Source organism: Paracoccus sp. SY, from assembly GCF_002901215.1.
GTDB classification, from domain to species: Bacteria; Pseudomonadota; Alphaproteobacteria; order Rhodobacterales; family Rhodobacteraceae; genus Paracoccus; species Paracoccus acridae.
Map to the genome: position 1 here is coordinate 226897 of NZ_NWMQ01000001.1, position 55491 is coordinate 282387.

At 64.3% G+C, this 55491-nt stretch carries 56 protein-coding genes and 2 pseudogenes (2 of these 58 cut by a window edge); 28 read left to right on the top strand and 30 right to left on the bottom strand.

Annotated features, from left to right (window positions below):
- The 4 genes and pseudogenes from CK944_RS01090 to CK944_RS01105 form a co-directional block, all read left to right on the top strand.
- Positions 1-1286, top strand: partial view of a LapD/MoxY N-terminal periplasmic domain-containing protein gene (locus CK944_RS01090; protein ID WP_103171159.1) — the 3' portion only. Its footprint begins 100 nt before the window's first position; 1286 of the gene's 1386 nt are visible here — the last part of the coding sequence; its start codon lies beyond the left edge, outside the window; the stop codon is at positions 1284-1286.
- On the top strand, positions 1283-1954 hold the full coding sequence (locus CK944_RS01095) for a response regulator transcription factor (protein WP_103171160.1): 672 nt from the start codon (positions 1283-1285) through the stop codon (positions 1952-1954). The genes CK944_RS01090 and CK944_RS01095 overlap by 4 nt, the downstream gene beginning before the upstream one ends.
- 268 nt (positions 1955-2222) lie before the next feature.
- A pseudogene (locus CK944_RS01100) lies at positions 2223-2830 on the top strand (transposase); the annotation flags it as partial.
- Between the two features lie 399 nt (positions 2831-3229).
- On the top strand, positions 3230-4714 hold the full coding sequence (locus CK944_RS01105; protein WP_103171161.1) for an inorganic phosphate transporter: 1485 nt from the start codon (positions 3230-3232) through the stop codon (positions 4712-4714).
- 120 nt (positions 4715-4834) lie between these two features.
- On the opposite strand, the pseudogene CK944_RS01110 reads toward CK944_RS01105, so the two are convergent.
- The 13 genes and pseudogenes from CK944_RS01110 to purC form a co-directional block, all read right to left on the bottom strand.
- A pseudogene (locus CK944_RS01110) lies at positions 4835-5677 on the bottom strand (toxic anion resistance protein); the annotation flags it as partial.
- Between the two features lie 328 nt (positions 5678-6005).
- Positions 6006-7460 (bottom strand): Na+/H+ antiporter family protein, encoded by a 1455-nt coding sequence (locus CK944_RS01115; protein WP_205048990.1) that lies wholly within the window; start codon positions 7458-7460, stop codon positions 6006-6008.
- Positions 7461-7697: 237 nt separating this feature from the next.
- Complete coding sequence (locus CK944_RS01120) at positions 7698-8150, bottom strand: amidohydrolase family protein (protein ID WP_229665107.1); 453 nt, start codon at positions 8148-8150, stop codon at positions 7698-7700.
- A gap of 1 nt (position 8151) precedes the next feature.
- A complete protein-coding gene (locus CK944_RS23930) occupies positions 8152-8736 on the bottom strand; it encodes a hypothetical protein (RefSeq protein ID WP_229665106.1) in 585 nt (194 codons plus the stop codon).
- A gap of 675 nt (positions 8737-9411) precedes the next feature.
- A complete protein-coding gene (locus tag CK944_RS01130) occupies positions 9412-9612 on the bottom strand; it encodes a hypothetical protein (protein WP_103171164.1) in 201 nt (66 codons plus the stop codon).
- Positions 9613-9787: 175 nt separating this feature from the next.
- Positions 9788-10894: an AAA family ATPase gene (locus tag CK944_RS01135; protein WP_158247933.1), complete on the bottom strand. Its 1107-nt coding sequence runs from the start codon at positions 10892-10894 to the stop codon at positions 9788-9790.
- 310 nt (positions 10895-11204) lie between these two features.
- A complete protein-coding gene (locus tag CK944_RS01140) occupies positions 11205-12536 on the bottom strand; it encodes a glutamine synthetase family protein (protein ID WP_103171166.1) in 1332 nt (443 codons plus the stop codon).
- A gap of 3 nt (positions 12537-12539) precedes the next feature.
- Entirely contained in the window at positions 12540-13364 is an 825-nt protein-coding gene (locus CK944_RS01145) for an ABC transporter permease (RefSeq protein WP_103171167.1), read from the bottom strand.
- Positions 13361-14242, bottom strand: a complete 882-nt coding sequence (locus CK944_RS01150; protein WP_103171168.1) for an ABC transporter permease — start codon at positions 14240-14242, stop codon at positions 13361-13363. Before CK944_RS01150 ends, CK944_RS01145 begins: the two co-directional genes overlap by 4 nt.
- 45 nt (positions 14243-14287) lie before the next feature.
- A complete protein-coding gene (locus CK944_RS01155; protein WP_103171169.1) occupies positions 14288-15010 on the bottom strand; it encodes a transporter substrate-binding domain-containing protein in 723 nt (240 codons plus the stop codon).
- Between the two features lie 26 nt (positions 15011-15036).
- Entirely contained in the window at positions 15037-15834 is a 798-nt protein-coding gene (locus tag CK944_RS01160; protein ID WP_370463849.1) for an ABC transporter ATP-binding protein, read from the bottom strand.
- Between the two features lie 81 nt (positions 15835-15915).
- The gene (gene purS / locus CK944_RS01165; protein WP_103171170.1) at positions 15916-16155 is read right to left on the bottom strand and encodes a phosphoribosylformylglycinamidine synthase subunit PurS; all 240 of its coding nucleotides are present in this window, start codon (positions 16153-16155) and stop codon (positions 15916-15918) included.
- A gap of 11 nt (positions 16156-16166) precedes the next feature.
- Positions 16167-16928: a phosphoribosylaminoimidazolesuccinocarboxamide synthase gene (gene purC / locus CK944_RS01170; RefSeq protein WP_103171171.1), complete on the bottom strand. Its 762-nt coding sequence runs from the start codon at positions 16926-16928 to the stop codon at positions 16167-16169.
- 130 nt (positions 16929-17058) lie between these two features.
- Between purC and CK944_RS01175 the strand changes: the two genes are divergently transcribed.
- Entirely contained in the window at positions 17059-17376 is a 318-nt protein-coding gene (locus CK944_RS01175) for a DUF1476 domain-containing protein (protein ID WP_103171172.1), read from the top strand.
- Between the two features lie 45 nt (positions 17377-17421).
- On the opposite strand, the gene CK944_RS01180 is transcribed toward CK944_RS01175, so the two are convergent.
- Genes CK944_RS01180 through CK944_RS01190 form a run of 3 tightly spaced genes read right to left on the bottom strand, consistent with a single transcriptional unit; the run spans position 17422 to position 19661 of the window.
- Entirely contained in the window at positions 17422-18726 is a 1305-nt protein-coding gene (locus CK944_RS01180; RefSeq protein ID WP_103171173.1) for an MATE family efflux transporter, read from the bottom strand.
- Positions 18727-18735: 9 nt separating this feature from the next.
- Complete coding sequence (locus CK944_RS01185) at positions 18736-19242, bottom strand: PaaI family thioesterase (protein WP_370463848.1); 507 nt, start codon at positions 19240-19242, stop codon at positions 18736-18738.
- Positions 19239-19661: a PaaI family thioesterase gene (locus tag CK944_RS01190; RefSeq protein ID WP_103171175.1), complete on the bottom strand. Its 423-nt coding sequence runs from the start codon at positions 19659-19661 to the stop codon at positions 19239-19241. The genes CK944_RS01185 and CK944_RS01190 overlap by 4 nt, the downstream gene beginning before the upstream one ends.
- Before the next feature lie 133 nt (positions 19662-19794).
- Here CK944_RS01190 and CK944_RS01195 point away from each other — a divergent pair, with 133 nt between their 5' ends.
- From CK944_RS01195 to CK944_RS01220, 6 genes are all read left to right on the top strand, one after another.
- Complete coding sequence (locus CK944_RS01195; RefSeq protein WP_103171176.1) at positions 19795-20175, top strand: MerR family DNA-binding transcriptional regulator; 381 nt, start codon at positions 19795-19797, stop codon at positions 20173-20175.
- A gap of 121 nt (positions 20176-20296) precedes the next feature.
- Positions 20297-20695: a MerR family DNA-binding transcriptional regulator gene (locus CK944_RS01200; protein WP_103171177.1), complete on the top strand. Its 399-nt coding sequence runs from the start codon at positions 20297-20299 to the stop codon at positions 20693-20695.
- Positions 20696-20699: 4 nt separating this feature from the next.
- Positions 20700-22472, top strand: coding sequence for an acyl-CoA dehydrogenase C-terminal domain-containing protein (locus tag CK944_RS01205; RefSeq protein WP_103171178.1), 1773 nt, complete (start codon positions 20700-20702; stop codon positions 22470-22472).
- A 270-nt stretch (positions 22473-22742) separates the two neighbouring features.
- On the top strand, positions 22743-23384 hold the full coding sequence (locus CK944_RS01210) for a glutathione S-transferase family protein (RefSeq protein ID WP_103171179.1): 642 nt from the start codon (positions 22743-22745) through the stop codon (positions 23382-23384).
- Positions 23381-24592, top strand: coding sequence for an acetyl-CoA C-acetyltransferase (locus tag CK944_RS01215; RefSeq protein ID WP_103171180.1), 1212 nt, complete (start codon positions 23381-23383; stop codon positions 24590-24592). Before CK944_RS01210 ends, CK944_RS01215 begins: the two co-directional genes overlap by 4 nt.
- 14 nt (positions 24593-24606) lie before the next feature.
- On the top strand, positions 24607-26790 hold the full coding sequence (locus CK944_RS01220) for a 3-hydroxyacyl-CoA dehydrogenase NAD-binding domain-containing protein (RefSeq protein WP_103171181.1): 2184 nt from the start codon (positions 24607-24609) through the stop codon (positions 26788-26790).
- An 87-nt stretch (positions 26791-26877) separates the two neighbouring features.
- On the opposite strand, the gene proB is transcribed toward CK944_RS01220, so the two are convergent.
- Positions 26878-27990, bottom strand: a complete 1113-nt coding sequence (gene proB, locus CK944_RS01225) for a glutamate 5-kinase (protein ID WP_103171182.1) — start codon at positions 27988-27990, stop codon at positions 26878-26880.
- Entirely contained in the window at positions 27978-29009 is a 1032-nt protein-coding gene (gene obgE, locus CK944_RS01230) for a GTPase ObgE (RefSeq protein ID WP_103171183.1), read from the bottom strand. The genes proB and obgE overlap by 13 nt, the downstream gene beginning before the upstream one ends.
- A 111-nt stretch (positions 29010-29120) precedes the next feature.
- On the opposite strand from obgE, the gene CK944_RS01235 reads away from it, so the two are divergent.
- The 4 genes from CK944_RS01235 (at position 29121) to CK944_RS01250 (ending at position 33952) form a co-directional block, all read left to right on the top strand.
- Positions 29121-30521, top strand: a complete 1401-nt coding sequence (locus tag CK944_RS01235; RefSeq protein WP_103171184.1) for a YdiU family protein — start codon at positions 29121-29123, stop codon at positions 30519-30521.
- Between the two features lie 90 nt (positions 30522-30611).
- The gene (locus tag CK944_RS01240) at positions 30612-31298 is read left to right on the top strand and encodes an endonuclease/exonuclease/phosphatase family protein (protein WP_103171185.1); all 687 of its coding nucleotides are present in this window, start codon (positions 30612-30614) and stop codon (positions 31296-31298) included.
- A 69-nt stretch (positions 31299-31367) separates the two neighbouring features.
- Positions 31368-32642, top strand: a complete 1275-nt coding sequence (gene eno / locus CK944_RS01245; protein ID WP_103171186.1) for a phosphopyruvate hydratase — start codon at positions 31368-31370, stop codon at positions 32640-32642.
- A 188-nt stretch (positions 32643-32830) separates the two neighbouring features.
- Positions 32831-33952, top strand: coding sequence for a TRAP transporter substrate-binding protein (locus CK944_RS01250; protein WP_103171320.1), 1122 nt, complete (start codon positions 32831-32833; stop codon positions 33950-33952).
- 114 nt (positions 33953-34066) lie between these two features.
- Here the strand turns inward: CK944_RS01250 and CK944_RS01255 are convergent, their stop codons facing one another.
- Positions 34067-35938 (bottom strand): TRAP transporter large permease subunit, encoded by a 1872-nt coding sequence (locus tag CK944_RS01255; protein ID WP_103171187.1) that lies wholly within the window; start codon positions 35936-35938, stop codon positions 34067-34069.
- Positions 35935-36579: a TRAP transporter small permease subunit gene (locus tag CK944_RS01260; RefSeq protein ID WP_103171188.1), complete on the bottom strand. Its 645-nt coding sequence runs from the start codon at positions 36577-36579 to the stop codon at positions 35935-35937. The genes CK944_RS01255 and CK944_RS01260 overlap by 4 nt, the downstream gene beginning before the upstream one ends.
- Before the next feature lie 419 nt (positions 36580-36998).
- Between CK944_RS01260 and CK944_RS01265 the strand changes: the two genes are divergently transcribed.
- The 5 genes from CK944_RS01265 to CK944_RS01285 are packed head-to-tail and all read left to right on the top strand — an operon-like array spanning position 36999 to position 42473.
- The gene (locus CK944_RS01265; protein WP_103171189.1) at positions 36999-38600 is read left to right on the top strand and encodes a peptide ABC transporter substrate-binding protein; all 1602 of its coding nucleotides are present in this window, start codon (positions 36999-37001) and stop codon (positions 38598-38600) included.
- A gap of 9 nt (positions 38601-38609) precedes the next feature.
- Complete coding sequence (oppB, locus tag CK944_RS01270; protein ID WP_103171190.1) at positions 38610-39533, top strand: oligopeptide ABC transporter permease OppB; 924 nt, start codon at positions 38610-38612, stop codon at positions 39531-39533.
- Between the two features lie 3 nt (positions 39534-39536).
- Positions 39537-40463, top strand: a complete 927-nt coding sequence (locus CK944_RS01275; protein ID WP_192877718.1) for an ABC transporter permease subunit — start codon at positions 39537-39539, stop codon at positions 40461-40463.
- A gap of 1 nt (position 40464) precedes the next feature.
- Positions 40465-41451 (top strand): oligopeptide/dipeptide ABC transporter ATP-binding protein, encoded by a 987-nt coding sequence (locus CK944_RS01280; RefSeq protein ID WP_103171191.1) that lies wholly within the window; start codon positions 40465-40467, stop codon positions 41449-41451.
- A complete protein-coding gene (locus CK944_RS01285; protein ID WP_103171192.1) occupies positions 41448-42473 on the top strand; it encodes an oligopeptide/dipeptide ABC transporter ATP-binding protein in 1026 nt (341 codons plus the stop codon). The genes CK944_RS01280 and CK944_RS01285 overlap by 4 nt, the downstream gene beginning before the upstream one ends.
- A 58-nt stretch (positions 42474-42531) precedes the next feature.
- Here CK944_RS01285 and selD read toward each other — a convergent pair whose 3' ends face one another.
- Positions 42532-43587: a selenide, water dikinase SelD gene (gene selD, locus CK944_RS01290; RefSeq protein ID WP_103171193.1), complete on the bottom strand. Its 1056-nt coding sequence runs from the start codon at positions 43585-43587 to the stop codon at positions 42532-42534.
- 97 nt (positions 43588-43684) lie between these two features.
- Between selD and hisF the strand changes: the two genes are divergently transcribed.
- The 5 genes from hisF (at position 43685) to aat (ending at position 47354) form a co-directional block, all read left to right on the top strand.
- Positions 43685-44446 carry an imidazole glycerol phosphate synthase subunit HisF gene (hisF, locus tag CK944_RS01295; protein ID WP_103171194.1) on the top strand — a complete coding sequence of 254 codons (762 nt, stop codon included), beginning with the start codon at positions 43685-43687 and terminating at the stop codon, positions 44444-44446.
- On the top strand, positions 44443-44757 hold the full coding sequence (locus CK944_RS01300) for a phosphoribosyl-ATP diphosphatase (protein ID WP_103171195.1): 315 nt from the start codon (positions 44443-44445) through the stop codon (positions 44755-44757). Before hisF ends, CK944_RS01300 begins: the two co-directional genes overlap by 4 nt.
- Positions 44758-44851: 94 nt before the next feature.
- Complete coding sequence (accB, locus tag CK944_RS01305; RefSeq protein ID WP_103171196.1) at positions 44852-45361, top strand: acetyl-CoA carboxylase biotin carboxyl carrier protein; 510 nt, start codon at positions 44852-44854, stop codon at positions 45359-45361.
- Positions 45362-45368: 7 nt separating this feature from the next.
- Positions 45369-46715, top strand: a complete 1347-nt coding sequence (gene accC / locus CK944_RS01310; RefSeq protein ID WP_103171197.1) for an acetyl-CoA carboxylase biotin carboxylase subunit — start codon at positions 45369-45371, stop codon at positions 46713-46715.
- 9 nt (positions 46716-46724) lie between these two features.
- Positions 46725-47354 carry a leucyl/phenylalanyl-tRNA--protein transferase gene (aat, locus tag CK944_RS01315; protein WP_103171198.1) on the top strand — a complete coding sequence of 210 codons (630 nt, stop codon included), beginning with the start codon at positions 46725-46727 and terminating at the stop codon, positions 47352-47354.
- On the opposite strand, the gene CK944_RS01320 is transcribed toward aat, so the two are convergent.
- The 5 genes from CK944_RS01320 to CK944_RS01340 all read right to left on the bottom strand — a co-directional run bounded on the left by CK944_RS01320 (position 47321) and on the right by CK944_RS01340 (position 50704).
- Positions 47321-47671, bottom strand: a complete 351-nt coding sequence (locus tag CK944_RS01320) for a DUF2155 domain-containing protein (RefSeq protein WP_103171199.1) — start codon at positions 47669-47671, stop codon at positions 47321-47323. The two genes, aat and CK944_RS01320, sit on opposite strands and share 34 nt — an antisense overlap.
- Positions 47668-48132, bottom strand: coding sequence for an outer membrane lipid asymmetry maintenance protein MlaD (mlaD, locus tag CK944_RS01325; protein ID WP_103171200.1), 465 nt, complete (start codon positions 48130-48132; stop codon positions 47668-47670). The genes CK944_RS01320 and mlaD overlap by 4 nt, the downstream gene beginning before the upstream one ends.
- Complete coding sequence (locus CK944_RS01330; RefSeq protein WP_103171201.1) at positions 48133-48507, bottom strand: NADH:ubiquinone oxidoreductase subunit NDUFA12; 375 nt, start codon at positions 48505-48507, stop codon at positions 48133-48135.
- Between the two features lie 147 nt (positions 48508-48654).
- Complete coding sequence (gene clpX, locus CK944_RS01335; RefSeq protein WP_103171202.1) at positions 48655-49920, bottom strand: ATP-dependent Clp protease ATP-binding subunit ClpX; 1266 nt, start codon at positions 49918-49920, stop codon at positions 48655-48657.
- A 151-nt stretch (positions 49921-50071) separates the two neighbouring features.
- The gene (locus tag CK944_RS01340; protein WP_103171203.1) at positions 50072-50704 is read right to left on the bottom strand and encodes an ATP-dependent Clp protease proteolytic subunit; all 633 of its coding nucleotides are present in this window, start codon (positions 50702-50704) and stop codon (positions 50072-50074) included.
- Between the two features lie 154 nt (positions 50705-50858).
- Between CK944_RS01340 and pth the strand changes: the two genes are divergently transcribed.
- Genes pth through CK944_RS01355 form a run of 3 tightly spaced genes read left to right on the top strand, consistent with a single transcriptional unit; the run spans position 50859 to position 52597 of the window.
- A complete protein-coding gene (gene pth / locus CK944_RS01345; RefSeq protein ID WP_103171322.1) occupies positions 50859-51575 on the top strand; it encodes an aminoacyl-tRNA hydrolase in 717 nt (238 codons plus the stop codon).
- A 58-nt stretch (positions 51576-51633) separates the two neighbouring features.
- The gene (locus CK944_RS01350) at positions 51634-52008 is read left to right on the top strand and encodes a DUF2237 family protein (protein WP_103171204.1); all 375 of its coding nucleotides are present in this window, start codon (positions 51634-51636) and stop codon (positions 52006-52008) included.
- Positions 51995-52597 carry a DUF4893 domain-containing protein gene (locus tag CK944_RS01355; RefSeq protein WP_158247934.1) on the top strand — a complete coding sequence of 201 codons (603 nt, stop codon included), beginning with the start codon at positions 51995-51997 and terminating at the stop codon, positions 52595-52597. Before CK944_RS01350 ends, CK944_RS01355 begins: the two co-directional genes overlap by 14 nt.
- Positions 52598-52628: 31 nt before the next feature.
- Here CK944_RS01355 and CK944_RS01360 read toward each other — a convergent pair whose 3' ends face one another.
- The 4 genes in view from CK944_RS01360 to CK944_RS01375 are tightly spaced (at most 59 nt apart) and all read right to left on the bottom strand, a layout consistent with a single transcriptional unit that may run on beyond the window.
- Positions 52629-53345 (bottom strand): hypothetical protein, encoded by a 717-nt coding sequence (locus CK944_RS01360; protein ID WP_103171206.1) that lies wholly within the window; start codon positions 53343-53345, stop codon positions 52629-52631.
- A 59-nt stretch (positions 53346-53404) separates the two neighbouring features.
- Entirely contained in the window at positions 53405-54631 is a 1227-nt protein-coding gene (gene trpB / locus CK944_RS01365; protein WP_103171207.1) for a tryptophan synthase subunit beta, read from the bottom strand.
- A gap of 47 nt (positions 54632-54678) precedes the next feature.
- Positions 54679-55125, bottom strand: coding sequence for a GNAT family N-acetyltransferase (locus tag CK944_RS01370; RefSeq protein ID WP_103171208.1), 447 nt, complete (start codon positions 55123-55125; stop codon positions 54679-54681).
- On the bottom strand, positions 55122-55491 hold the 3' portion of the coding sequence (locus tag CK944_RS01375) for a phosphoribosylanthranilate isomerase (protein WP_103171209.1). It continues 263 nt past the right edge of the window; the window shows 370 of its 633 coding nt (coding positions 264-633); its start codon lies beyond the right edge, outside the window; its stop codon occupies positions 55122-55124. The genes CK944_RS01370 and CK944_RS01375 overlap by 4 nt, the downstream gene beginning before the upstream one ends.

Consider the following 55491-nt stretch of genomic DNA (forward strand, 5'->3'; position numbering starts at 1 on the left):
GCGTCGCGCTCGGCGCGACTATTGCCGCCATCATTATCCTGAACGCCCGCATCGCGATCGAAGAGGAAACAGCCTCGGCCTTCCGCACGGCGCAGGCCACAATCGCTGTCCGGATGCCGCCCAGCTTTGCCCGTGCCGACACCATGGGAGAGGCCATGCAGATTGCCCATGAGATCGACGCGCTCCGCCATGTTTCCGCCCATGTAGTGGACAACAAGGGCACCCCCCTCCTCAACCCGTCCGCATCGGTTTCGATGGAAGACGTAGAAGCGCCTGGGTGGTTCACATGGCTGATGCGCCCCGAAGTGAAGGCGGACTACTTCACCATCTCGCATTATCCCAATGTCTTGGGCAGCCTTGTGGTCGAAACCGATCCCACCGACGAAATCAGCGAGGTTTGGGAAGATTTCCGCATCATCATGCCCCTGCTGGCGCTGACCTGCATCGCCCTGATCGGCATGTCGATGGGCTTCAGCAACCTGATCCTGCGCCGTTTGCATCGCGTGCAGGATGCGCTTGGCGCCATGCGGCACGGCGATCTGGAGCGCCGGGCCCCGCCCGATCACTTGGTCGAATTTGCATCGCTGGCCGACGACGTGAACGCCCTTGCCATCCACCTCAAGTCGCAAAGAGCAGAGAACGAGCATCTGCAGACCCGGCTTCTGACGCTGGCGGAAACGGAACGGGCCAAGATTGCCTCGGATCTGCATGACGACATGGGCCCGCAGCTTTTTGCGTTGAACGCCGCGCTGTCCCAGGCCATTGCAGCCGCCCGCGACGTATCGGGCTCGGGGGCCGCGCAACTTGATGACGCATTGCGCGCCATCTCGACCCATACCGACGCGGTTCGCGACAGTGCCCGCAGCGCCATCAACGACCTGAGACCCATGCTCATGGGTTGCGGATCACTGCAGGAGTTGCTTGGGGAACTGGTGGCCGAATTCACCGAGATCGCGCCAGAGGTCACCATCGACCTGGACTGCAAGAACCAGGTTGCCGCGGACGAACTGGCCGAAACGGCAATCTATCGCTTCGTGCGCGAAAGTCTGTTGAACGCGATCAGGCACGGGAAGGCCCAGCGGATCAGGATTGAGATGCACCTGGCCGAAGACCTGATCGTCACGAAGGTCCGGGATGACGGCCGCGGTCCCTCAGGGCGCCTTCCCTCCCGAGGCCATGGTCTGACCGGCATCCGGGACCGCGCCCGCGCCTTGGGTGCCAGCTTTGATCCACCCCGCCGCGTGGGCGCGGAAACTGTCACTGAACTGAGGATGCCTGCACGATGATCGAAGCCCTGGCCCATGAAAAATCTGCCGAGCGCCTGAAGCGCATCGTCATTATCGATGACCATCCCGTGGTGGTGGAAGGCTGGGGCCGCATCATCCGTCAACGCATCCCCTGCGAGATCGTGGGCGCCGCCACCGCGCTTGAAGGTTGGCGCGCCTGGCGTGCGGCCCGGCCCGACATGATGGTCGTCGACCTGACCTTGGGCGACCACAAGATCGCGGGGATCAAGCTGATCGACCGGCTGCGGATGCTGGACCCGACCTTGCCGATCCTGGTCTTCACCATGCATCGCAGCCCGATCCTGGCCCGCCGCGCCCTTCAGGCGGGGGCCAACGGGATCATAAACAAGGATTCCCCCTCCGACGAAATTCTGACCGCCCTCACAGAGGTTCTTTCAGGCGGCAACTACGTCGGAAGTCGGCTGGCTACGCAGATCGCGCTGATGAACCTGCCCGGACGCCACGGTAGCAGCTCAAGCCTTACCGCGCGGGAGGAGGAAATCCTGGGCCTCATCGCCGAGGGATTGTCCTATCGCGAAATCGCGGACCGTGCCTGTATCAGCTACAAGACTGTCTCGAACGTGAGCTTGGCCTTGCGCGACAAGCTAGGCGCCGCCAGCTTGGGGGATCTGGTCGTTAAGGCCATCCGGTATTTCGAAGGTAGCTGAACCGCAAAGACCAACAGATTTGGCATCATAAATCGTCAAAGTTGTGATGAAGCAGGCTGAGGCGCTTGCCATAAGGGGACGGGGGCATCATGGCGCAATGTCTCTCTCGGCCTAGGCTGTGTGGAAACTGATGTTCGTGGTAAACTTTGACATAGCTGTGGGGGATCAGCATGTCGGGCTTCATCGAGGGCGTTGAGCGCGGGCAGACGGTTCTCTTTCCAGATCGTCTCGAAGTCTGGATCACCGAGGATCATCTAGTTCGCGTTATTCAGGGGACGAGTTCAGGGACAAGACCACTCGGCCAAACGAGATGTGGCAGACCGACTTCACCTATCTCAAGGTGACAGGCTGGGGATGGTTCTACCTGTCCACCGTCCTCGATGACTTTTCCCGCTATATCGTCGGCTGAAGCTGTGCACCACCATGAACGCGGACGATGTCAGCGCGACGCTTGATATCGCCCTTGCTGCATCCGGATGTGACAGCGTCACCGTGCTGCACAAGCCGCGGCTGCTGAGCGACAACGGCCCTTGCTACATTGCTGGTGATCTTGCCGGATACCTCGAAGAACATGGTATGGACCATGTCCGCGGCGCCCCCAATCATCCCCAGACGCAGGGCAAGATCGAGCGCTGGCACCAAACCCTCAAGAACCGCATTCTGCTGGAAAACTACTATCTGCAGAGTGAACTCGAGGCGGCCATCGCGGCCTTTGTCGAGCATTACAACAACCACCGCTATCACGAGAGCCTCGGCAACCTCACACCCGCTGACGTCTACTTCGGACGCGGCCCGGCTATCCTCGCAGAAAGGGAGAAGATCAAGAAACTGACCATCCAGAACCGGCGCTTGATCCATCAGCGCCAGGCAGCATAACCTCAACCCGCAGAGCTAGGACCCTCCAGACCAAAATCAGGCCGCCTGTTCCAAATCATTCGACGACGGACAGGGTGATGACGGCAGTCCGACAGGATCACCAACATCTCGCCGCAGACCGTTCACCGGCCGATGCCCTATGCAGTGGCCGCACGCACTATGGTCGCTGACATGGCCGAGTCCGTGCCGGTTGCCGGGGGAGCGATCGACACGCGCGCAGAGGTGACGATCACCTGGGAGATCGCGCCGGCGAGTGAAGCGGGGAGCTCGGCGCCGATCAAATAGATGGGTTTGGCGAAAGGCATCTCTGGTCGCGCAGCCAGGGGTCATCATCGAAGCATGATGGTTGCTCCTTTGCTGCGTTCGCCTTAGTCAGCCGCTGAAATCGCCGAGGATACTATGGCCCAGAACGATCTAGAAACCCGCCACCTCGAAACGCTGGACCGAGACCTCGGACGCTTTTCGACCCTGGAGAGAGCGACCACCTATATCTCTCGACCGCTGGTCGCGCCGGGAGTGGCGCTCTCCTTCATCCTGCTGGCGGGCTTCGGTGCAATGGCGGCCTTTGGGCTGTCCAGCGGCGGGCTGATTGTCGCCATGGCGGCAGTCATCGGGGCCTACATGGCCCTGAACATCGGCGCGAACGACGTGGCGAACAACATGGGTCCCGCCGTGGGCGCAAATGCGCTTACAATGGGTGGAGCAATCGCCATTGCCGCGATCTTCGAAACCGCCGGTGCGCTGATCGCTGGTGGGGACGTGGTGGGCACCATCTCTCGGGGGATCGTAGCACCGGAGAGCATTGGCGAGCCGTCAGTGTTTGTCTGGGCGATGATGGCGGCCCTGCTGTCCTCAGCGTTGTGGGTCAACGTCGCAACCTGGATCGGCGCGCCCGTATCTACCACGCATTCGGTAGTGGGTGGCGTTATGGGCGCGGGTATCACCGCTGCAGGCTTTGGGGCGGTCAGCTGGCCGACTATGGCCACGATCGCGGCAAGCTGGGTCGTCTCACCCCTCCTGGGCGGCGTCATCGCTGCGGCATTCCTATGGTTCATCAAGGCGCGCATCATCTACCGCGATGACAAGATCGCAGCTGCGCGCATATGGGTTCCTGTCCTGATCGGCATCATGGCCGGCACCTTTGCCGCCTATCTTGCCTTGAAGGGCCTGAGCAGGCTTGTGACCATATCCTTCGGCAATGCCCTGGTCATCGGAACAGCATTGGGTCTGGTCTGCTGGCTGGTGATGATCCCGGTGATACGACATCAGTCCCATGGGCTGGAAAACCGGAACAAGTCACTGAAGGTTCTGTTCGGTATTCCGCTGGTCGTATCTGCGGCACTGCTCAGCTTCGCGCATGGCGCCAATGATGTGGCTAACGCAGTCGGGCCGCTGGCTGCCATCGTGCAGGCGCAGGCTTTTGAGAGCGCGACCGAGTCGGTAGCGATCCCGTTCTGGGTCATGCTGATCGGGGCTTTCGGTATTTCCTTCGGCCTGTTCCTGTTCGGCCCCAAGCTGATCCGCATGGTCGGGAGCCAGATCACCAAGCTGAACCCGATGCGCGCATACTGCGTCTCGCTCTCTGCGGCCCTGACGGTGATCGTGGCCAGTTGGCTTGGCCTGCCGGTCAGCTCCACCCATATTGCAGTGGGCGCGATCTTCGGAGTGGGTTTCTTTCGCGAGTGGGACGCGGAACGACGTCTGCGGGCTGCACAAGGGAACGAGCACGACCTCCCTCATCCCGGACCTGAGGAACGTCGGCGCCGTAAGCTGGTGCGTCGGTCGCATGTCATGACGATTGGTGCCGCCTGGGTTATTACAGTTCCAGCAACGGCAGTTCTATCTGCCATTCTGTTCCGGCTGCTGAACGCTTTCGGGCCTTGATCGAAACTTTCCAGGGGTCTGCATAGAAGCTGCCGCAAACTCCAATCCACGTCTGGGCAAGCTGAGATCGGTCGGCAGGAGGGGCGGGTGGGATGGCCCGACTATGCAGGGCCGCCCCGATCATTCGGCGGCAGCGCGCGCCGGAGCCTTCGCCGAGATCAGCGCGGTGCGCAGATCAGACTCCATACGCACCAGTTCCTGCTCGGCGGCGGCCCGCTTGGCCTTGCCTTCGTCGGCAATGCGCAGGCTGTCTTCGATCGTGCCGATCAGCTCCTCGTTGGCCTTGCGGATCGCTTCCACATCGAAGATCCCCCGCTCCATCTCGGTGCGGATGACCGTATTGGCCTGACGCAGGTTCGCAGCATTGGCCGTCAGCAGATCATTGGTGAGAACCGAGGCGGCCTTCACATCGCGGGCGGTATTGGCTGCGCGCTGGATGGTAATCGCCTGGGCCGGCTGGTTCTCCCACAGCGGCACGGTGTTCGTCAGCGTCGAGGTAATCTTCGCCACCAGCGACTTGTCGTTTTCCTGGACCAGGCGGATCGAAGGCAGCGACTCCATGGTGACCTGCCGGGTCAGCTTCATGTCGTGGACACGCCGCTCTAGGTCGTCGCGAACCGACTGCAGATCACGCAGCTCGCTTGCAGCAAGGAGCTTGTCACTCTCGTTCGCAATTTCCATTTCCCGTTGCTTCTCGGGAATGGCCACGGCCTCGATCTCGGCGATCTTGGCCTCCCCCGCGGCGATGTAGATTGCCAGCTGGTCATAGAAGGACAGGATCTCGGCATAAAGCCTGTCAAGTGCCTTGATGTCCTTCAGCAGCGTCAGCTGGTGGCGTTCTAGGTTGGTTGTGATCTCGTCGATCTGGGTCTGGATCTTGTCGAACTTCGCCTTGAACCGGGCAATCGGAGTAGCCTTGCCCATCATCTTGGACAGGAAGCCCTGCTTGGTGCTCAGGTCAATCGGCTGGCCCAACGTCAGTTCGAACCGGCTCATATCATTGCATGGTCGATGTGGCGAAGCCCATCAAGCCCTAGCAAGGCAGGCACACTTACGAAGAAATGTGCAACTGTAATGCTAGGGCGGAGAAGCCATGGGTGCTGGAGACCACACTGCTGCATTCCGCAGAAGATGGCTGGCCAGACATCACTCTCCGGGGATTGGAGCGACCTCGAAGGAAATCTGGCCAGCCATGAACCACATGCGCGACGCCAAGCTTCAGCGTTGTCGCCGCGAATGTTGATCCGCCATCTATGTTCCAGTCAAACAACAGCTTGGTTGGGGCTGATCATCAAAGCATCAGCGCCGCCGCCCAAGCAAACAGCACCATGCCGAAGTTCGCATGGATGAAGGTCGGGATCACGCTGTCCTTGATGTGGTCGTGCTGGCCATCCGCGTTCAGGCCTGCCGTTGCGCCCAGCGTGATGGTGGACGCGGGCGATCCTGCATCGCCCAGAGCCGCCGCTGCACCGAGAAGGGCGACTGTCGCCAGCGGCGAGAAGCCAAGCGCGAGGGCCAGGGGCACATAGACGGGCGCGAGGATCGGGACGGAGGCGAAAGAGTCGCCGAAGCCGATCGTGATGAACAGGCCAACAAGCAACATGATCGCCGCGCCAAGAGCCTTGTTCTCGCCGATGAACGCTGCCGATGCAGCGACCAGCGGCTGAACTTCTCCGGTGGCGGAAAGCACCCCCGCGAAACCCGAAGCAATAGTGATGATTACCGCCACTTGCGCCATCATCCGCAGGCCTTCGGTAAAGACGTCGTCCTGGTCCCGCCAGCGGAAGATGCCCGCAAAGCTGAGGATAACGAAGCCGACCATGGCCCCGATCAGGAGCGAGTCGAACTTGATCTGGCACACCAAAGCCACCAGCAGCGCAGCGATCGTTGCCAGCAGCTGCGTGAGGTCAAGGGTGACAGGGACCTTGGCGGCAGCCGGTGCCTCATTCTCGATCGTGTGATAGTCGCGCGGCTTGCGGTAGGTGATGAAGACGGCGACGAACATCCCGGCCAGGATCCCCATCACCGGCAGAAACATTGCCTTAGGCGCCATATCGGCTGTAACAATCAGGCCAAGGTCTGCGCCAACATTGTTCAAGTTGGTCAGAAGGATGTCGTTCAGGAAGATTGCCCCGAAGCCTGTCGGCAAAAGCAGGTAGCTGGAACTGATCGCGCAGGCCAGCACGCAGGCGACGGCCCTGCGGTCCATGCGAAGCCGGTTCATGATGCCCAGGAGCGGCGGGATCAGCACCGGGATGAAGGCGATATGAACAGGGATGAGGTTCTGCGACATGACAGAGGCGGCGCAGAGGATCAGCAGCAAGGTCCACTTGATGCTCTTGCCAGTGGCGGCCTCACCCGTCCCCAGCCGTCCCGAGATCTTCGCGGCCAGCAGTTCCAGCAGGCCGCTGCGCGCCAGCGCTACGGCGAAGGCGCCGATCATGATGTAGGTCATGCCGACTTGCGAGCCGATGAGCAGGTTCTCGTTCAGCGCAGTGATCGTCTCGGTCATCGACAGGCCTGCTTGCAAGCCGCCCAGCACGGCCGCCGAGACCAGGGCGATGGCAACGGGCAGCCGCAGCAGGCAGAGCGTCATCATCACAGCGATCGACAGGACGACGGCGTTGATGTGTAGGCCCGCCGCGAGCGAGCCTCCGTAGATCGCTGCAGACAGGCCAAACACGGGGAGCACGCGCTTGCGAAGGAACTCTCCGTCGGAAGGAAAGCTCATGGGCAGATCAGTCATGGTCATTCTCTTGAAGGGTCCGGGCCCAAAGCCCGGCACGCACGGCGATACGTCGCACGGGGACAGAGATTCAACCGGATTGTCTGTGCTACCTCTTCGGATGGGTCTTGAAATCACTGTCGAGTCAAGCGGTGTTACGACCCACCTCACGGCGGACACTTGCATGAAGTGAGCTTGGCGGGAGGCACTCACAGCCCCTGAAGGTAGATGACAGAGACCAGTCGCAGTTCGACCTACCTACCGCCAGCTCTTATAATAATCGTGGACCACATCGATTGCCGCTTCCGCCAGCTCTGCCATTTCTTCGTCTAGGGCTGTCCGTGGCCGACTCTGCCACTTTTTCAGACGATCCAGTTCAGCCTTGCGGTCGACGTTCACGAAGGCTCCATCGGCATAGACTGTGCGCCCTGCAACCATGACCTGAGCGACGGCCTCTGCTTTGGCACGCCGCACAAGCACGTCGGCAAAGCCGTTTCGTGGATCCTGCCATGGATAAGTCACCCGATCCCAATCGAGCACAACAAGATCCGCCGCCTGTCCTTTCGCAAGCCCACCAATCCGCTCGCGGAACGGCGTCGTGGCGGCCCCGTGACGGGTGGCCATTTGTAGAACCTGTGCCGCCGTTGGTGCGGGTGATTGATGTCCTGATGGACGGTGCAAGGTCAGAGCCATGCGCATCTCTTGCAGCATGTCACGGTCGTCGTTGATCCCCGCCCGCAGACTCCCCGTAGGCGTCCAAGAGTTGCCGGACGTAGCGCGCCTCATGAGTGGCGATCTCATTTGGTGGCGGATCACAGATCGGGCGCGGCGGGAGACCTCCGCCAAAGCGAACCGCATGGTAGGTTGTCGTCTCGTGTCTTGCGATCAGCTCCAACAGGCTCATCGAGCCGAAGATAGAAAAGTCGAATTTTTCAAAATACTCAAGAAGCTCGCCGGTAAGCGGCACTTTAGCCTTCGAAGTTATCTCGGCGCAGCATTGCTTCTCCCAGTTCTGTCTGACGCTCTCTTTGAGCTTGCCTGGATCCAGAAGGAGTTTCCCAGCAGTGGTGCCGACATCGCGGCTTGCGGCAAAGTAATACTTGCGTGGCACCGAGTATTCCTTGCGCCACGTATAGTATATCAACTTGCCGATCTCGACATGGATGTCAGACGGTCGAAGGGGGTTGTCGTAGCGCTTGCATTGGAAGTTTTCCCAAGGTGCTGCGAAGCCGACGGCCTGCGTGAAACACGCTACGTCGATTCCCATGTCCCCTGCGCCAGCGAAACGCCGGACCATCGGGTATTCCTGCTTAAATGAGGTTGCCCACTCCTCGATAAACCTCTCCCACTCATCGGAGGAGAATAATTGCACCCTCGAAACTTTTGGGATTGGGAGGCCCGCGTAGACGTGCCCCGCAGACGGCGAATGCACGACCTTTTCGGGGTCTATGGGTGTAAGGTCGTTTAAATTAAGCATTTCTAAACAAAGCCCCTGCGCGAAAGGTAGTCTGCGAAACAGCCAAAGGGCAACTACTATCTGAGCTTGGAAAATGCTTTGCACACTTGGCCTAGCGGACACATGAAGACGGCGAAGCTGAAGCTGTTCACCCGACGCTTTTGGTAAAAGCGACTGGCAAAAAGGTGATCGGCAAGATGCGATGCGGGCGCAGGCAGCTTTTCCGCCCCCCATGATTAGCACGGCGCCACCTCGTCGAGCGTCGTATCACGGTCCGCTCTTCCGCTTTCGCTGCGTTTGCAGCGCCGAACCGCCTTCAGACAGCTTTCCGCCCTTTACAGCGCAAGCGACACCTAACTTCATGATGAATAAGTGTGCGATACGACACAACATTCCATTCCTGGGCGGCAGTTCGTCCGTCAACATGTGGTCGCCAATTCATCAGCCTTTGAAGATCGTGAGCAGGTGGACAAACGAGCGTCTGCAACTATTCATCGCGGGCTGGCTGCCGAGGCGCTATTCGGTGTCCTTTCCGGTGGCAGGCGTTCTCTTGACTGAAAGGACAAGCTTTGACCCTTTCATCAGCCCATATCCGCCATTGCGGATGTTGAGCTCCTTGCGGGTGATATGTCCGGCGCGCAGGTCCTCGTCGTCGGCGGCGCGGGAATCTGCCTTCTGGCGGGCACGCTCCTTGGGATCAAAGAATGACACGCGCATGTTGAGCTCCTAGGGCTGGAAGGAAGGTTGCGGCAAACTTGACCGGCAGACAAGACAGGCGCGACGTTATCTTATGTTCGGACTGCTCGCATGGAGATTGCAAGGTCGCACATAGAGCTAACCCGTCACCTGGCCTACTGAGGAACACGGAACCTTTGGCATTGGTGGCCACGGGTCACGTGATGATCGGCCTGTTCTCCAATTCCGCCGCACGATCAAGCATCCGCAGGACAGTGCGCAGGCTCGGACGAGTGGGGGCAGCGGGTGCGGCCCTGGACAGTGCCTCGGTGACAGACCATACGGACGCGGCCGAGAGGCCGCGCCCTTGACCTTCGCGCTGGGCGAAGGTGATCAGGTCCGGCAAGCCGATTTCCCGGAGACGGAGGATCGTGCAGCGGCTGAGCAGTGGCGGCGGCAGCGGGGACAGGCTGTTGGTGAGCAGGATCCAACTCACATAAGACATGTCAAAGCGCACACGATAATAGGGGCAACTCCATTCGGCAGCGGTGCTGGACTCCAGCAGAGGCAGCAGCGCCTCCGCGAGGCTGAAGGATTGGTTTCGTCCAGACTTGGCGCTGCCCGCCTTTTCCAGCTCGTCGATCATGACGATAGGGTTCCCGGTCAGTTTAGCCATGATGCACTCTAGGACCCTCCCCGGCCGGGCACTCGACCAGCCACGCTGACAGCCGACGACACCGAAAGAGGCGTTCTCGCCCGTCGCATCCACGTCCACCTTAGCGGTGCCGATCAGCGCTCCTAATCGACGCACCCAATAGGTCTTCCCGATGCCCGGCGGTCCGTCGAGGATCACTGGCGGCATGCGGAAGCCCGCCCAACCTTCGCGCACCGATCGACGCATGGCATGCCAAGCGTGCTCGGTAGCAGGCGCCATCCAAGGCATCTCGCCGTGTAGGCGTGCGGCCAGTTCGTCGGCATGATCCAGACTGGAGATGCGAGCCAGGGCGACACCGTTCTTCAAGGACGAGAGGTTCTGGCGATCCTCCCGATTCAAGTGGCTCAGGCCCGTTCTGCGCAGGACCCCGTCATGCAGGCGCACCGCATGTCGATCCACGCGCTTCATGTCGTCTAGGGACAGCCTAATCCTCTCGCTCTCCTCACCTTCGATCGGCCAGTGCCGCTCCTCTTTCACCTCTTTCGACAGATCGACACCCGCATGTCGGGCGCGCAACCACTTCAGGTGCCTGGCCAAGTGAGAGCTGATCTGTCGCGGATTGAGCGAAGGATCGGGAAACGTGGCCTTCATGATCGGAAAGCGTGTCATCGGGGTTCCTCGACTGATCGCTCCGCCGCATGGCGGACGAGCCTCCCGCCAGATCATGCGGCGCGGATGCTGGATTTCAGGAAGGACCCGGGTCTGTCAGGAAGTCATGCAAGTCGCCAGAGCAGCCGTCAAGCCGGGGCGCCGGAAGAACAGGAACTGCGAGGCCGACAACTCGAATCAAGCGCCAATGACGGCAACCCTCTGACTTTTCTCTGGAAACTGATTGAATAGCCTAGGCGGTGGAAGTTTTATGGTTGTCAAAAAGGAAGCGGATCCGGCCGAAAGGAAGTTTTATGCCAGCCGGCACACCTCAAACGGTGTCCAGATACAGTTCCACCGTTTCCTCGTCCGACAGTTCCGACATGTAGTGCAGTTCCTGCCGCTTGGTCATGACGAAATTGTCGATCAGATGGGCCGGGAAGATCCGCCGCATTTCGGGACAGGTGTGGAAGGCGTCTATCGCTTCGGCCCAAGTGGCGGGAAGCTGATCCAGGTGCTGGTCATAGGCATTCCCCTTGAAGGGTTCGGGCGCCTCAAGCTTTTCCAGCAAACCGTTCAACGCTGCCCCCAGGATCGCCGCGACGGTCAGGTATGGGTTCACATCGCCGCCCGCCACCCGATGTTCGATGCGCCGCGCCTTCGGACCCGATGACGGGATGCGGATCGCCGCCGTGCGGTTTTCATAAGCCCAGCCGATGCCGGTCGGCGCATGGGCATTGGGCACCAGCCGATCATAGCTGTTTTCATGCGGCGCGAACAGCAGCGTGGAACCCGGCATCGCGCGCAAGCATCCGGCCACGGCATGGCGCAGTTCGGCCGTGCCGTCTTCTCCGCCATTATCGAAGATGTTGCGGCCGTCCTTGTCGAGGATCGAGAAGTGCATGTGCATCCCGTTCCCTGAAAACGCCTCATAGGGCTTGGCCATGAAGCTGCCGGCGAAACCGTATTGGCGCGCGATGCCCTTGACCAGCATCTTGAACAGCCAGGTGTCGTCCGCGGCCTTCAACGGATCGGCCTGGTGCATCAGGTTGATCTCGAACTGGCCCGGCCCCGCTTCGGAAATCGCGGTATCGGCGGGAATGTCCATCGCCTCGCAGGCGTCGTACAGCGTGGTGAAGAACTGGTCGAAGGCGTCAAGCGCCTTGAGGCTGAGAACCTCGCCGCCGGTGCGGCGCTTGCCGGATCGGGGACTGGGCGGCACGCGCAACTGGCGGCCGGAATCGTCGATCAGGAAGAATTCCAGTTCGGTCGCCACAACGGGCGTCAGGCCGGCGGCCTGGTATCGTTCAACCACCCGCGCCAAGGCCTGTCGGGGATCGCCTTCATAGGGGCGGCCGTCGGGGTGGAACATCCAGATCGGCAGCAACGCGGTCGGTGCGTCCAGCCAGGGCATCGGCAGGAAGCCGCGTTCGGTGGGCAGCAGCAGCCCGTCGGGATCGCCTATCTCGAAGACCAGGGGGCTGTCCTCGACATCCTCGCCCCAGATATCCAGGTTGAGGACGGAATAAGGGAACTTGGTCCCTTCCTCGAGGATCTTGCTGGCATAGCGGGCGGGGATGCGCTTGCCGCGCGCGACCCCGTTCAGGTCGGCGGCAGCCACGCGGATGGTCTTGACTTCGGGATGTTCTTTCAACCAGTCCATGACTTACCGGATCACTTGCGGACGATAACGGATGCGCCGCGCCGCGCCGGGCAGGTGGCGGTTCAGGCGCCGGTTCACGATACCGAACAGGCCGATCAGCGCCAGGGTCGAGACGATGAAATAAAGCGCGACGATCGGATAGGCGATGAAGGGGTTGAAGGTCTGCCCCGCGAAATAGCTGGCATAATACAGGCTGTCGCCCCGCTGCTGAAAGGCCGGAAAGCCCGAAAAGAAGACCAGCGTGGTCGCGTGGAACAGGAAGATCGCCTCGTTCGTATAAGACGGCCAGGCCAGCCGCAGCATCGTCGGCCACAGCACGCGGCGGAACTTGGTCCAGCCGGTCATGCCATAGGCTTCGGCAGCCTCGATGTCGCCCTTGGGGACCGACATCAGCGCGCCGTGGAAGATCTGCGCGGAATAGGCGGCGGTGTTCAGCGTCAGCACGATCAGCGCGCCCGCCCAGGCCTTGGTCAGCCAGCTTGTCGCCACGGTGAAGCCGAAGATCTCGACCCCCGCGCGGGGCAGCATCACAAGGGCCTCGTAGGCCAGGAAGAACTGGATGAACAGCGGGCTGCCCCGGAACAGGAAGATGAAGCCCTCGGCGGGCTTGCGCAGCCAGGGGTTCGTGCTGGTCTTGGCAAGGGCAAGGCCAGTCGCCAGGAAGAACCCGAACAGCAGCGCAAAGAAGGCGAAATACAGGTTCCAGATCAGCCCGGATCCGATCAGGGTGAATTGCTGGCACAGCGTGAAGTCGCTGCGCGGCAGCAGCCGTTCGCCAAAGCCAAGCGACCGCAGGCCGTAATCCATGATCGTCTGCGCGCAGCTCACACGACACCTGCCTTGCGCTGCGCCTCGCCCGCCATGGTGGCCTGGCCTGCGGACAGGCGGCGGATCACCCGGTCAAGAACGCGTTCGGACACCCAGGTCATCAGCAGATAGAAGACCAGCACGGCCAGGAAGTAATACAGCCGCCAATCGGGATGCGGATAGGCAAAGGACGACGTCTTGGCCCCGCCCAGTTCGCGGGCCCAATAGACGATGTCCTCGATCCCCAGCAGGAACAGCAGGGGCGTCGCCTTGATGAGGATCATCCACAGGTTCGACAGGCCGGGCAGCGCATAGGTCCACATCTGTGGCACCAGGATCCGGCGGGTGACCTGTCGCTGCGTCATGCCGTAGGCCTCGGCCGTTTCAAGCTGCGCGCGGGGCACGGCCTGCATCGCGCCATACAGCACATTGGCCGCGAAGGCGCCGAAGACGACCGAGAAGGCGATCACGGCCAGCGTCATGGCATAGATGTCATGGACCCATTCGGGACTGGTGGACAGGGGCAGCTTGGCCGCCGCGCAGACGACGAAGTCGTTGCCCTGGCGCACCGGGGCGTCGCTGTCGCACAGCGCCTGATGCCGCAGCCACTCCAGGCCCTGATCCAGCGCGATCGGCACGAACAGGAAGAACACGATGTCGGGCACACCCCGTACCATCGAGGTATAGACCTTGCCGAACCACCGCACCGGCGCGATCCGCGACCGCGACGCCATCGCGCCGCCATAGCCGAACAGCAGCGCGATGGGCGCGGTGATCGCCAGCAGCAGCAGGACAACCCCGAAGCTGGCATAGAACAGCATATGCGTGCCCGTCGTCAGATAGCACGACAGCCAGGCAAGCCCGTCCAGCACCGAAGGGTCGCTGCAAAAGGAAAACATCATTCGTCCCGGTAAGGGCCGCGGGCCGTCCCGCAGCCCGTCAGATCATTCGTAGGTCTGCGCGTCGTCGCCGAAATGCTTGCGGATCAACTCGTTCAGGCTGCCATCTTCCTTCATCGCGGTGATGGCGGCGTCAAGTTTCTCGCGCAGTTCGGTATCGGACTGGCGCACGCCCACGCCGATGCCTTCGTCCAGGTTCACCTGTTCGCCGACAAAGACCAGGTCGTTGCTGTCCTCGACGAAGGGGCGCATCACCTCGTGGTCGCCGAAGCCCGCGTCGGCCTCTCCGTTGCGGACGGCGGCGAAGACCTGGTCGATGTTGGGGAATTCCAGCATGGTCGCGCCGGTTTCCGCGATATACGACGCCTGCACGGTCCCGGTCTGCACGGCGATCACGCCGCCTTCCAGGTCAACGCCATCCTGCAGCGCGACATAGGACGAGGGCGCGGGCGGAAGGTAATCCTGCGTGAAGGCGATGACGGCCTTGCGTTCCTCGTTGATGCTCATGGCGGCCATGATGGTGTCATAGTTCGACGACACCAGGTTCGGGATGATCGAATCCCAGTCGTTCTTGACCCAGGTGCATTCCAGTTCCGCGCGCCGGCACAGTTCGTCGCCCAGTTCACGCTCGAAGCCCGCGACCTCCCCCGCCTCGTTGATGAAGTTGTAGGGGGGGTATGCGCCCTCGGTCCCCATGCGGACGGTCTGGGCCATGCCCATGCCTGCGGTCAGCGCCAGGGCGGTCGCGGCAAGCAGCAGTTTCTTCATTCTTTCTCTCCTGTTGGACGTCTATTCTAATGCGCCATCGAGGCGCTGAGGAACTGGCGCAGCCGGTCGGTCTGCGGCGCGCCGAACAGCCGCTCGGGCGGGCCTTCCTCGGCGATCAGGCCCTGGTGCAGGAACACGACATGATCGCTGACATCGGCGGCCAGGCGCATGTCATGGGTCACGATGATCATGGTGCGATGTTCGGCGGCCAGATCCTTGATGACCCGCACGACCTCTTGCTGCAGTTCGGGGTCAAGCGCGCTTGTCGGTTCGTCGAACAGCAGCGCCTTGGGCTGCATGCACAGGGCGCGGGCGATGGCGGCGCGCTGCTGCTGGCCGCCCGACAGTTGCGCGGGCCAGGCATCGGCCTTGTCCCCGATGCCGACCTTGTCCAGCAGCGACCGGGCGCGGGCCTCGACCGTGGCGCGATCCTCGCGCAGGACGGTCACCGGCGCCTCCATCACGTTCTGCAGGATGGACATGTGGGACCACAGGTTGAACTGCTGGAAGACCATCGACAGGTTGGTGCGGAACCGCATCACCTGGGCACGGTCGGCAGGCACGCGGGCCATGCCCTGCCCCTTCCACCGGACCGGTTCGCCTTCGAAGCTGATCTCTCCGGCCTGGCTGTTTTCCAGAAGATTGCAGCAGCGCAGCAGCGTGGACTTGCCCGACCCCGAGGATCCGATCAGACTGACCACATGCCCGCGCGGCGCGGTCAGGGACACGCCCTTCAGCACCTCGACCTGGCCATAGGACTTGTGAAGCCCTTGGATCCGGATCACGGGCGCGGCGTCTTGCGGGCTGGCTTTATCGTTCATCATCGGCGCATTGGGCGATAATCCCGGCGCTTTTGCAACGGGGTCTGCGGGGCAACCTGCCGATAAACGCAGGTTGCCGCTGCGTCAGACGATCTCGACCGAGTATTTCTCGATCACGGTATTCGCCAGAAGCCCCTCGCACATCTTTTCCACCTCGGTCTTGGCCTGCGCCGCATCGGTCGCGTCCAGATCCAGTTCGATCACCTTGCCCTGGCGGACACCCGCCACGCCCTTGTGTCCAAGACCGCCAAGCGCGTGGCGGATCGCCTCGCCCTGCGGGTCCAGGACGCCATCCTTCAGCATGATCGTGACACGGGCTTTCATGGCGTCTTCCTTCAATTGATCGCGGTCGGCTTCAGGCTGGTGGTATTGGCGGGCATCAGGCCCAGGCGGCGCGCAACCTCGGTATAGGCGTCGGTCAGGTTGCCCAGGTCGCGGCGGAACACGTCCTTGTCCAGCTTCTGGTTGGTCTTCATGTCCCACAAGCGGCAGCTGTCCGGGCTGATCTCGTCGGCGACGATCAGGCGCATGAAATCGTTATCCCAGACGCGCCCGATCTCGATCTTGAAGTCGATCAGCTTGATGCCGACGCCATAGAAGACGCCCGACAGGAAGTCGTTCACGCGCAGCGCCAGCGACACGATATCGTCCAGATCCTGCTGGGTCGCCCAGCCGAAGGCAATGATGTATTCCTCGGACACCATCGGGTCGCCCAGTTCGTCGTTCTTGAAGCTGTATTCGACGATGGGACGCGGCAGCAGCGTGCCTTCCTCCAGCCCCAGGCGCTTGGACAGGGAGCCGGCGGCGAAGTTGCGCACGATCACTTCCAGGGGCACGATCTCCACCTGGCGGATCAGTTGCTCGCGCATGTTGATGCGGCGGATGAAATGATTGGGGACGCCGATATTCGTCAGCCCGTTCATGAAGAACTCGGAAAGGCGGTTGTTCAGGACGCCCTTGCCTTCGATCACGGCCTTCTTCTGCGCGTTGAAGGCGGTCGCGTCGTCCTTGAAGTACTGGACCAGCGTGCCGGGTTCGGTGCCTTCGTACAGGATCTTCGCCTTGCCTTCATAGATCTTCTTGCGGCGCGGTGCCATGGCGGGCGTCCTTTCGCATGTCCCTTATCCAAAGCGCCTTACCTCACAAGCGCACCCGGGGGCAATACGAGAGGCTTGCAAGCGGCCGTGGCCGGGATAACATCGGGGCCAAGACAACACGGAGGCCACGATGACCACCTTCGACGACCGCGAACGCGGTTACGAATCCAAGTTCGCGCATGACGCCAACCTGCGCTTCAAGGCCGATGCCCGCCGCAACCGCCTGTTGGGCGAATGGGCGGCCGGGCTTCTGGGCAAGACGGGCGACGACGCGCGCGCCTATGCGATGACCGTCGTGACCTCGGACTTCGAGGAGCCAGGCGAGGACGATGTGTATCGCAAGCTGGCGGCCGATCTGGAAGGCAAGGCGGGCGAGTCGGAAATCCGCACCAAGATGGCCGAACTGATGCAGGTCGCGCGCCACCAGATCATCGACGAAACGACGTGAAACCGCGCTGATCGTTCCAACAAGGGGGCCGGTCGGCCCCCTTTTTCATGCGGGCCGGGCCGCGGCTTCGGCGCGCGGATAGCGCAGCGCCATGGTCACGCCGCGCGACAGGTTCAGCACCATCAGCGCCGCCCACAGCCCATGGTTCCCCCAGACCGGCGGCAACAGCAGCACGGCGGCCAGGAAGGCCAGGGCCGACCAGATCATCGCCACCCGCATGTCGCGCGTCAGCGTCGCGCCGATGAAGATGCCGTCCAGCATCCAGGCTCCGACCCCGATCACCGGCGCAAGCCCCAGCCAGGGCAGATAGGCTCGCGCCTCGGCCCGCACCTCGGGGGATGTGGTCAGCAGGTCGATGATCGCGCCTCCGCAAAGCCAGAAGGCCAGCCCCAGGGCAAGCGCCCCTGCGACACCCCAGGCCGAGGCAAGGCGGGATGCCTGCCGCACCCCGTCCGGCTTGCGGGCGCCGACCGCCTGCCCCACCAGGCTTTCGGCGGCGAAGGCGAAGCCGTCCAGGGCATAGGCGGTGATCGACAGGAATTGCAGCAGCACCTGGTTGGCAGCCAGCGTCACGTCGCCCTGCCCCGCGCCCAGGAAGACAAAGCTGGTGAAGCTGGCCTGAAGCAGGACGGACCGGATCATGATGTCGCTGTTCACGCGTGCAAGGCGCGTCAGCTTGTCCCGCGCGAACAGCCCGGCCGCGTGCCAGCCCTGCGCCAAGGGCTTGCGGGTCATCCACAGCCCCAAGGCAAGCCCGCAATATTCCGACAGCAGCGTGCCGACGGCGACGCCGGGGACGCCCCATTCCAACCCCAGGACGAACCAGACTGACAGTACGACGTTCAGCCCGTTCTGGACCAGATGCAGCAAAAGCACGGATTTCGCCCGTTCCACCGCGATCAGCCAGCCGGTGATGGCATAAAGGGCGATGGTCGCGGGCGCCCCCCAGATGCGGATCGACAGGTAGTCGCGGGCCAAGGCCTCGACCGCGGCCGAGGTCGGGGCAATCCTGAACGCAGCCCAGAAGACCGCGCCCTGGATCAGGACGAAGCCCAGCCCCGCGGCCCCGGCTATCGCCAGCGCGCGCAGCAGATGCGCGCCGCTTTCGGCCCCCTGACCCGCGCCATGGCTTTGCGCCACAAGGCCCGATGTCCCCATCCGCAGGAAGCCGAAGATCCAATAGATCGAGGTTAGGATTACGGATCCAATGGCGACGGCCCCAATCGCCTCGGGCCGGCCCAGTTGCCCGATGACCCCGGTATCGACCAGTCCCAGCAAAGGCACGGTCGCGTTCGATATCACGATGGGCAAGGCGATCGCCAGAACCCGCCGGTTGGTCGGCCTGTCCATTCCGGCGGCCTAGCCTTGCGGCATCAGGAAATGGCCCGTCGCCTGCGCCATCAGCCGGGCGCGGTTGTCCTGCCATGCCTCGACCTGGACGCTGGCATAGCGCCGCCCCGACCGCACCACGCGCGCACGGGCATAGGCGTCGCGCGGCAGCCCGCTGCGCAGATAGTCCACGGTGAAGTCGATGGTCTTGGGCAGGCGCGGCGGTCCGGCCGCGACAGCCGCGTCGGGAACGGTGCGGCCGGACTCCATGTCCTCCCACATGGCGGCCCAGGCCAGTTCGATGATCGCGGTCGTTTCCAGGAACGCCGCCGTGACGCCGCCGTGGATGGCGGGCAGCATCGGGTTGCCGATCAGCTTTTCGTCATAAGGCAGGATCGCGGTCAACTCGTCCCCGCGCCGGTCGAAGCGGATGCCCAGCCATGTCAGATAGGGCACGCCGGACACAAGCGCCGCCAGGGCGGAATCGCGGCGGGACTTGATCCGGTCCAGGGGTTCGCGGCGGTCCATCGGCATCATCTTTCGACCGTGAAGGCGCCGGTGGCGGCGGCGACGGGATTGGCCTCGTCCTCGTCCAGGGCCACGGCCCGGACAAAGGCGACGGTCCGCGTCAGGTGATAGCACTCGGCCTTGGCCGTGATCCGCTGGCCCTTGGTGGCCGAGCGCATGTAGTCGATGCGCAGATCGATGGTCGCCGTCGAGGACGGACCCGACGGGTGCGACATCACCGCCGCCCCGCAACTGGTATCCATCAGCGCCGAAACCACGCCGCCATGAACCACGCCGCTGCGGGGATCGCCGACAAGATGTTCGGCCCAGGGCATGCTGATCGTGGCCGATCCCTTGCCCAAGGCATCGACCCGCATCCCCAGGGCGCGGGCATGGGGGATCGCCTCGATGAACTGCTGGGCGATTCGCGTCTGATCCGTCTCGGACATGCCTGTCTTCCCTGTGCCCCGGTCCATTGTCGCGCCACGCTATCCCCGACCGGCCCGCACGCTCAACCCCCGTCCCTTGCGCTTGGGCGCGCCAAGCGGATACCCTTGCGTCAGTTGCCACAGGAGGGGGCGGATGCCGGGCGAGCAGACGATCAGTTTCAAGGACATGTGCGCGCGCTTCGACGTCACGCCCCGAACGCTGCGCTATTACGAATATATCGAACTTCTGAACCCCCGGAAGGAAGGCCGCGCGCGCTTCTATGGACCGCGGGAAATCGCGCGCATGACCCTGATCCTGCGCGGCCGCCGGTTCGGCTTCTCGCTCGAGGAGATCCGGCAATGGCTGCTGATCTATGAACAGAAGGGATCGCGCGAACAGTATCAGGTCTGGCTGGATCTGGCCGACCGGCAGTTGAAGGTCCTGGATGAACAGATCGCCGACCTTCAGTCCGCCCGCACCGACCTGCAAGCCCTTCGTGAGACTGCGGCGCAGGAATTGAGCGACATGGGTTGACCCAGCGTCACGGTTGTCCTTGACTTCCCCTGTGACGCGGCGTCTTGCTTACGTTCGCGTCAACTTGCCCCTATATTGTGGTCAAGGACGGCAGACGGTGAATGAGGAGGAACCGCGATCCATGTCCGACGAGCTGATGACGATTCGCCAGATGTGCGATGCGTTCGGCGTAACCCCCCGCACGCTGCGCTTCTACGAGGCGCGCGAGCTGATCTTTCCCGAACGTCGCGGGCAGCATCGCCTGTATGACCGCCGGGACAGGGCACGCCTGACGCTGATCCTGCGCGGCAAGCGGTTCGGCTTCAGTCTCGAGGAAATCCGCCAGCTGCTCGAACTCTACGAGCCGGGCGGCACGAACAAGGCACAGATCGCCGCGACCATCTCGGTCGGACGGCAGCGCCTTGCCGACATGGAACGCCAATATGCTGAGCTGAGCGAGGCGATCGTCGATCTCAGATCCCAGCTTTCCGATGCAGAAACCCGTCTTGCCGCCGCGTCCAACGACACGACCACAGGGTAAAGCCATGACGATTTACATCCCGCCTGTCCGCGACATGCAGTTTGCGCTGCATGACGTGCTGAAGCTGTCGCAATCGGGCCTGCCGGGCCACGAGGATCTGGAACCCGAATTCACCGAGGCCATTCTTGAAGCTGCCGGCAAGCTGGCGGCCGAGGTTCTGGCGCCGCTGAATGCCGTGGGCGACAAGCAGGGCTGCCGGCTGGAGAATGGCGTCGTTCGCACCCCCGATGGCTTCGACCGGGCCTTCCAGGCGGTGAAGGAAGGCGGCTGGACTGCGCTTGACTGCGACCCGGAATACGGTGGCCAGGGGATGCCCTATGTGATGGGCGTCGCGACGGGCGAGATGTTCGTGTCGGCCAACATGGCCTTCAACATGTACCAGGGCCTGACCCATGGCGCCTATTCTGCGATCCACGCCCATGGGACGGACGAACAGAAGCAGACCTATCTGCCGAAGATGGTCGGCTGCGACTGGACGGGCACCATGAACCTGACGGAACCGCATTGCGGGACCGACCTGGGGATGCTGCGGACCAAGGCCGAGCCGCAGGACGACGGCAGCTATCTGATCACCGGGCAGAAGATCTTCATCTCGGCCGGCGATCACGACCTGGCGGAAAACGTCATCCACCTGGTACTGGCCAAGGCCCCTGGCGGGGGCGAGGGTACGAAGGGCATCAGCCTGTTCATCGTGCCGAAGTTCCTGGTGAACCCGGATGGATCGCTGGGTGAACGCAATGGCGTGACCGTCGGGAAGCTGGAAGAAAAGATGGGCATCCACGGCAACTCGACCTGCGTCATGAACTATGACGGCGCGAAAGGCTGGCTGCTGGGCGACCTGCACAAGGGGATGCGGGCGATGTTCACGATGATGAACGAAGCCCGGCTTGGTGTCGGCCTGCAGGGCTATGCCTGCGCGGTGCCCGCCTATCAGAACGCCGTCGCCTATGCCAAGGACCGCCTGCAGGGCCGCGCGGTCACGGGCCCCGTCAATGCCCAGGGCGCGGCCGATCCGCTGATCGTCCATCCCGACATCCGCCGTTCGCTGATGGACCAGAAGTCCTTCCTGGAAGGCGCCCGCATGCTGGCGCTGTGGGGGGCGCATCTGATCGACAAGGGCCACAATGGCGACGCCGATGCCGAAGGCCTCGTGTCCCTGCTGACCCCGGTGATCAAGGGCTTCCTGACCGACAAGGGCTTCGAGACGGCCGTGCTGGCCCAGCAAGTCTATGGCGGCCACGGCTATATCGAGGAATGGGGCATGTCGCAGTTCGTCCGCGATGCCCGCATCACCATGATCTACGAGGGCGCGAATGGCGTGCAGGCCCTGGATCTGGTGGGCCGCAAGCTGGCGCAGGACGGCGGCAAGCATGTCATGGCCTTCTTCGAGATGGTGAAGTCCTTTTGCAAGCGGCACGGCGAAAGCTCATTGGCCGCCGATTTCATCGCGCCTCTGAAGGCCGCGTCGAAGGATCTGCAAACGGCGGCCATGTTCTTCATGGAACGCGGCATGAAGAACCCCAACGACGCGCTGTCGGGCAGCTATGACTTCATGCACCTGTTCGGACACGTGACGCTGGGCTTCATGTGGGCGCAGATGGCCGTCGCCGCGCAAGAGGCGCTTGACGCAGGCAAGGGCGACGCAGCGTTCCTGAAAACCAAGCTTGCGACCGGACGTTACTACATGAAGCGGCAGTTGCCGATGACTGCGACGCATCTGGCGCGCATCCAGTCCGGCGCGGCCCCTGTCATGGAGCTTGAGGCAGAGGCATTCTGAAGCGGCGTGTGAGAAGGCAGGGTCGGAGTGGGTATTTGGACAACGAAGAAGCGGATGCGTCCCGGCCCCTCCTTCCTTCCGGTCGGTCCGGCATGTCTCAGCCAAGAACCGGGACGACTTCTCCGTTGACGGTCATCGGCTCCCCAGCCTGTACCGTAAGGCCATGATAAACGCCTTTAGATTGAAGAAGGGTTAATCCGCGCCTTCTTCGTTGCAAAAATACCCCGCGGGGGTCCGGGGGCGCGAAGCCCCCGGCGGTGGAGGAACAGGATGACCGCGCAACTCTGGTGCTTTGGCGAATCCGGCAATGCCTACAAGGCGGCCCTGACCATGGAACTGGCCGGCTATGACTGGACGCCCGTTTACGTGGACTTCTTCAACGGAGAGGCTCGCACCCCCGCCTTTCGGGCCATCAACCCAATGGGCGAGGTTCCGGTCTTCCGCGAGGGCGATTTGGTCCTGTCCCAGTCCGCCGTGATCCAGATGCATATCGCCGAACGCACCGGCAGGCTTCTGGGCAGCGACCGCAATGAAACCCTGCGTTGGCTGATGTTCGACAACCACAAGCTGTCCGGGCAGGCAGGTCCGGCGCGCTTTCTTCTGAACTTCCTGCCTGCGGACAGACGGCCGGTCGGGGCGGCGGAATATCTGCAAGGTCGGCTCAAGGCAGCCTACAGGGTGCTGGATGACCATCTGTCCTCGCGGGATTGGGTCGCCGACGCGGACCCCACGATTGCCGATGTCGCCTGCTGTTCCTATCTCTTCTATCCTGAGCCCTTCGGCTTTGACCGGAAGGACTGGCCCCATATCGACCGCTGGCTGGCCGCGATCGCCGACTTGCCCGGCTGGAAACACCCCTATGACCTGATGCCCGGCAATCCATCGGACCGGGCGCCCAAGGAGGACGCATGACCGACGCATTCATCTATGACGCCGCCCGCACCCCGCGCGGCAAGGGCCGCAGCGACGGCAGCCTGCACGAAGTCACCTCGCTGGCTCTGTCCGCCCGCCTGCTGAACGCCGTCAAGGACCGCAATGGACTGGAAGGCAACGCCGTCGAGGATGTGATCTGGGGCAATGTCACCCAGGTCAAGGAACAGGGCGGATGTCTGGCGCGCTCGGCGGTCCTGGCCTCGGATCTGGACGAACGCATTCCCGGCCTGTCGATCAACCGCTTCTGCGCAAGCGGGATGGAGGCCGTCAATCTGGCCGCGAACCAAGTCAAGGCGGGCGCGGGCAGCGGCTATATCGCCGGCGGCGTCGAGATGATGAGCCGCGTCCCCATGGGCAGCGACGGGGCGGCCATCGCCGTCGATCCGACGGTGGCGATGAACCAGTATTTCGTCCCGCAAGGCATCAGCGCCGACATCATTGCCACCGAATACGGCTTTACCCGCGAGGAAGCCGACAAGCTGGCCGTGGAAAGCCAGAACCGCGCCGCCCGCGCCTGGCAGGAAGGGCGCTTTGCCCGGTCCATCGTGCCGGTCAAGGACCAGAATGGGCTGACCATCCTGGACCATGACGAATACATGCGGCCCGGCACCACCATGGAGGATCTGGCCAAGCTGAAGCCCGCCTTCAAGGACATGGGCGAGGTGATGCCCGGCTTCGACAAGGTCGCGATGCTGAAATACCCGCATCTGGACCGGATCGAGCATATCCACCATGCCGGCAACAGCAGCGGCATCGTCGATGGCGCCGCCGCCATGCTGATCGGGAACGAGGAATTCGGCAAGGCCCATGGCCTGAAGCCCCGCGCCCGCATCCGTGCCACGGCCAAGATCGGCACCGATCCCACCATCATGCTGACTGGCCCGGTTCCGGTGACCGAGAAGATCCTGGCAGACAGCGGCATGTCCATCGGCGACATCGACCTGTTCGAGGTGAACGAGGCCTTCGCCGCCGTCGTGCTGCGCTTCATGCAGGCCTTCCAGGTCGATCCGGGCAAGGTGAACGTCAATGGCGGCGCCATGGCACTGGGCCATCCGCTTGGCGCGACAGGCGCGATCATCATCGGCACCCTGCTGGACGAGCTTGAACGGCAGGACAAGACCGTGGGCCTTGCGACGCTGTGCATCGCGTCCGGCATGGGCGCCGCCACCATCATCGAACGCGTCTGAGGGAGGCTGCGGACATGACTGACTTCATCATGAAAAAGGACGCCGACGGCGTCGCCGTCATCACCTGGGACGTGCCGGGCAAGTCGATGAACGTGCTGTCGCTGGAGGGTGCGGCCGAACTGGACGCCCTGATCGACGACGCGCTATCGGACGAGGCGGTCAAGGGCATCGTCATCACCAGCGGCAAGAAGGACTTTGCCGCCGGGATGGACCTCAATGTCATCGCACAGATGAAGGGGGGCGGCGCGCAGCAGGTCTTCGACGGGATCATGACGCTGCATCATGCCCTCCGCAAGATCGAGCGCGCGGGCATGGACCCCAAGACCCTCAAGGGCGGCAAGCCCGTGGCGGCGGCGCTGCCCGGCACGGCGCTTGGCATCGGGCTGGAACTGCCGCTGGCGACGCATCGCATCTTTGCAGCCGACAACCCCAAGGCCAAGATCGGCCTGCCCGAGATCATGGTCGGCATCTTTCCCGGCGGCGGCGGCACGATCCGCCTGTCGCGCAAGCTGGGCGCCATGGCGGCCGCGCCATACCTTCTGGAAGGCAAGCTGTCGGACCCGAAGAAGGCCAAGGCCGCGGGCCTTATAGACGAGGTGGTGGCCGATCCCGTCGCCGCTGCGCGCGAATGGGTGCTGAACGCCAAGGACGCGGATCTGGTCAAGCCCTGGGACCAGAAGGGCTACAAAATGCCAGGGGGCGAACCTTATCACCCGGCGGGCTTCATGACCTTCGTGGGCGCATCCGCCATGGTGAACGGCAGGACCATGGGCGTCTATCCGGCGGCCAAGGCGCTGCTTTCGGCGGTCTATGAAGGGGCGCAGGTGCCTTTCGATACCGCGCTCAGGATCGAGGCGCGGTGGTTCACCAATGTGCTGATGAACCCGTCCAGCACGGCGATGATCCGCAGCCTGTTCATCAACAAGGAGGCGCTGGAAAAGGGCGCGAACCGCCCCGAGGCACCGGACCGGTCGGTGAAGAAGGTCGGCATCCTCGGCGCCGGGATGATGGGCGCGGGTATCGCCTATGTCAGCGCCATGGCAGGCATCCAGGTGGTGCTGATCGACGCGAAGCAGGAGGCCGCCGACAAGGGCAAGACCTATTCCGAAGGCCTGCTGGACAAGGCCATCAGCCGCAAGAAATCGACCGAGGAGAAGAAGGCCGAGGTTCTGGGCCGTATCACCGCCACCACCGATTACGCCGCGCTTGAAGGCTGCGACCTGATCGTCGAAGCCGTGTTCGAGGATCCCGCCATCAAGGCCGAGGTCACGAAAAGGGCCGAGGCCGTGATCCCGCAGGACGCGATCTTCGCCACCAACACCTCGACCCTGCCGATCAGCGACCTGGCGAAGGCAAGCGCCCGGCCCGAGCAGTTCATCGGCATCCACTTCTTCAGTCCCGTGGACAAGATGATGCTGGTCGAGATCATCAAGGGCCAGCAGACCAGCCCGCGCGCGGTCGCCAAGGCGCTGGATTTCGTGCGCCAGATCCGCAAGACGCCGATCGTCGTCAACGACGCGCGGTTCTTCTATGCCAACCGCTGCATCATCCCCTATATCAACGAAGGCATCCGCCTGGTGGCCGAGGGGGTCAGCCCTGTGCTGGTCGAAAACGCGGCCAAGATGATGGGGATGCCGCTGGGTCCGCTGCAACTGGTCGATGAAACCAGCATCGACCTGGGCGTGAAGATCGCCAAGGCCACCCGCACGGCCATGGGGGATGCCTATCCCGACGGAAACGTGGACGAGGTGCTGTTCTGGATGGCCGACCAAGGCCGCCTGGGCCGCAAGTCGAATGCGGGCTTCTATGCCTATGGCGACGACGGCAAGCGGCAGGGTCTGTGGGACGGCCTCGCCGCGCGTTATCCGCAGTCGGACGATCAGCCGGACCTGACCACGGTCCAGCACCGGCTGATGTTCGTGCAAACCCTCGAAGCCGTGCGTGCCTTCGAACAAGGCGTGCTGGAGGACATCCGCGAAGGCGATGTCGGCGCGATCCTGGGATGGGGCTTCGCGCCTTGGACGGGCGGTCCCTTCGCCTGGCTGGACATGCTGGGCGCGGCCCGCGCGGTCGAGATCTGCGACAGGCTGTCGGCCGAACATGGCGAACGCTTCGCCGCCCCGCAGATGCTGCGCGACATGGCCGAAAGCGGGCAGTCCTTCTATGACCGCTTCGGCGCCGGCAAGAAGGCCGCCTGAACCATGCGAAACGCCCCGGCTGTTGTGGCCGGGGCTTGCCTTCATCCTGATGGGCAATCAGCCGTCGCCGCAGGCGAGGCGCGATCCCTACAAGGCCATGTCGTCGCGATGGACCAAGGCGGCGCGGCCGGTGTAGCCCAGGATCGCCTCGATTCGGTCGGACCGGTGGCCCGCGATGCGCCGCGCCTCGTCGGCGGTATAGCGGGTCAGGCCATTGGCCAGCGTCTCGCCCGAGGGGCCGGTGATCGCCACCGGATCGCCCCTGCCGAAATCGCCCACGATGGTGCGCACGCCCGCCGGCAGCAGCGACTTGCCCCGGCGTAGCGCCTCGACCGCGCCCTCGTCCACGACAAGCGCGCCCTTGGGCTTCATTGCGGCGATCCAGCGCTTGCGGGCAAGCTGGGGATCGCTTTCGGGCAGGAACCAGCTGCACCGCGCGCCACTCGCCACCGCCGATAGCGGGCGCATCACCGACCCTTCGGCAATCGCCATGGCGCAGCCCCCGGCAATCGCGGTGCGCGCGGCCATCAGCTTGGTCTTCATGCCGCCCTTGGACAGGCCCGATACCGGGTCGCCGCCCATGGCTTCGATCTCGGGCGTCAGGGCCTCAATCACTGGCAGGTGGCGGGCGGTCGGGTCGGTCTTGGGATTGGCGGTGTAAAGCCCGTCCACGTCCGACAAGAGCAGCAACTGGTCCGCGCCGCAGGTCACGGCAATCTGGGCGGCAAGACGGTCGTTGTCGCCAAAGCGGATCTCGTCCGTCGCCACCGTGTCGTTTTCGTTCACGATGGGCACGACGCCCAGGCCCAGCAGCGTCTGCATGGTCGCCCGGCTGTTCAGATAGCGACGGCGGTCAGCGCTGTCCTCCAGCGTCAGCAGCACCTGCGCGGTGGTCACGCCATGGGGGGCCAGCGCTTCCTCATAGGCGCGCGCCAGCCGAATCTGGCCCACGGCGGCGGCGGCCTGCGCCTGTTCCAGCGGCAGCGCGCCCCCCGGCAGGCCCAGCACCCGCCGTCCCAGCGCGATGGAGCCCGAGGACACCAGCACCACGTCGCAGCCCCGCCCGCGCCATAGGGCCACGTCGTCGCAAAGGCCGCGCAGCCAGTCGCCGCGCAAGCCCTGTTCGTCCACCAGCAGGGCCGAGCCGATCTTGACGACCAGCCGCCGCGCCTGCGTCAGCGATGGGCTTACGGCTGCCATGGCGCCTCGGGTTCGTCCTTGGCCTTGCGCCGCGTCGGCTCGATCTGCGTCCACAGCGCCCGCAGCACCTCGGTCACGCCCAGCTTGGCCACCCCCGACATCAGCAGCACCGGCCCGCCGATCTCGGCCTCCAGCGCGGCCCGACGTTCGGCGATGGTGTCGTCGTCTAGGGCGTCGATCTTGTTCAGCGCCGTCACGCGTGGCTTGTCCATCAGCACCGGGGAATAGGCCTCAAGCTCGGTCAGGATGGTGCGGGCGTCGGCCGCCACATCTTCCGAGGTTCCGTCCACCAGATGCAGCAGCACGTTGCTGCGTTCGACATGGCCCAGGAACTGGTCACCCAGGCCCCTGCCCTCGCTCGCGCCCTCGATCAGGCCGGGAATGTCGGCCATGACGAATTCGTATCCGTCGATGCCCACCACGCCCAGGTTCGGGTGCAGCGTGGTGAAGGGATAATCCGCGATCTTGGGCCGGGCGTTCGACACGGCGGCCAGGAAGGTCGATTTCCCGGCATTCGGCAGCCCCACCAGGCCCGCATCCGCGATCAGCTTCAGCCGCAGCCAGATGGTGCGTTCCACCCCCGGCTGGCCGGGATTGGCGTTGCGCGGGCTGCGGTTGGTCGAGGTCTTGAAATGCAGGTTGCCCCAGCCGCCATTCCCGCCGCGCGCCAGCAGCACACGCTGGCCGGGTTCGGTCAGGTCGGCGATGACGGTTTCCTCGTCCTCCTCCAGGATCTCGGTCCCGACGGGCACCTTGAGGGTGATGTCCTCGCCCGACTTGCCGGTCATCTGGCTGCCCATGCCGTGTTGGCCGGACTTGGCGAAGAAATGCTGCTGATAGCGGAAGTCGATCAGGGTGTTCAGGCCCTCGACCGCCTCGGCCCAGACATCGCCGCCATTGCCGCCGTCCCCGCCGTCGGGGCCGCCATATTCGATGAACTTCTCGCGCCGGAATGACACGCAGCCCGCGCCGCCGCCGCCCGAGCGGATATAGACTTTGGCGAGGTCAAGAAATTTCATGGGTCAGGCTCCTGTTCAAGGGAATGCGATACGCGCTTGGTTTCGGTCGTGCAAGGGCGCGGTCTGGCAATGCGGCAGACCCGCCCTATGTAAAGAACGAAGGAGACCCCGATGATCCACTTCGACAACAGCTATGCCCGTATGCCGGAAGGCTTCTTTGCCCGCGTGGCCCCTACGCCCGTGGCCGAGCCCAAGCTTCTGGCGCTGAACGAGGGGCTTGCGCGCAGGCTGGGCCTGGATGCCGGATGGCTCTCCGGCCCCGAGGGCGTGGCGATGCTGGCGGGCAATGCCGTGCCGCAGGGGGCGGACCCGATCGCCCAAGCCTATGCCGGCCACCAGTTCGGCGGCTTTGTCCCGCAACTGGGCGACGGCCGCGCGGTGCTGCTGGGCGAGGTCGTGGCCCCCGACGGCGCGCGCTTCGATATCCAGCTGAAGGGCAGCGGGCCGACCCCCTTCTCGCGCCGGGGCGACGGGCGGGCCTGGATGGGGCCGGTGCTGCGCGAATATGTCGTCAGCGAATTCATGCACGCGATGGGCGTGCCCACCACGCGCGCCTTGGCCGCCGTCGCAACCGGGGAAACGGTCTGGCGCGAAAGCGGCCTGCCGGGCGCCGTGCTGACCCGCGTGGCCGCCAGCCATATCCGCGTCGGGACCTTCCAGTATTTCGCGGTCCGGGGACAGGAAGACGCGCTTGCCGCCCTGACCGACCATGTGATCGCCCGCCATTATCCCGCGGCGAACGGCCCGCTGTCCTTGCTGGATCACGTCGTCGCCCGGCAGGCGGAAACCATTGCACATTGGATGGCGCTTGGCTTCATCCATGGCGTGATGAACACCGACAACATGGCGGTGTCGGGGGAAACCATCGACTATGGCCCCTGCGCCTTCATGGATGTGTATCACCCCGACACGGTGTTTTCGTCCATCGACCGGGGCGGGCGCTATGCCTGGGCGCAGCAGCCGCAGATCGCCGTCTGGAACCTGGCGCAGCTTGCCACCTGCCTGATCCCCCTGATGGGCGAACGCGACGCCGCCATCGAGGCCGCGACGAAATCGGTTCACGGCTTCGCGCCGATCTATCAGGCTGCCTGGCGCCGCCGCTTCGGCGAAAAGCTGGGCCTGACCGAAGCCGCCGACGTGCAACCCCTGGCCGAGCGCCTGCTGACCATGATGGCCCAGCAGCGTGCCGATTTCACCCGGGTTTTCGCCGGCCTAGCCGACGGTCGCGCGCGGGACGAATTCATCGACCGGGATGCCTTCGACGCCTGGGCGGCGGATTGGCAGGCCCAAGGCCCCGATCCGGACCTGATGCGTCATGCGAACCCGGTCCGCATCCCGCGCAACCACCGGATCGAGGAAGCCATCGCCGCAGCGGTGGCCGACGATCTTGGCCCCTTCCGCCGCCTGTTCGACGCCGTGACGCATCCGCGCGACGCGCGTTCGGAATGGGACGACCTGGCCCATGCGCCCCTTGCGGAACAGATCGTGCATCAGACCTTCTGCGGCACCTGATCAAAACGCGGGCACTGCGTCACCCATGACGCCCCAGGCCCTTGCGGCCACCCTGCCCCTGGCTATCCTGCGCCGATCACGAAAGGCGGCATGTTCTTGTTGAGACTGGCAAGCTACAATCTGCACAAATGCCGGGGCCTGACCGGCCCGCACGCGCCGGAACGCAACCTTGCCGTCATTGCCGCCCTGCGGCCCGACATCATCGCCCTGCAAGAGGTCGATTTCCGCCTGGGCGCCCGCCCCGAGGCCCTGCCCCGCCGGCTGATCCGCGAGGCCACCGGGCTGGTGCCCGCGAACATGGCGACGACGGGCGAAAACTCGCTTGGCTGGCACGGCCAGACCATCCTGATGCGCCCGGATCTGGCGGAACAGGCGGTGCTGCGCCGCCTGCCCCTTCCAGGGATCGAGCCGCGCGGGGCGGTGGTCCTGCGCCTGCCAAGACTGACGGTGATCGGGGTGCATCTGGGGCTTGCCCGGTCGTCGCGGCGCGCGCAACTGGCGCGGATCACGGCCCAGGCCGCGCGGATCGCGGACGACAACATCGTGCTGATGGGCGATTTCAACGAATGGCACGACAGCCGGGGGCTGGAATCGCTGGCGGGCTTTCGGGTCATCGCGCCGGGGCCCTCCTATCCAGCGCCCTTGCCGCAGTTCCGGTTCGACCGCATTGCCATGTCCCAGCACCTGACCCTGCTGCGTCAGGGCGTCTTTACCGGGGCCAATGCGCGCGACGCGTCCGACCACCTGCCCATCTGGGCCGAGATCGAGCAGCCCTGAAATTGCCGCTTTCGGCCTGACCCGGCGGCAGCTATGAAGGCGCCGACATCAGGCAACGGAGGGGCACCCATGACCGCCATCATCGACATCTTCGCGCGAGAGATCCTGGACAGCCGCGGCAACCCGACCGTCGAGGTCGACGTGACGCTGGAAGACGGCACGATGGGCCGGGCGGCCGTGCCCTCGGGCGCATCCACGGGCGCGCATGAGGCGGTCGAGAAGCGCGACGGCGACAAGGCCCGCTACATGGGCAAGGGCGTGCTGGAGGCCGTGGCCGCCGTGAACGGCGAGATCGCCGAGAACCTGATCGGCGAGGATGCGACCGAACAGCGCGCCATCGACGCAATGATGTGCGAACTGGACGGCACGCCGAACAAGGGCCGCCTGGGCGCGAACGCGATCCTGGGCGTGTCGCTGGCGGTGGCCAAGGCCGCGGCGGATGCGACGAACCAGCCGCTGTATCGTTATGTCGGCGGCACGGGCGCGCGGATCCTGCCGGTGCCGATGATGAACATCATCAATGGCGGGGAACATGCCGACAACCCTATCGACATCCAGGAATTCATGATCATGCCAGTCAGCGCGGACAACATCCGCGACGCCGTGCGCATGGGGTCCGAGGTGTTCCACACGCTGAAGAAGGAACTGTCGGCGGCAGGCCTTTCGACCGGGATCGGCGATGAGGGCGGCTTTGCGCCGAACCTGTCCTCGGCCCGCGACGCCCTGGACTTCATCCTGCGCTCGGTCGAGAAAGCCGGCTACAAGCCCGGCGACGACATCATTCTGGCGCTGGATTGTGCCTCGACCGAATATTTCAGGAACGGCAAGTATGAAATGGCGGGCGAGGGCAAGTCCCTGACCTCGGCCGAGAATGTGGATTATCTGGCCGCGCTGTGCGCCGACTATCCGATCCTGTCGATCGAGGATGGTTGCGCCGAGGACGACTGGGACGGCTGGAAGCTGCTGACCGACCGTCTGGGCGGCACCGTGCAGTTGGTCGGCGACGACCTGTTCGTGACCAATCCCGCGCGTCTGGCCGAAGGCATCGCCAAGGGCTGCGGCAATTCGCTGCTGGTCAAGGTCAACCAGATCGGCACCCTGTCGGAAACGCTGGACGCCGTGCGCCTGGCCGACCGGAACGGCTATACCAGCGTGATGTCCCACCGCTCGGGCGAGACCGAGGACGCGACCATTGCCGATCTGGCGGTCGCCACCAACTGCGGCCAGATCAAGACCGGCAGCCTTGCCCGGTCCGACCGGCTTGCGAAATACAACCAGCTGATCCGCATCGAGGAGATGCTGGGCGCCACCGCCGAATACGCAGGCCGCAGCATCCTGCGCTGATCCACACCCTTCGGGTCGCCGGGCCGTCCGCGTTCCGCGCGGGCGGCCTTATTTTTTGCGTGGCGGTGCCGCAGACTACTCGACAGACGGCAGACAAGCACTAAACTGCGACCCATTCGGGCCGGGAACCCGTGGGAGGCCATCCCGACAGCCCTATCGGAGGAGAGTTCATGAAAGATTCCAAGACGCTGCACCGCAGGTCGTTCCTGACAACGGCTTCGGTCGGCGGTGTCGCCGCCGCAGCCGGCGCCACGCTGGCAGCGCCCGCGATCGCCCAGGAGGCGCCCACCATCAACTGGCGCGTGGCGTCGTCCTTTCCGAAGTCGCTGGACACCATCTATGGCGGCGGAGAGGAGATCTCGGCGCGCCTGAAGGAAGCTTCCGACGGCAAGTTCAACCTGCAGGTCTTCGCCGCGGGCGAAATCGTGCCGGGCCTGGACGCCATCAACGCGGCAGGCGACGGCACCGTGGAATGCGCCCATTCGGTGGGCTATTACAACTGGGGCAAGGATCCGGCCTTCGCCTGCGGCGCCGACCTGCCCTTCACCTTCAGCGCGCGCGCCAAGGCTGCCTATAACTATCACGGCGGCGGCATCGACCAGTACAACCAGTTCCTGGAAACGGTCGGCCTTGTGGCCTTCCCCGCCGGCAACACCGGCGTCCAGATGGGCGGTTGGTACCGCAAGGAGGTGAACACCGTCGCCGACATGCAGGGCCTGAAGATGCGCATCTCGGGCCTGGCCGGGCGCGTGGTCGAGAAGCTGGGCGTCGTGCCGCAGCAGATCGCGGGCGGCGACATCTATCCGTCGCTTGAAAAGGGCACCATCGACGCCGCCGAATGGGTCGGGCCCTATGACGACAACAAGCTGGGCTTCCAGAAGGTCGCGCCCTATTACTATTACCCGGGCTTCTGGGAAGGCGGGCCGACGGTCAGCCTCTTCATCAACAAGGCCAAGTACGACGAGCTGCCCGCCCATTACAAGGCACTGCTGCGGACCTGCTGCCAGGCATCCGACCAGAACATGCTGGCCAAGTACGACTATCGCAACCCGAGCGCGCTGAAGGAACTGGCCGCGTCGGGCGCGCAGCTTCGCTCCTTCAGCGAAGAGATCATGAACGCGGCCTTCACCGCCGCGAACGAGGTCTATGCCGAGTTGTCCGCCCAGAACGAGCATTTCAAGCGGCAATACGAGGCGCAGTTGCAGTTCCGCGACGACTGGTACCTGTACAACCAGACGGCGGAATACACCTTCGATACCTTCATGATGATCCAGCAGCGCAACGGCAAGCTGGCCCCCACCCAGGGCTGAGATCGTTCTGACAGGACAGAACCGCCGCGGATCATCCGCGGCGGTTTTTTCATGGGCGCTTCCCAAAGAAAGCGACGGAAAGAAAAAGGCCGGGTCGAACCCGGCCTTTCGTTGTCAGTTGCTGCCGCCAAGACCCGGCGGCGGGCCGCCCAGGCCCAAGCCGCCGGGGGCGGGTGCCGGCTGCGGCTCGGCCGGGGCTGCGGGGGCAGGCGCGGCCGGTGCGCCAAGCCCCGGCGGAGGTGCGCCAAGGCTTGGGGGCGTGCCCCCCAGACCGCCCGACGGTGCCGTGGTGCCGCCGTCGGCGGGTGCTTGCTGGCCAAAGGGCGCACCCAGGCCGCCCAGCGATCCAAAGCCGCCGCTGCTGCCGCCCATCCCTCCGGCCGGGATTTCAAGCCGGATGTTCGATGTGTCCACCGGCGCCCCCTTGTAGTGCATGACCATGCCGGGGAAGGCGATCACCACGCCGATCATCACCAGCTGGATGCAGACGAAGGGCACGGCACCCCAATAGATCTGCCCGGTCCTGACCGGCGCCATGCGTTTCTTCGTGACCTTGTCGATGTATTCGCCCTTGGGCGCCACCGACCGCAGGTAGAACAGCGCAAAGCCGAAGGGCGGGTGCATGAAGGCCGTCTGCATGTTCACGCCCAGGATGACGCCGAACCAGATCAGGTCGATGCCCAAGGCCTCGGCCGCGGGGGCCAGCAGGGGCACGATGATGAAGGCCAGTTCGAAGAAGTCCAGGAAGAAGGCCAGCAGGAACACCATGATCGACACCACGATCAGGAAGCCGTATTCGCCCCCCGGCAGCGAGGTCAGCAGGTGTTCGACCCAAATGTGGCCGTTCACGCCATAGAAGGTCAGCGAGAAGACCCGCGCCCCGATCAGGATGAACATCACGAAGGCCGACAGCCGCGTCGTGGCGTAAAGCGCCTGGCGGATCACGTCCATCGACAGGCGCTTCTTGATGCCCGCCATGAACAGCGCGCCGACCGCGCCCATCGCGCCGCCCTCGGTCGGGGTGGCGATGCCCAGGAAGATCGTGCCCAGCACCAGGAAGATCAGCGCCAGCGGCGGGATCAGCACGATGATGACCTGCTGGGCCAGCCGCGACATCATGTTGATGCCGGTGGCCTTGTCCAGCAGCGCCACGACATAGATCACCGTCACCGCGATCACGAGGCCCCAGATCGGCGCGTCGGATGCATGGGCCGGACCCAGCCAGCGGGTCGTCAGCCAGAAGATCCCGCCCGCGACCGCCAGGGCCACGATCAGCGAGGTGACGCCCGACCCAAGGGTCCGCGCCTCTTTCGGCAGCGCGGGCAGATAGTGGGGCCGGATGATCGAGACCACGAAGATATAGAGCATGTAGAACCCGGTCAGCACCAGGCCGGGGATCATCGCGCCCTTGTACATGTCGCCCACCGACCGGCCCAACTGGTCCGCCAGCACGATCAGCACCAGCGACGGCGGGATGATCTGCGCCAGCGTCCCCGATGCCGCGATGGTGCCCGAGGCGATCCGCCGATCATAGCCATAGCGCAGCATGATCGGCAGAGAGATGAGGCCCATCGCGATCACGGATGCCGCGACGACACCGGTGGTCGCCGCCAGAAGCGCGCCCACGATGATCACAGCATAGGCCAAGCCGCCACGGATCGGGCCGAAAAGCTGGCCGATCGTGTCCAGAAGATCCTCGGCCATGCCGGATTTTTCCAGAACGATCCCCATGAAGGTGAAGAAGGGGATGGCCAGCAACGTCTCGTTTGCGACGACCCCCCCGAAGAAGCGGTCCGGCAACGCGCCAAGAAGCGGCCAGGAAAGGTTGATGGACCCGCCCGACAGCGGCGCAAGCTCCACCCCGATGACGAAGAACAGAAGGCCGTTCGCCGCCAGGGCGAAGGCGACGGGATAGCCGATCAGCAGAAAGACGATCAGCGAAACGAACATGATCGGCGCCATGTTCTGCGCGATGAGTTCCATCATTTGCGGGCATCCTCGCGCGTCTTGTCGACGGGAATGTCGGTCAGCGGGTGATTGGGATCGGCAAAGCCCGCCTGCTTCAACAGTTCCTCGTCCAGATCAAGCGGCGCGTGGTGGCCGGTGGGGGCGTTGTAATCGGGGATGATCCCACGCATCACGGCGATCTTCTTGATGATCTCGGAAATGCCTTGGAACAGCAGCAGCAGGAAGCCCGTGAACAGAAGCGCCTTGGCGGGCCAAAGGATCAGGCCGCCCGCGTTCATCGACATCTCTCCGGTGCGATAGGATCGCGCCAGCCAGGGCCAGGTCAGCCACAGCGTCAGCAGGACCATCGGCATCAGGAAGAAGATATGGCCCAGAAGCTCGATCCAGTGTTGCACGCGGCGCGACAAGGTGCCGAACAGGATGTCGATGCGGATATGTTCGTTTTCCAGCAGCGTATAGGCCGCGGCCAGAAGAAAGGCGCCGCCGTAAAGATACCATTGCAGTTCAAGCCAGGCATTCGACGAAACGCTGAACGCCTTGCGGATGATCGCGTTGATCGCGCTGACGAAGATCGCCAGCAGGATCAACCAGGATACATTCCTGCCGATCACGGTGTTGACGCGGTCGATGCCGCGCGAAAGGGCCAAAAGGCCGTTCATGAAGAAGTCTCCCCCAAGGGTCGGCCTTTTTTGGCCTTTTGACCGTTTGTTCGTTACTCGGCGGGTATGCGCGATGCAGAAAAACCGGTCAAGAATTTCGATGCCGGCGGAGCCTGTCGGCGGCGGCCGCTTGATCCGGCAGGCTGCCTGCACAGCCCCTGCTGCGATCAGGGTGCCATCGCCTCCCTCAGTGATTGCATGTGACGCCACGTCGCCACCATCGGCTGAACCGATCCAAGGGTCAGATTAATGACTGTTTTTCAGGTGCAAGCGTTTGGGCACGGCCCCATGCGCTGCCTGTTCGCTCACGCAGATGCAACCACCGCGCGCATGATCCAATCTTTACCCGCATCCATGTTCCGTTAGTCTGGGTGCCTTGCGCGCAAGCGAAAAGCCTTCATCGACAAGGGGAGACGCCGATGTCCAAGCTGTTCACCACAACCGCCCTTCTGGCCGCCCTGGCCCTGCCCGCCCAAGCTGTCCAGCCCGCCGAGGGCGAGACGCTGGCCGACAGCCAGACCTATACCTATTGGCTGCTGGATGCGATCAAGACGCTGGATCCGGCCAAGAACACCGATGTCGAAGGCTCGGACGTGCTGCGCCAGTTGTTCGAGGGGCTGATGAACGAGGACGCGACCGGCGGAATGATCCCCGGCGTCGCCGAAAGCCATACCGAAAGCGACGACGGGCTAACCCATACCTTCACCCTGCGCGACGCCAAGTGGTCGAACGGCGATCCGGTCACGGCGGGGGATTTCGTCTATGCCTGGCAGCGCGCGGTGAACCCCGAAACCGCGTCCGAATACGCCTGGTTCCTGGAACTGATGAACATCCGGAACGCCACCCAGATCATCGCGGGCGAAATGACGCCCGACCAGCTTGGCGTCCGTGCGGTGGACGACAAGACGCTGGAGGTCACGCTGACCACGCGCACCCCCTATTTCCTGAAGACGCTGTCCCACGCCACCACCTTCCCGGTGCCGCAAAAGGTCGTCGAACAGCATGGCGACGCCTGGACGCAGCCCGGCAACCTGGTCGGCAACGGCGCCTTCATGCTGGAAAGCCACAACCTTGGCGTGGACATCACCATGGTGAAGAACCCGAACTATTGGGATGCCGCAAACGTGGTGATGGAAACCGTGCGCGGCGTCACCGTGAACGACAACAATATCGGCCTGACACGTTACCTGGCGGGCGAACTGGACCGCGTGCAGATCCCGGCGGGCCAGTATCCGCGCCTGTCGCAGGAATATCCCGACCAGGCGATCTCGATCCCGTATTCCTGTTCCTATGCCTATGTCTTCAACGTGTCCGACAAGGGCCCCGAGGCGCTGAAGGACGTGCGCGTCCGCCAGGCGCTGACGCTGGGCCTGAACCGCGACATCATCGTGAACCAGGTGCTGCAAGGCGGCCAGAAGCCCGCCTATAGCTGGACCCATTGGGCGACCGAGGGCTTCCAGGCCCCGGATGCAGAAATCGCCACCATGACCCAGGAGGAACGGACCGAGAAAGCCCGCGCCCTGCTGACCGAGGCGGGCTATGGCCCCGACAATCCCCTGTCGCTGTCGCTGCAATACAACACCGACGAAAACCACAAGAAGCTGGCCATCGCCGCGCAGCAGTTCTGGAAGCCCTTGGGCGTGAACATCACGCTGAACAATGTCGAATGGAAGGTGCATACCGACCGGATGCAGAACCAGGATTTCGACATGGCCCGCTATGCCTGGTGCGCCGACTATAACGAGGCGACGACCTTCCTGGATTGGTTCCGCACCGACGGCTACAACTCGGGCAAGTGGTCGAACGCGGAATACGACAAGCTGATGGCGGATTCCAAGACGGCCGAGGATACCGCGCCGCTGTACAAGCGGGCCGAGGAGATCCTGGCCGAGGAAGTGCCCGCGGCCTTCGTCTATCACTATTCCAAGGTCGACATGATCAACCCGGCGATCAAGGGCATTCCCACGGAAAACGTAACGAATGCCTGGTATGCCAAGGATCTGTATCGGATCGCCCAGTAAGGCCCGCCCATGTTCGCCTTCATCCTGCGGCGGCTGGCGGTGGCGATCCCCACCTTGCTGGTGCTGATCGTGCTGTCCTTCCTGCTGATGCATCTTGCGCCCGGCGGGCCGTTCACCCAGGAACGCGCCCTGCCGCCGCAGGTGCTGGCGAACCTCAATGCGAAATACGGGCTGGACGACCCGCTGTGGCGCCAGATCTGGAACTATGTGTATGGCATCGTGGTCCATTTCGACTTCGGCCCCAGCTTCGTCTATCCCGACCGGACCGTGAACCAGTTGATCGCGGACGGATTCCCGGTGACGCTGACCTATGGCACGCTGTCCTTCCTGGCCGCGGTCCTTGTGGGCGTCACCCTGGGCTCGCTTGCCGCGATCCGGCAGAACAGCTGGCTGGACTATCTGGCGGTCGGCATCTCCATCGGCGCGCAGGTGCTGCCCAACTTCGTGATGGCACCGCTGCTGGTCCTGGTCCTGACCCTGTGGCTGGGCTGGCTGCCCGGCGGCGGGTGGAGCTTTTCGGACCCCTCGTTCTGGATCATGCCGGTGATCGCGCTGTCCACCAGCTACATGGCCTCCATCGCGCGGATCACACGGTCCTCCATGCTCGAGGTGCTGGGATCGAACCACATCCGCACCGCCCGGGCCAAGGGAATGCCCGAACGCCGCGTCATCCTGCGCCATGCGCTGCGCCCGGCGATGCTGCCGGTCGTCAGCTATCTGGGGCCGGTCTTCGTGTCGATGATCACCGGATCGGTCGTGATCGACATCTATTTCTCTACCGGCGGGATCGGCAAGGCCTTCGTGGACAGCGCGCTGAACCGCGACTACGCGGTGATGATGGGCGTTACCATCCTGGTGGGCGCGCTGACCATCCTGTTCAACCTGGTCGTCGATATCCTTTACGCCTGGATCGACCCGAAGATCCGGTACTAAGCCATGGTGATCGAACACGACAAGATGCGCTCGCTTGCCGCGCGGATGGCCCAGCCCGAGGTTCGGGGACGGTCCCCCTGGGCCGATGCCCGCCGCCGCTTTCTTCGCAACAAGGCGGCGATGGCGGGGCTGGTGATCCTGCTGCTGGTCGCGCTGTTCGCGATCTTCGGCAACCATCTGGCCGTCTGGTCGAACGAGGAGCTGGATTTCAGCGTCATGGGCCAGGTCGCGACCATGGGCCAGCCATCGCTAGAAAACGGGCATTACTTCGGCACCGACGATCTGGGCCGCGACCTGTTCGCGCGCACCGTCCAGGGCACGCAGGTCAGCCTGCTGGTGGGCCTTGTGGGGGCGGGCATCGCGGTGATCGTCGGCACGCTTTACGGCGCGGTGGCGGGCTATGTCGGCGGGCGCACCGACCAGGTGATGATGCGGACGGTCGATATCCTGATGTCGATCCCCTACATGTTCGTGCTGATCCTGCTGTTGGTGATGTTCGGGCGGTCGATGACCATGCTGTTTCTTGGCATCGGCCTGATTTCCTGGCTGGACATGGCGCGCATCGTGCGCGGCCAGACCCTGTCCTTGAAGAACCGCGAGTTCATCGAGGCCGCCCGCGCCACCGGCGTGTCCACCTGGCGCATCATCATCCGCCATATCGTGCCGAACCTGCTGGGCGTGGTCGCGGTCTATGCCACGCTGCTGGTGCCGCTCATGATCCTGACCGAAAGCTTCATCAGCTTCCTGGGCCTTGGCGTGCAGGAACCGCTGACCTCGTGGGGCGCGCTGATTTCCGAAGGCGCGGGCACCATGAGCTATGGCACCCTGTGGCAACTGGCCTTCCCGCTGTTCTTCTTCGTCATCACCCTGTTCGGCTTCTTCTTCGTGGGCGACGGGCTGCGCGACGCGCTTGACCCCAAGGAACGCTGACATGGCTCTTCTGGATATCCGCGACCTGTCGGTCCGCTTCCACACCCACGACGCCGAGGTTCACGCCGTCAACGATGTCAGCCTGACCGTCCAGCCGGGCGAGACGCTGGGCATCGTCGGCGAATCCGGGTCGGGCAAGTCGCAACTGGCCTTCGCGGTCATGGGCCTTCTGGCGCGCAACGGCCGTGCCTTCGGCAGCGTGCGGCTGGACGGGCAGGAAATCCTGAACGCCCCGCCCAAGGTCATCAACAGGGTCCGGGCCGAGAAGATCGCGATGATCTTCCAGGATCCGATGACCTCGCTGAACCCCTATATGCGCGTCTCGGACCAGATGGCCGAGGTTCTGGTCCTGCACAAGGGCCTGTCCAAGCGCGCGGCCGTGGCCGAATCCGTGCGGATGCTGGACGCGGTGCGCATTCCCGACGCCAAGGGTCGGGTGCGGCTTTATCCCCATGAATTCAGCGGCGGGATGCGGCAGCGGGTGATGATCGCGATGGCGCTGCTGTGCCGGCCCAAGCTGCTGATCGCGGACGAACCGACGACCGCGCTGGATGTGACGGTGCAGGCGCAGATCATGACGCTGCTGGCGGACCTGCAACGCGATCTCGGCATGGCGATGATGCTGATCACCCATGACTTGGGCGTCGTCGCCGGATCCTGTTCGCGGGTGGCGGTGATGTATGGCGGGCGCATCCGCGAACTGGGGCCGGTGGGTCCGGTCTTCGCCGATCCGGCCCATCCCTATACGCAGGGGTTGCTGTCGGCGATCCCGCGCATCGACACGGACGAAGGCGAACTGGCCGTCATCCCTGGACAGCCGCCCGACATGTCCCGCCCGCCGCAGGGCTGCGCCTTCCGGCCGCGCTGCGCCTATTGCCGCGACGACTGCGACAACCGCCCGCCGCTGGCGTCCTTTGCCCCCGACCGCTGGCGCGCCTGCTTCGCCCCGCTGGCGGAACTGCGCGCCGGAACGGAGAGCCGCCCATGACGACGCCCCTTCTTGACGTGCGCGACCTTCGCGTCAGCTTTCCCGTCCGGCAGGCGGGCGCGATGCCCTGGACGCGGCCCCGCCACCTTCATGCCGTCGGCGGTGTCAGCTTCACCCTGCAACCGGGCGAGACGCTGGGCGTGGTCGGCGAATCCGGCTGCGGGAAATCCACGCTGGCCCGCGCCCTGATCGGTCTTGTTCCCGCCACAGGCCGGGCCGAATGGCAGGGTGGGGCGGATCTGATCGGCCTGTCGGCGCGGCAGATGATGGCCTATCGCAGCCAGATCCAGATGATCTTCCAGGATCCGCTGGCCAGCCTGGATCCGCGCATGACCGTGGGCCAGATCATCGCCGAACCGCTGGTGACCCATCAGCCCGCTCTGCCCCGGTCCCAGGTTCGCGACCGCGTCAAGGCGATAATGGACCGGGTGGGCCTGCTGCCCAGCCAGATCAACCGCTATCCCCACGAATTCAGCGGCGGACAATGCCAACGGATCGGCATCGCCCGCGCGCTGATCGTGGAACCCCGGCTGATCATCTGCGACGAACCCGTCAGCGCGCTCGACGTGTCGATCCAGGCGCAGGTCATCAACCTGCTGATGCGACTGCAGGCCGATCTGGGCCTGTCGCTGATCTTCATCGCCCATGACCTGTCGGTGGTGCGCCACATCAGCGACCGTGTGATGGTCCTCTACCTGGGCAAGGTGATGGAGATCGCGCCCGCGCGAGACCTTTATGCCGATCCGCAGCACCCCTATACGCAGGCGCTGCTGTCAGCCGTCCCGGTGCCGGATCCCGCGCATGATCCCGCCGCGACCGTGGTGCCGCTGAAAGGCGACCTGCCTTCCCCCATGGACCCGCCCTCGGGCTGCGTCTTCCGCACCCGCTGCCCGCGTGCGGCACCCCGCTGCGCGGCCGAGGTGCCGGTCCTTGCCGGAGATCGCCACCAGACCGCCTGCCATTTCCCCGGCCCCTTCACGCCACAGGAAATCGTCCGCGCCCGCGCCACCGAAGCGGCCTGACCCGCCGCTTCTTCATCCAAGTATCCCTGCGAAAGGCATGGCGGACTTGCCCGCCAAGTCAGCCGACGACCATGTGCCCCGGCCCCTCGAAGGCGCGACCGATCACGGCGGCGTCTGCAAAGCCGTGGTCGGCAAAGATCGCCAGGGCGGCCTCGGCCTCAGCCTCGGCGCAGGCCACCAGCAGGCCACCGCTGGTCTGCGGATCGGTCAGCAGGGCACGATGGGTACCGGCAAAGCCCTGGGGCAGCACGACATCCGCGCCATAGCTGGCCCAGTTCCGCCCGGAAGCGCCGGTGACGTAGCCGGCGACAGCCAGATCGCCCACCCCCGGCAGCAGCGGCACGGCTGCCCAGTCCAGCCGCAACTCGCAACCCGATCCCCGCGCCATCTCAAGCGCGTGGCCTGCCAAGCCAAAGCCGGTCACGTCGGTCATCGCATGGACTCCTGGCAGCCGCGCCAGTTCCGGGCCAGGGGTGTTCAGCTTCGTCGTGGCCCCGACCATCGCACGATATCCATCATCCGACAGCGCGCCCTTCTTCAGCGCCGCGGACATCACGCCGACGCCCAGCGGCTTGCCCAGGATCAGGACGTCGCCCGGCTGCGCACCGCTGTTGCGCTTTACATGGGCGGGATCGACCAGCCCAAGCGCCACCAGGCCATAGATCGCCTCGACCGAGTCGATGGTATGGCCGCCGCCGATGGGGATGCCCGCCTCGCGGCAGGCCATGGCGCCGCCTTCCAGTATGCGGGCGATGGTTTCGCCCGACAGGGTGTTGATCGGCATTCCCACCAGCGACAGCGCCATGATCGGGGTGCCACCCATTGCATAAACGTCGCTGATCGCATTGGTCGCGGCAATGCGGCCGAAGTCCAAAGGATCGTCGACGATGGGCATGAAGAAATCCGTCGTCGCCACAAGCGCCTGCCGGTCGTTCAACAGGTAAACCGCCGCGTCGTCCGACGTCTCGATCCCCACCAGCAGCGCCTCGGGGACAGGCAGCATCGCCGTGCCGCGCAGCAAGCCCGTCAGCACGCCCGGCGCGATCTTGCAGCCGCAGCCGCCCCCGTGGGACAGGGATGTCAGGCGGGGTTCGGTCGTTTGCTGGTCGTCCATGGCAGTCTCCTTCGGTTCGCGCCACGCTATCACCGGCAGATCGGCTCTTCAACGAAGGCCCGTTTGCGCTTAGGACGGTGTCCGCAAGGAGAAGCCCATGCTCAAGACCCGCATCATCCCCTGCCTGGACGTGGCCGATGGCCGCGTCGTGAAGGGCGTCAACTTCGTGGACCTGATCGACGCAGGCGACCCGGTCGAGGCCGCCCGCGCCTATGACGCCGCGGGCGCAGACGAGATCTGTTTCCTGGACATCCACGCCACGCATGAAAACCGGGGCACGATGTTCGACCTGGTGACGCGCACGGCGGAACAATGCTTCGTGCCGCTGACCGTGGGTGGCGGCGTCAGGACGCATGACGATGTGCGGGCGCTGCTGCTGGCGGGCGCGGACAAGGTCAGCTTCAATTCCGCTGCCGTGGCCGATCCCGATGTCGTGGCCCGTGCCGCCGACCGATTCGGCAGCCAGTGCATCGTCGTGGCCATCGACGCCAAGACGGTCGCGGACGGCCGGTGGGAAATCTTCACCCATGGCGGCCGCAAGCCCACCGGCATCGACGCCGTGGAATTCGCCAAGCAAGTCGAGGCCAAGGGCGCCGGAGAGATCCTGCTGACCAGCATGGACCGCGACGGGACGCGCGCGGGCTTCAACATCCCGCTGACCCGCGCGATTGCCGATGCGGTGAACATTCCCGTGATCGCCTCGGGCGGGGTCGGCACGCTGGACCACCTGGTCGAGGGCGTGACCGAAGGGCGCGCCAGTGCCGTCCTGGCTGCATCCATCTTCCATTTCGGCACCCATACCATCGCCGAGGCCAAGGCCCACATGGCCGCCGCCGGCATCCCGATGAGGCTGACATGAGCGCGCTTCACGACCTGGCCGCCACCATCGCCGCCCGCAAGACCGCCGATCCCGACGGCAGCTGGACCGCGAAGCTGCTGGCCAAGGGCCCCGAGAAATGCGCCGAGAAATTCGGCGAGGAAGCAATCGAGGCTGTCATCGAGGCCGTCAAGGGCGACCGTGCCCGCCTGACCGCCGAGGCCGCCGACGTGATCTTTCACCTGCTGGTCATGCTGGCCGCCCGCGACGTCACGCTGGCCGATGTCGAAACGGAACTGGCACGGCGGGCGGGAACCTCGGGGATCGCGGAAAAGGCGTCCCGTCCGGCCTAGGCGGACAACCCTTCCCCTTGGCAGGGCTTGGAGTCTATAAGCGGGCAAATTGTTGCGGCAGGGCCGCGACCAAATAAACATGGCAGAGGACCGCATGAGCAACGATTCCCAGAACGGCAAGCATCACGAAGGCGACGTCGCTTTCATCCAGTCACTTGCGGAACTGTTGAATTCCAGCGACCTGTCCGAACTGTCGGTCAAGCGTGAATACGGCGAACATGACCGCCTGACGGTCAGCCTGTCCAAGCACGCCAGGCAGGTGACCTATGCCGCCCCCGTCGCGGCCGCTGCACCCGCCGCAGCGCCCCAGGCCCCGGCAGCTGCCCCCGCAGCCCAGCTTCCCGCCATCACCGAGGATCCGGCAAGCCTGCCGGGCGCCGTGACCTCTCCCATGGTGGGCACCGCCTATCTGTCCGCAGAACCCGGCGCCGCGCCCTTTGTCCAGATCGGTCAGGCCGTGGCCGAGGGCGACACGCTGCTGATCGTCGAGGCGATGAAGACCATGAACCACATTCCCGCCCCCCGTGCGGGCGTGGTCAAGCGCATCCTGATCGACGACGGCACCCCGGTCGAATTCGGCGCGCCCCTGATGGTCGTCGAGTGAGGCGCGGATGTTTGACAAGATCCTGATCGCCAACAGGGGCGAGATCGCCCTGCGCGTGATTCGCGCCTGCCGCGAGATGGGCATCGCGTCGGTCGCGGTTCATTCCACCGCCGACGCCGATGCGATGCACGTCCGCATGGCCGACGAATCGGTCTGCATCGGTCCCGCGCCCTCCTCGGCCAGCTATCTTTCCATGCCCGCCATCATCTCGGCCTGCGAGATCACGGGCGCGCAGGCGATCCATCCGGGCTATGGCTTCCTGTCGGAAAACGCGGCCTTCGTGCAGATGGTCGAAGACCACGGCATCACCTTCATCGGTCCCCGCGCGGAACATATCCGCATCATGGGCGACAAGATCACCGCCAAGGACACGATGAAGAACCTGGGCGTGCCCTGCGTGCCGGGCAGCGACGGCGGCGTCGATGACGTGGACCAGGCCAAGCGGGTCGCCGCCGGGATCGGCTATCCGGTCATCATCAAGGCCACCGCAGGCGGCGGCGGGCGCGGCATGAAGGTCGCCCAGGACGAGGCCGGCCTTGAGGTCGCCTTCCGCACCGCGCGGGCCGAGGCCAAGGCAGCCTTCGGCAATCCCGACGTCTATATCGAGAAATACCTGCAGCGTCCGCGCCACATCGAGATCCAGGTCTTTGGCGACGGCAAGGGCCGCGCGGTCCATCTGGGCGAACGCGACTGTTCCCTGCAGCGCCGCCACCAGAAGGTGCTGGAGGAAGCCCCTGGCCCCGCGATCAGCCCCGAGGAACGCGCGCGCATCGGCAAGATCTGCGCCGATGCCGTGGCCCGCATCGGCTATGCCGGCGCCGGCACCATCGAGTTCCTGTATGAAGACGGCGAGTTCTATTTCATCGAGATGAACACCCGCCTGCAGGTCGAACATCCCGTGACCGAGGCGATCTTCGGCGTCGATCTGGTGCGCCAGCAGATCCTGGTCGCCGCCGGGCAGGAGATGGAGTTCCGGCAGGAAGACCTGTCAATCCGCGGCCATTCCATCGAGGTCCGGATCAATGCCGAAAAGGTGCCGGGCTTCTCGCCCTGCCCCGGCCGGATCACCCAATACCATGCGCCGGGCGGGCTTGGCGTGCGCATCGACAGCGCGCTTTATGACGGCTATTCGATCCCTCCCTATTACGACAGCCTGATCGGCAAGCTGATCGTGCATGGCCGCGACCGGCCCGAGGCCTTGGCCCGGTTGCAGCGCGCCTTGGGCGAATTGATCGTGGACGGCATCGACACCACCGTGCCGCTGTTCACCGCGCTGTTGCAGGAACCCGATATCCGGTCGGGCAACTATTCGATTCACTGGCTGGAACGCTGGCTGGATCAGAAGTTCGGCTGAGCCTGGACCATGCTGACGCCCGCGCAATTGCTGCAAGGCTATGCGCAGGGCGTCTTTCCCATGGCCGAAAGCGCCCGCGATCCCCGGCTGTATTGGTATGACCCGCCGATGCGGGGGATCCTGCCCGTGGGCGGGGTCCATGCCTCTCGGTCGCTGCGACGCGACCTGCGCCGGGGCGGATGGTCGGCCCATCTGGACGGCAGCTTCAACGCGGTCGTGAACGCCTGTGCGGATCGGGGTACGACCTGGATCAATACCCCGCTGAAGAAGCTTTACCGCGACCTGTTCCGGGCGGGCTTCGCCCATGCCTTGGAGGTGCGACATGACGGCACCTTCGCGGGGGGTATCTTCGGCGTGACGCTGGGGGCGGCGTTCTTTGGGGAATCCATGATGTCGGCGCGGACGAACGGCTCGAAGATGGCCTTGCTGTGGCTGTCCAGCCACCTGGCACGCTGCGGCTTCACCCTGTTCGACACGCAGTTCCTGACGCCGCACCTGGAACGGATGGGCGGGCGAGAGATAACCCGCGACCATTATCGCCAGATGCTGGCCGATGCGCTGGGTCGGCAGGCGGACCTGCGGTCCTGCCGCCTGCCGTCAGCCGATCAGCTTTGGCAGGAAATCACCCATACGTCATAGCGGGCGTCGTCTAGGGCCGAGAGCGCCGGCGACGACGCGATCATCCAGCCGCTGAACAGGGTGACGTTCTGCGAAACATCGGCGATGGTCAGTTGCGCATAGGCATCCGAGCTGGGATCGCCCGCCGGATACCGGCATTCCCCCAGGCGGACCTGCAACCTGCCATAGCGGACTGCCTCCCCCACCAGGACGGGCAAATCCGTCGTCCGGCCCGATATCTTGTCCAATCCCCGAAGAAGGGCACCGTCCGCGCGGGCGACCTCTTGCGCGGCTGCCGGGGTGGTCAGGGCAGCGGCGAGCAACAGGGCGCGGATCATGGTTTTTCCCCGTCCCCAGCCTGGCTGTCCACGAATTTCATCATCAGCTGCAACAGGCTGACGGCGCCCTGCACGTCCTCGATCTCGTCGCCAGGGGCCAGATTGTCGGGGCTGCCGCCCGGCTGGATCTGGATATAGGCGCCACCAAGCAACCCATCCGACTGGATCAGCGCGGCACTGTCAGATGGCAGGGCAATATCCGCAGGAAGGCTCAGCCTGGCATCGGCCATGTAGGTGTCGGGGTTCAACGAGACGCTGGAAACCCGGCCCACGGGAACACCCGCCAGCCTGACCTCGGTCCCCACGGCCACGCCATCGACATCGGGAAAGGACGCCTTGACCTCATAGCCCGTTTCGCGGACAAATCCCTGGCCGAAACCCCACAACAGAAATCCTGCCGCGACCGCAAGCACCGCAGTGCCGGCCAGCATTTCCGCCCGATGTTCGGCAGCCGCCTTCATCTATTCCGGCTGCCAGGCATCATAGTCGCGGCGTGCGGGCTGGTCCGCCCGATACAGCGACCCTTCAGGGTAATAGGCGCCCTGCGTTCCCGTCATGTTTTCCTGATGGGGCTTTTCCCAGGGCTTGCGGGCCAGCGGAGCCTTGGTCGGCGGCTCGTCCCAGGTGTGATGCAGCCAGCCATGCCATTCCGGGCTAACCCGGCTGGCCTGCGATTCGCCGCTGTAGATCACCCAACGGCGCGATCCGTCCTTGTTCTGGTAGAAGACGTTGCCCTCGGCATCCTCGCCGACCTTGATGCCGTTCCGCCAGGTCCAGAACTGGGTATTGATGGTCTGGCTGTTCCACCAGGTCAGGGCGCGAAGCAGAAAGGACATGGGCTGGAACCTCTTATTCGTGGCTGGCGAACATATGACGCAAAGCGCATCGAAGATCCAGCCTGACTGATCTGCCACGCCCGAAGGTCAGGACCTGGCAGCAGTTGGCGTGACCCCAGGGGCGGCACTCCGCCTCTGGGTCAAGGCTCAGCCCGCCGAAGCTGCTTCCTTTTTCGGATCCGCATGGATCAGCAGGGGTTTGGCCGCGGCGTTGTCGACCGCCTCCTCGTTGACGACGACTTCCTCGACGCTGTCCATGCCGGGCAGTTCGAACATCGTGTCCAGAAGGATATCCTCCATGATGGACCGCAGGCCGCGTGCCCCGGTCTTGCGCTTGATGGCGCGCTTGGCGATGGCCTGCAGCGCGTCTTCCGTGAAGGTCAGCTGCACGCCTTCCAGATCGAAGAGGCGCTGATACTGCTTCACAAGCGCGTTCTTCGGCTTGGTCAGGATGATGATCAGCGCTTCCTCGTCCAGATCGGTCAGGGTCGCGATCACCGGCAGACGGCCGACGAATTCCGGGATCAGGCCGAATTTCAGCAAATCCTCGGGTTCAAGCTCCTTGAACAGTTCGCCCACGCCGCGGTCGTCGTTTTCCTTGACCGATGCGCCAAAGCCCATCGCCGTGCCCTTGTTGCGCTGCGCGATGATCCGGTCCAGCCCCGCAAAGGCGCCGCCGCAGATGAACAGGATGTTGGTCGTGTCCACCTGCAGGAATTCCTGCTGCGGATGCTTGCGGCCGCCCTGGGGCGGGACGCTGGCGACCGTGCCTTCCATGATCTTCAGAAGCGCCTGCTGCACGCCCTCGCCCGACACGTCGCGGGTGATCGAGGGGTTGTCGGACTTGCGGGTGATCTTGTCGACCTCGTCGATATAGACGATGCCGCGTTGTGCGCGTTCAACGTTGTATTCGCTGGCCTGCAGCAACTTCAGGATGATGTTCTCGACATCCTCGCCCACATAGCCCGCTTCGGTCAGGGTGGTCGCATCCGCCATGGTGAAGGGCACGTCCAAGATCCGGGCAAGGGTCTGGGCCAGCAGGGTCTTGCCGCAGCCGGTCGGGCCGATCAGCAGGATGTTCGACTTGGCCAGCTCGATATCGCCCTTGGCGCCGTGGTTCAGCCGCTTGTAGTGGTTGTGGACCGCGACCGACAGCACCCGCTTGGCATGTTCCTGGCCGATCACATAGTCGTCCAGGACCGCGCATATTTCCTTGGGCGTCGGCACGCCGTCGCCCGACTTCAACCCCGAGGATTTCGTCTCCTCGCGGATGATGTCCATGCACAGTTCAACGCATTCGTCGCAGATGAACACGGTCGGTCCCGCAATCAGCTTGCGCACCTCGTGCTGGCTCTTGCCGCAAAAGCTGCAATAGAGCGTGTTCTTGCTGTCACTGCCGGACTGGTTCGCCATCGTCCACGTTCCTTGATAGCCGCAGGTCTTTCAACCCGCAGGCGGCGCCGGTTGCCCTGTGCCGCATCTGAGTTGTCCGTGGCGAACAGGCCGCCACGGGTGTGTCCTTTATGTTAGGGTCGACGGAGGCCCGTCACAATCCCCAACAAGTCTATTTCTTCTCGGGTTCCGCCTTGCCGCGCGGCGCGACGACCTCGTCGATCAGGCCCCAGTCCTTCGCCTCCTCCGGCGACATGAAGCGGTCGCGCTCCAGCGCCTCCTCGACCTCGGCCAGGCTGCGGCCCGTGTGGGCCACATAGATTTCATTCAGGCGGCGCTTCAGCTTCTCGGTCTCGCGCGCGTGGATCAGGATGTCGGTGGCCTGGCCCTGGAACCCGCCCGAGGGCTGGTGGACCATCACCCGGCTGTTGGGCAGCGAATAGCGCAGCCCCTTTTCCCCCGCCGCCAGCAGCAGCGATCCCATGGATGCGGCCTGCCCCACCACCAGCGTGGAGACGCGCGGGCGGATATACTGCATCGTGTCATAGATCGACAGGCCCGAGGTCACGACACCGCCGGGGCTGTTGATGTACATGCTGATGTCCTTGTTCGGATTTTCCGCTTCCAGGAACAGCAACTGCGCGCAGATCAGCGTGGACATGCCGTCATGGACAGGTCCCGAGACGAAGATGATCCGTTCCTTGAGCAGGCGCGAGAAGATGTCATAGGCCCGTTCCCCGCGCGAGGTCTGTTCGACCACCATGGGGACAAGGGTGTTCATGTAGAATTCTGCCGGATCGGTCATCGTCTGTCCTTGCCTTGGATCCCTGCCTGCGCGATTCGTCAGGGCGCTGAACCCATCTGTTAGCCGCGAAAGGTTGACAGAGTCTTAGTAACGGGCAAGGTCCGCCGCAAGGCATGGAACGAAGATCGCCCTGATGCGGGGCCAGGAGGCAGGCGTGAAGCTGATCGTGGGACTGGGCAATCCCGGCGCGAAATACGCGGCGAACCGGCACAATATCGGCTTCATGGCCGTGGACAGGATCGCCGCCGATCACGGATTTTCGCCCTGGAAACCGCGCTTTCAGGGCCTGAGCGCCGAAGGCCGGCTGGGCGGTGCGCGCGTGACCCTGCTCAAGCCGCAGACATTCATGAACCTGTCGGGTCAATCCGTGGGCGAGGCGATGCGCTATTTGAAGCTGACCCCCGCCCAGGTGATCGTGCTGCACGACGAACTGGACCTGGCCCCCGGCAAGTGCCGCCTGAAGCTGGGTGGCGGGCACGCGGGTCATAACGGGCTGCGTTCGATCCACCAGCATATCGGCCCGGATTACCACCGGGTCCGGCTGGGGATCGGTCATCCCGGGCACAAGGACCGAGTGGCGGGCTATGTGCTCTCGGATTTCGCCAAGGCCGACGGCGACTGGCTGGACGACCTGCTGCGCGGCATATCCGACGGGGCAGAGGCCTTGGCCGCCGAGGACGGCACGAGGTTTCAGAACCAGGTCGCGGCCCGCACGCAGCCCGCCCGGAACAGCGGCACGATGCCCACCCCACCTGCCCCGGCCCAGTCTCCCCAGGTCCAGTCGCCCCCGGCCCCGCCAGCCAAGGCATCGCCGGACAGCCCTGCCAGCCTGGCCGACAAGCTGCGCCAGCTGACCGACCGCTTTCGCTGAGCCGGGGCTTGGCGGGCGTCCTGCGGGGCTGTAGCCTGCCAAGAGGGAGGATCGGGCAATGGAACCATCGCTGAACGTGCTGGGAACGCGGCTGGAACCGTGTTCGACAAAGCCGCTGACCGGGTTTTACCGCAATGGATGCTGCGATACCGGTCCAGGCGACACAGGCAGCCATACGGTCTGCGTGATCGTCGATGCGGAATTCCTGGCGCTATCGAAATATCTGGGCAACGACCTGTCCACGCCCCGTCCCGAATTCCGCTTCGACGGGCTGAAGCCGGGCGACCGCTGGTGCCTGTGCGCCGCGCGTTTCCTGCAAGCCGCACAGGAATTCGGGGCGCCGAAAGTCGTGCTGGAATCGACCCATGCGCGTGCCCTGGACATCATTCCCATCGAACTGCTGCGCGCCCATGCGGTCGATGCGCAGGGTTGAACTTCTGGCTCTTGCCGCGCTGCTGCTGCCGCTGCCGGTCCTGGCGCAGCCTCTGCCCGATGGGCCAGTGCCGCGCAGCGACGATCAGCGCAGGCTGTCCGAATACCACGCCGCGGCTGGAGAGGCGCTGCTGGGCGCCTTCGCGGTCGGTGATCCCGCGGATCTGGCCCTGTTGACGGCGGGCCTGGCCGGAGAGGCCCTTTCACCCGAGCGCGCGATCCAGGACATGGCCGGGGATTGGTCATGCCGGATGATCAAGCTTGGGGGTTTGCTGCCGATCACGGTCTACAGCCCTTTTCGCTGTACGATCAGCCCCGATGGCGGTTTTGAAAAGCTGACGGGGTCGCAGCGGACCAAGGGCAACATCCACCAGGACGGCGATCGGCTGATCTATCTGGGGACCGGGTTCGTGGCCGGTGACATGCCGCCATCATACGAGAATCTGCCGGCGCAGGTCGATCCGCAAGCCAGTCCGCAATTCATGCCCGAAATCGGCGTGGTAGAGATGGTTTCAGACAGGAAGGGGCGGGTCTTGTTCCCCGCCCCCTATCTTGAATCACGCTTCAACATTCTGCTGTTGAGCCGTTGAAAGAAATCCGTTTTTCGGTCCGGTCAACGAATCAGCCGTTGGACCCGGACCCGTCGGAACCGCCATCCGATCCACCACCGGAACCACCGTCTGAACCGCCATCGGAACCACTGTCCGAACCACTGTCCGATCCGCTGTCGGACCCGCCATCAGCGCCGCCGTCCGAGCCGTTGGCAGAACCGTCGGAACCACCGTCAGTCCCGGAACCAGGACTGCCCGTGTCGCCCCCATCGGCACCTTCTTCGCCCGTTCCGGATCCGTCATCACCGGTCCCGGCCTCTGCACCCTCCTCACCCTCGTTCCCGGCATCCGTGCCGCCGCTGCTGCCGCCCAGGACATCATTGGCGATATCGGATCCGCGATTGCTGGTGGCGTCGGGCTGTTCGCGCAGTTCGACCCCGTCGACCGATATCAGCGTGCCATTCGCGATGCTGTAGACCAGTTCGGTCGGTTGACCGTTGCGCTGCGCGCTGACGGTCATGATCGCCCCTTCGCGCAGGATATGAATGTTGGTGAACCCCTGAGACAGCAGCGTCTCGACCACGACCTGGTCGTTGTTGATCTGCTCTGGCAAGGGAAAGGCCGGGACGGCAACCGCCCCTACAGGGGGTTGGGGTTGCAGGGCGGGGTCCACGACAACGGCAGTATTGCCTCCGGGCGTTTCGACGACAGTCTGGGCCAGGGATGCGGTTGCCAGGAACAGGCCGGATGCGCCCGCAAGCGCAAGGCCAAGGGTCTTGTTGGACATGGTATCCTCCGATCATGCGGTCGGGGGACAAACCCCGTCCGCATGATCGTGGTTCCGCCTTAGGTCTTGATATCAAAGCCCAGATGCTTGGCGACGGTGAAGATGTCCTTGTCGCCCCGCCCGCACATGTTCATGACGATGATATGATCGCGCGGCAGGCCCGGCGCGATCTTCATCACATGCGCCAAGGCGTGGCTTGGTTCCAAGGCGGGGATGATGCCTTCCTGGGCGCAGCACAACTGGAACGCCTCAAGCGCCTCGGCGTCGGTGATGCTGACATATTCGGCGCGGCCGGTGTCGTTCAGCCAGGCATGTTCCGGCCCGATGCCGGGATAGTCCAGGCCTGCGCTGATCGAATGGCCTTCGAGGATCTGCCCGTCGTCGTCCTGCAGCAGATAGGTGCGGTTGCCGTGCAGCACGCCCGCGCGCCCGCCGGAAAGGCTGGCGCAGTGTTCCATCCGGTCATCGACGCCCTTGCCCCCGGCCTCGACGCCGATGATGCGGACATCCTTGTCGTCCAGGAAGGGATAGAACAGGCCCATCGCGTTTGACCCGCCCCCGATGGCGGCGATGATGGTATCGGGCAGACGGCCTTCGCGAGGCAGGATCTGTTCCTTGACTTCCTTGCCGATGATCGACTGGAAGTCGCGGACCATCGCCGGATAGGGGTGCGGGCCGGCCACGGTGCCGATGCAATAGAAGGTGTCGCGCACATTGGTCACCCAGTCGCGCAGGGCGTCGTTCATCGCGTCCTTCAGCGTGCCGCGTCCGCTGGTGACTGGCACGACCTCGGCCCCAAGAAGGCGCATCCGGAAGACGTTCGGCGCCTGCCGTTCCACGTCATGGGCGCCCATATAGACCACGCATTTCAGCCCGAAGCGCGCGCAGACGGTGGCGGTCGCCACGCCATGCTGGCCCGCGCCGGTTTCGGCGATGATGCGGGTCTTGCCCATGCGGCGCGCCAGCAGGATCTGGCCCAGCACGTTGTTGATCTTGTGGGCACCGGTGTGGTTCAGCTCGTCCCGCTTCATGTAGATCTTGGCGCCGCCCAGGTATTCCGTCAGCCGTTCGGCAAAGTACAGGGGCGATGGACGGCCGACGTAATGGGTCCACAGATCGTCCATCTGCGCCCAGAATTCGGGATCGGTCTTGGCGCGTTCGTATTCGGCTTCCAGGTCCAGGATCAGCGGCATCAGGGTCTCGCTGACGAAGCGGCCGCCATAGATGCCGAACCGGCCCTGTTCGTCGGGTCCGGTCTTGTAGCTGTTCACCAGATCATCGGCCATGGGATCGCCTTCACGGTTGGAATGGGTATTTGGACAACGAAGAAGCGTCAGAGCGTCTTCTTATATCCGATATGGCTGGGGGTGAAGCCCAGCCGGTCATAGAAGCGGTGCGCGTCCGTCCGCGCCCGGTTGGTCGTCAACTGCATCTGGGTGCAGCCGGCCGCCCTTGCACGTGCCTCGGCATCGGCCATCAGCTGGGCGCCGATGCCTTGTCCGCGCAGGTCGGATGCGACCCGCACGCCTTCGATCTGGGCGCGAAGGGCAGCGGCCACGGACAGGCCCGGAAGAAAGACGATCTGATAGCAGGCGATGATCCGGTCATCCAGCAGACCGACGACCAGATGGTTGCCGGTCTGGGCCTGCATGGCGTCGAAGGCAGCCAGAGAGGGCCGCATGTCGGCCTTTTCCCGACCCTTTCCGAAAACGTCGTCGGCAAGCATCGCGACGACCGCAGGAACCTCGTCCCGTTTTGCCGCCCGGAAGCGGACCTTCATGACGCGGCGCTGATGAAGGCGCGGATCAGGGCTTCGTCCTTGACGCCGGGCTCGCTTTCCACGCCCGAGGACACATCGACGGCAGGCGCCCCGGTCAGGCGCACCGCCTCGGCCACGTTCTGCGCCGTCAGGCCGCCCGCGAGCATCCAGGGCCGCAGCCACTTGCGCCCGACCAGCAGGCGCCAGTCGAAGGACAATCCGTTGCCTCCGGGCAGGTCGGCATCCCTTGGCGGCTTCGCATCGACCAGCAGCATGTCGGCGACCAGACCGTAGTCGGTCAGCGCCGGCAGGTCAGAAGGATCGGACAACCCGACGGCCTTCATCACCGGCAGGCCGGTCAGGGACTTGATCCGGGCCACGCGGTCG

Excerpts from the sequence above, each read along its gene's own strand:
- CK944_RS01330 (WP_103171201.1), bottom strand. The coding sequence starts at position 48,507 with ATGTCCTTTCTGCTTCGCGCCCTGACCTGGTGGAACAGCCAGACCATC.
- CK944_RS01150 (WP_103171168.1), bottom strand. The coding sequence starts at position 14,242 with ATGTTTTCCTTTTGCAGCGACCCTTCGGTGCTGGACGGGCTTGCCTGG.
- proB (WP_103171182.1), bottom strand. The coding sequence starts at position 27,990 with ATGGCAGCCGTAAGCCCATCGCTGACGCAGGCGCGGCGGCTGGTCGTC.
- CK944_RS01260 (WP_103171188.1), bottom strand. The coding sequence starts at position 36,579 with ATGAACGGCCTTTTGGCCCTTTCGCGCGGCATCGACCGCGTCAACACC.
- CK944_RS01235 (WP_103171184.1), top strand. The coding sequence starts at position 29,121 with ATGATCCACTTCGACAACAGCTATGCCCGTATGCCGGAAGGCTTCTTT.
- CK944_RS01280 (WP_103171191.1), top strand. The coding sequence starts at position 40,465 with ATGGCTCTTCTGGATATCCGCGACCTGTCGGTCCGCTTCCACACCCAC.
- CK944_RS01200 (WP_103171177.1), top strand. The coding sequence starts at position 20,297 with ATGTCCGACGAGCTGATGACGATTCGCCAGATGTGCGATGCGTTCGGC.
- CK944_RS01240 (WP_103171185.1), top strand. The coding sequence starts at position 30,612 with ATGTTCTTGTTGAGACTGGCAAGCTACAATCTGCACAAATGCCGGGGC.
- oppB (WP_103171190.1), top strand. The coding sequence starts at position 38,610 with ATGTTCGCCTTCATCCTGCGGCGGCTGGCGGTGGCGATCCCCACCTTG.
- accB (WP_103171196.1), top strand. The coding sequence starts at position 44,852 with ATGAGCAACGATTCCCAGAACGGCAAGCATCACGAAGGCGACGTCGCT.
- CK944_RS01320 (WP_103171199.1), bottom strand. The coding sequence starts at position 47,671 with ATGATCCGCGCCCTGTTGCTCGCCGCTGCCCTGACCACCCCGGCAGCC.
- hisF (WP_103171194.1), top strand. The coding sequence starts at position 43,685 with ATGCTCAAGACCCGCATCATCCCCTGCCTGGACGTGGCCGATGGCCGC.
- CK944_RS01285 (WP_103171192.1), top strand. The coding sequence starts at position 41,448 with ATGACGACGCCCCTTCTTGACGTGCGCGACCTTCGCGTCAGCTTTCCC.
- CK944_RS01180 (WP_103171173.1), bottom strand. The coding sequence starts at position 18,726 with ATGGACAGGCCGACCAACCGGCGGGTTCTGGCGATCGCCTTGCCCATC.
- CK944_RS01160 (WP_370463849.1), bottom strand. The coding sequence starts at position 15,834 with ATGATGAACGATAAAGCCAGCCCGCAAGACGCCGCGCCCGTGATCCGG.
- clpX (WP_103171202.1), bottom strand. The coding sequence starts at position 49,920 with ATGGCGAACCAGTCCGGCAGTGACAGCAAGAACACGCTCTATTGCAGC.
- CK944_RS01340 (WP_103171203.1), bottom strand. The coding sequence starts at position 50,704 with ATGACCGATCCGGCAGAATTCTACATGAACACCCTTGTCCCCATGGTG.
- aat (WP_103171198.1), top strand. The coding sequence starts at position 46,725 with ATGCTGACGCCCGCGCAATTGCTGCAAGGCTATGCGCAGGGCGTCTTT.
- obgE (WP_103171183.1), bottom strand. The coding sequence starts at position 29,009 with ATGAAATTTCTTGACCTCGCCAAAGTCTATATCCGCTCGGGCGGCGGC.
- eno (WP_103171186.1), top strand. The coding sequence starts at position 31,368 with ATGACCGCCATCATCGACATCTTCGCGCGAGAGATCCTGGACAGCCGC.
- CK944_RS01120 (WP_229665107.1), bottom strand. The coding sequence starts at position 8,150 with ATGCTGCAAGAGATGCGCATGGCTCTGACCTTGCACCGTCCATCAGGA.
- CK944_RS01355 (WP_158247934.1), top strand. The coding sequence starts at position 51,995 with ATGCGCAGGGTTGAACTTCTGGCTCTTGCCGCGCTGCTGCTGCCGCTG.
- CK944_RS01190 (WP_103171175.1), bottom strand. The coding sequence starts at position 19,661 with ATGTCCGAGACGGATCAGACGCGAATCGCCCAGCAGTTCATCGAGGCG.
- CK944_RS01360 (WP_103171206.1), bottom strand. The coding sequence starts at position 53,345 with ATGTCCAACAAGACCCTTGGCCTTGCGCTTGCGGGCGCATCCGGCCTG.
- trpB (WP_103171207.1), bottom strand. The coding sequence starts at position 54,631 with ATGGCCGATGATCTGGTGAACAGCTACAAGACCGGACCCGACGAACAG.
- CK944_RS01300 (WP_103171195.1), top strand. The coding sequence starts at position 44,443 with ATGAGCGCGCTTCACGACCTGGCCGCCACCATCGCCGCCCGCAAGACC.
- purS (WP_103171170.1), bottom strand. The coding sequence starts at position 16,155 with ATGAAAGCCCGTGTCACGATCATGCTGAAGGATGGCGTCCTGGACCCG.
- CK944_RS01195 (WP_103171176.1), top strand. The coding sequence starts at position 19,795 with ATGCCGGGCGAGCAGACGATCAGTTTCAAGGACATGTGCGCGCGCTTC.
- CK944_RS01130 (WP_103171164.1), bottom strand. The coding sequence starts at position 9,612 with ATGCGCGTGTCATTCTTTGATCCCAAGGAGCGTGCCCGCCAGAAGGCA.
- CK944_RS01275 (WP_192877718.1), top strand. The coding sequence starts at position 39,537 with ATGGTGATCGAACACGACAAGATGCGCTCGCTTGCCGCGCGGATGGCC.
- CK944_RS01140 (WP_103171166.1), bottom strand. The coding sequence starts at position 12,536 with ATGGACTGGTTGAAAGAACATCCCGAAGTCAAGACCATCCGCGTGGCT.
- CK944_RS01255 (WP_103171187.1), bottom strand. The coding sequence starts at position 35,938 with ATGATGGAACTCATCGCGCAGAACATGGCGCCGATCATGTTCGTTTCG.
- CK944_RS01265 (WP_103171189.1), top strand. The coding sequence starts at position 36,999 with ATGTCCAAGCTGTTCACCACAACCGCCCTTCTGGCCGCCCTGGCCCTG.
- CK944_RS01155 (WP_103171169.1), bottom strand. The coding sequence starts at position 15,010 with ATGAAGAAACTGCTGCTTGCCGCGACCGCCCTGGCGCTGACCGCAGGC.
- CK944_RS01220 (WP_103171181.1), top strand. The coding sequence starts at position 24,607 with ATGACTGACTTCATCATGAAAAAGGACGCCGACGGCGTCGCCGTCATC.
- CK944_RS01105 (WP_103171161.1), top strand. The coding sequence starts at position 3,230 with ATGGCCCAGAACGATCTAGAAACCCGCCACCTCGAAACGCTGGACCGA.
- mlaD (WP_103171200.1), bottom strand. The coding sequence starts at position 48,132 with ATGAAGGCGGCTGCCGAACATCGGGCGGAAATGCTGGCCGGCACTGCG.
- CK944_RS01185 (WP_370463848.1), bottom strand. The coding sequence starts at position 19,242 with ATGATGCCGATGGACCGCCGCGAACCCCTGGACCGGATCAAGTCCCGC.
- CK944_RS01095 (WP_103171160.1), top strand. The coding sequence starts at position 1,283 with ATGATCGAAGCCCTGGCCCATGAAAAATCTGCCGAGCGCCTGAAGCGC.
- accC (WP_103171197.1), top strand. The coding sequence starts at position 45,369 with ATGTTTGACAAGATCCTGATCGCCAACAGGGGCGAGATCGCCCTGCGC.
- CK944_RS01370 (WP_103171208.1), bottom strand. The coding sequence starts at position 55,125 with ATGAAGGTCCGCTTCCGGGCGGCAAAACGGGACGAGGTTCCTGCGGTC.
- CK944_RS01135 (WP_158247933.1), bottom strand. The coding sequence starts at position 10,894 with ATGACACGCTTTCCGATCATGAAGGCCACGTTTCCCGATCCTTCGCTC.
- CK944_RS01215 (WP_103171180.1), top strand. The coding sequence starts at position 23,381 with ATGACCGACGCATTCATCTATGACGCCGCCCGCACCCCGCGCGGCAAG.
- CK944_RS01350 (WP_103171204.1), top strand. The coding sequence starts at position 51,634 with ATGGAACCATCGCTGAACGTGCTGGGAACGCGGCTGGAACCGTGTTCG.
- selD (WP_103171193.1), bottom strand. The coding sequence starts at position 43,587 with ATGGACGACCAGCAAACGACCGAACCCCGCCTGACATCCCTGTCCCAC.
- CK944_RS01175 (WP_103171172.1), top strand. The coding sequence starts at position 17,059 with ATGACCACCTTCGACGACCGCGAACGCGGTTACGAATCCAAGTTCGCG.
- purC (WP_103171171.1), bottom strand. The coding sequence starts at position 16,928 with ATGGCACCGCGCCGCAAGAAGATCTATGAAGGCAAGGCGAAGATCCTG.
- CK944_RS23930 (WP_229665106.1), bottom strand. The coding sequence starts at position 8,736 with ATGGTCCGGCGTTTCGCTGGCGCAGGGGACATGGGAATCGACGTAGCG.
- CK944_RS01115 (WP_205048990.1), bottom strand. The coding sequence starts at position 7,460 with ATGACTGATCTGCCCATGAGCTTTCCTTCCGACGGAGAGTTCCTTCGC.
- CK944_RS01205 (WP_103171178.1), top strand. The coding sequence starts at position 20,700 with ATGACGATTTACATCCCGCCTGTCCGCGACATGCAGTTTGCGCTGCAT.
- CK944_RS01210 (WP_103171179.1), top strand. The coding sequence starts at position 22,743 with ATGACCGCGCAACTCTGGTGCTTTGGCGAATCCGGCAATGCCTACAAG.